The organism is Natrinema sp. CRL1 (assembly GCF_059162405.1).
This window is the reverse complement of the sequence record NZ_JBLVOY010000004.1, coordinates 445318-501648: the sequence shown is the minus strand read 5'-3', so window position 1 is coordinate 501648 and position 56331 is coordinate 445318. Positions and strand designations below refer to the sequence as shown.

Here is a 56331-nt window from a genome sequence, read left to right as displayed (position 1 = left end):
ACGGTATCGCGGTTCCGTCCGTCGGAGCCCCCTCCGCCGACGTCGCGGCCCCGTCAGTCGGGGCCGGGTCGCCGCCACCGAGCAACTGGCCGAGCGACGACGGCTCCGAGCCGAGGCGCATTCCCAGCCGGTCGGCCTGCTCCTCGACGTAGCGTTTGAGTTCGGGGTAGCCCTCGAGGTCGTCGATCTGGGTCCGCACGCTCGCGACGTACTGGCGGATCGTTTTCGGCTCGGTCGCCTCGAGGCGCTCGAGGAAGTAGTCGGTATCCGGTTCGATCGGCTCCCGGTCGGGGAGGTGGACGCTCTCGACGAGTTCACGCTGGAGGTCGCTCCCGAGGACGCGGTCGGCGATCTCGGCCGGCGTGTACCCCTTCGATTCCGCCCCGATGCGCTCGTAGTCGACCCCCGTCGCGCCGGCCATCGACGAGAGGTGTTTGCGCCAGACCTCGGCCATGACCGTCTCGTCGGGCTGGGGAATGAACTGCTGGATCGGGAACCGGCGGGTCGCCGCCGGGTCGATGGTAAACGGCATGTTGGTCGCGCCGATCACGAGCAGGTTGTCCTCTATTTCGTTCATCTCCTGGAGGAAGGCGTTGGTCAGCGACCGCTCGTGGCGCTGTAAGGAGTCGTCGCCACGGTCCGGAATGAGGGTGTCGACCTCGTCGAAAAAGAGGACCGCGAAGCCGTCCTGTGCGATCCCGTGGGCCTTCTCGAAGATCGCCTCGACGCGTTTCTCGGACTCCCCCGAATACTTCGAGAGCACGTCGCTGCCCTTGATCTCGAGGAATTTGACCTCGCCGTAGCTCTCCTCGATGCGGGAGTTGAACTTCGCCTCGTAGGCGATCGCCTCCGAGATGAGCGTCTTCCCACAACCCGGCGGCCCGTACAGCAGCATGCTGTTGCCCCGCGAGGCGAACTCGTCGCCGTAGCGGTCGATAACCTCGTCGCGAACGTCGGGATCGAACAGCGCGAGCAGGTTCTCCGCGGTCCGCTTGACCTCCGGCAGCCCGGCGACATCCTCCTCGAAGCTGACGGTCGGCTTCTTCGGCTCGAGTGACACCTGAACCTCCTCGTCGCCAGCTCCCTCCTCGCCGGCCCCACCGGGACCGGGACCGCCGCGATTCGCCGTGTTTCTGGTCGCGCGAAGCTCCCGGAGTTCCCCGGCGTCGATGAACTCGAGGTCGGTGTTGGGCGTGACCCGGAGCGTGGCGTAGTCGGTCGGCTCCATCGCCGCGACCTCGAAGGTCGCCAACTCGTCGCCTTTCGGGACGACTTCTTCCATCGGGTGGAGCAGGTAGTCGTTCTCCCGAAGGAACGGCTCGAGGTCCTCGGGGACGATCTCGCTGGTGTGGATCTTCGCCGACGAACACTCGACGACATCGCGTTTCGACGCGTCAGCATCGACGAGGAAGTCCTTGCCCCGGTCGATGCCGCCGAACACGGTTTCGACGTTCTGGTGCATCCGAACCTTATTCCCGATCCCGTCGATGATCGAGTCGTCGACCGGTTCGACGTAGAAGAACGCCCGCCTGTCGTTGTGGCGAATCTCGACAGTGTCGGTGTTGGGTCCGACCTTCTTCGCTCCGATTTTGATCCGGGACGTCGGCTGATCTCGCTTCAGTATTGGCGTCAGGTTATGCATTGTCGTCACTCCGTAGCTGCGTCGTCGCGTCCTCAATCGTCGATAACAGTTCGTCCTGCCGGTGGTCCGACCGATCGCGGACGTACCGGGTGTCGGCGTCGGCCCGACGAACGACCAGCGAGAGCGTCTCGAGCATCTGGGCGATCGCCTCGCAGCCGGTCGCGAGCGGCCCGTCGGCGTCGCCGGCCCGCACCCGGCGAACGATCCGCTCGAAGTCCGCCCGGACGCCCTCGAGTCGCGCGAGCAGGGTCTCGATGAGCGGTTTCCAGTTGCGCGCGTACGGCGCGGTCGCAGACAGCGGCACGATCACCCGCGAGTCGACGGTCTCGAGGTAATCCGCGGCCGCGACGCGGTCGGCGACCGCCGGCTCGAGGGCCTCGACCGGCGTCGATCCGCGCTCGTAGCCGGTCTCGAGGATCAGTCGGGCGAGGTCGTCCCGATCTTCCGAACCGTCCTCCAACCCCGTTGCCGTTCGACCGGAGCCGCCGTCAGGCAGGCACTCACGGTCCGCTCGGTCACCGCCCTCGGCTTCGGCCTCAGTCTCGAGTCGCGGCGGGAACGGTGCCCCGGCGCGAAGTAGTTCGGCGAGGTCGACGAGTGCGGCCATCGCGATGTCGACCCACAGCGCGGGTTCCGACCCCGAGAAGGTCCGCACGGCGAGGAGTTGCTCCCCCTGTTCGTCGACCCGACGAACCCCCTGCAGCAACGAGTCTGCGCGCATCCTACGACATCCCGAGTTCGCTGGCCTCGGTTTCGGGGTCGGTCTCCTCGACCTCCTCGCCGGCCGTCTGCTGTGCGGTTTCGCCGAGCGAGCCGATATCGCTGAGGATGTCGTCGGCCATCGAATCCAGTTCGTGGTCCGCCGTGTTCTCTAGCTCCTCCTCGAAACCGCCCACGCCGGCGAGTTGGGTCGTCAGCTCCCCCATGTTGTCGACGATGTTCATCGCCTCGTCGGGGAACGTCTGTTTCTTGAGCGCTTGCGTTCGGACCTGCTCGCGCTTGTTCCCGAGCGTCGTCTTGGCCGACTCCAGCATCTCAATGTTGTCGGCGAGTCTGTCGGCACCGCTCTCGACCTTCTCGGCCAAGTTCTCCTGATCGGCCTCCTTCATCTTCTTGTGGTAGATCAGCTTCCGCTTGAGCTGCGTGAACCGCTCTCGCTCCTCTTCCGGGAGCGTCGACGGGTCCTTCGGGACGCCCGCGCCGGTGCCGAGGCTCTTCAGTTCCTGTGCGGTTTCCTCAAGGTGTTCGTCGATCTTCCCCGAACTCTGATCGATGTCGGCCATCCGGTTCTCGAGTTTCTCCTTTGCGCTGTCGACCCGGTCGATCGTCTCGGAGATCTTCTCGACGCAGGCGTCGATGGCGGCCGCCCAGTTCAGGATCATTCGGCCGTTTATCTCTTCGGGGTTGTCGCTGGGGTTGCGGAGCATCACGACCTGTCCGCCCTGCAGGTCAAGGATGTCCTCGTCGGCGAGGAACTCGAGCAGCGCCTCGGCTTGCTGTTCGCTCGTGACGATGTCCCCGTCCTCGTCGCTTGCCGAAGCGAGCGTCTCGATCGCTCGCCGGCGGTCGATCCGTCCGTTCCCTTCCTTGAGTTCCATCGAACCCAGCAGATCGGTCTTGATGATCGCTCGGATGGCCCGTTCCCATTCCCCTTCGATGTCGTCACCCTCGATCCAGCGGGCGTCGAGGCGAACCGGGTCGTCGGTCTGGTTGACTGGGTCGGCGATCACGAACTCCCGTCCGTCGCTTTCGATGCGTTCGAATTCGTACTTTTGTGGCATTGTGTCTCTGTTGTGGTCGCGTCGGTCGTTCAGGATGACTGTGTATCGCGGTCGAATATCCGTTCGGCCCCGTTAGGCGGCCATACCGCCGAATTCCTCCTCGTTGACGAGGCCCCGGTAGCGGTCCCGAACCGCGTCGCGGACGTACTCGTTGACTGCCGTCGCGTTGCTCACCTGCAGTTCCTCGAAGTGTTCCTCGGCCAGTTCGACCCACTCCGGCAGCGTGCCGGGCAACTGGTCCTGCTCGGCTTTCAGGTCGGTCCGAATCCGTCTGGCGTGGTCCTCGACCACGTCCTCGAAGGGGCCGACTGCCTCGACCATCTCCCGGCCGCGATCGAGCCCGAGCCGATCGATCACCGAGTCGCGGGTGCTCCCGAGGATTTCGCTGCGGACGCTCCGAGCCGTCGAGAGAACGTCGAACCGGCTGTCGATCTCGTTTTCGACGACCTGCTCGAACTCGGCGGTCCGGAGCACGTAACTCGAGTCCTCGAACTCGGCCTCGACGTCGTCTTCGATTTCTTCGGCCAGATACCGGGCGTACTCGTCGATCGCCTCCTCGACCAGATACTCCCCGTCGAGGTCGACGATATATCCCTCGCGGTCGAGATACCGGATCACGTCGGATGTCGCATCGACATCGATGACGCTCTCGAGGTCGCTGTGGGCGATCTTCCCGTTCGAGGCCTCCCGCTCGAGCCGCGAGTCCAGGCCGACGTCGTCGGCGTGTTCTTTGAGCTGGGGGCCGATCGTGTAGTAGTCGCGTTTACCGGCGGTGATCCGGCGGACGTAGTTCCGGTCGGCGAGTTCGTCGGCGAAGAACTCCATGTCGTCGATCGCGAGCGAGAACCGCGAGCGCAGGGTCTCACCGGTGACCACCAGCCGCTGGCCGAACAGGTTGGTCAGTTCCCGGGTGATGTTCATGTTCCCTTTGACGCCGAACGGATCCACGTAGAAGACGCCGTCACGGAGTTGCTCGAGGTCGACGAACTCGTCGGCCGTCATCTCGGTCAGCGCCTTGCGCATGTCGCTCGAGGAGAGCGACCGCGCGTTGACGAGACCGATATCGGCGCTCTCGTAGGCGGACTTGATCTCGCTCTTCTGATCGGAGACATAGATAAATCCGTAGTTGTCCTGGGCGATGTCGCGACAGACGTCTTCCAGAACGTCGGTATCGACCGGTAAGAGCGTCATTGTTGAGTGAGTTATATGCTCGCATACTAAACCTTGCGACCGTTGTCTTCGTTTCCCGACGACGGGAGATATTTCAACAGTTCGAACGGAAAGACCGAAAAATGGCTGCCGGAAAACCGGCGGAGACGGGGATCGAGAAACCGAGCGGTGCGGGTCCCCGGCGATCGCGAGCGGGTTTACATTACGGTACTCTCGCGCACGCGCTCTCGAATTTCGGCCGGCGAGTCCACGATCTCGTCCGCCGGCGAGCGGTCGATATCACCATGGGCGTCGATCCGGTAGGCGACGACAACCGTCCCGGCTCGAGCGGCCGCCTCGATGCCGTTCGCCGAGTCCTCGACGACGACGCAGTCCGCGGCGGGAACGCCGATTTCCTCGGCCGCGTACTCGAAGACGTCGGGGGCCGGTTTGCTCGCGGCGTCGATGTCGTCGGCGCTGATGACGCGGTCGAACTCGCCCTCGAGGTCGAAGCGCTCCGTGACCATTCCGATCCAGTCGTGGGGCGAGGAGGAGACGAGCGCGGTCGGAACGCCGCGATCGTCCAGTTCGGCGAGAAGGTCGTGGAGCCCGTCCAGTAGCTCGACGCGGTCGGTGTAGATCTCCTCGGCGGCCGCAGTAAAGCGTTGGACGAATTCTTCGCGGGAGATTGCGGTGCCGTACTCCGCCTCGAGGTAGTCGTAGATCTCGCGGAAGTTCATTCCGCTCGTCTCGGCGACGGCGACGTCCTCGTCGGGGACGGCCGCCGGGAGGATTTCCTCGCGCTGGAAATCGACCCAGTAGTCTTCGCTGTTGACGAGCACGCCGTCCATATCGAACAACACAGCAGGCATGTACGGCGGGGTATTCGATCGCCGCCTATAGCCGTTTGGCCCGATGGGCACTCAGGCGAAAACGCTCCCGCGCCGTTCGTGTTCCATCTCGGTCTCGACCGCTTCGGCGATGTCCGCGCCGAACTCCCGCTCGAGCAGCCACAGCGCCAGATCGATCCCCGCGGTGACCCCGCCGGCGGTGAGCACGTCACCGTCGTCGACGACGCGCTCGTCGATCACGGTTCCGGCGGCGGCCTCGAGATCGTCGATGGCGACCTGATGGGAGGTCGCGGGTCGCCCCTCGAGCAGGCCGGCCTCGGCCAACACCATCGCGCCGGTACAGACCGACGCGACCGTCGCGCCATCGGCGTGGCGCGCGGCGACGGCCGCCGGCAGACGCCCGTCCTCGACGACGGCCCGCACGCCGCCCGCGGTGGTCCATCCGCCGCCGGGGACGACGAGCAGATCCGGCTCGCCGAGCACTCCGTCGGGCTCGACTCGGAGCCCGTGACTCGCCGTCACGAGCGAGGTCTCCGCGAGGGTCACCAGCCGCGTCTCGATCGCCGCGCCGGCGTCGGCCCCGTTCTCGAGGACCTCGTAGGGGCCGATGGCGTCGAGTTCGTCGAAGCCGTCGAACAGCATGATTTCGGCGGTCGTCTCGTCCATACGTGATCGTCGCGAGCGAGGGTGAAATCCGTTGTGTAGGCACTGCCTCTCACCCGGCGTCGGTCAGCGTCGGCCGGTCGCTCGCCGTCGGGCCTACGGCCGCTCGAGTCGTTCGGTTCCCCTCACTCCGCTTGCGCGCCGACCACCGTCGCAACCCCGATCGGATGGCGTTAAACCGAGTTCAAACCGACGAAAAAGACATTCAAACGGCGTCAAACCCTCGAAATCCGCGTTCACGGCATCCACCCTTCAAGTCGATACGGCCACCGAGAGTCGGATGCGAGCTATGAACCGAACAACGCTCATCGCAGTTGCCTGTGCCGCACTGATCATGGCGACCGGGTTCGCCGCCGCAGCCCCCGGAAACGCACCCGTATCCGTTGACACGGGCGCGGATAGTACCGACGAACAACACGCGAACGAACACGCCGACGACCGAGCCGGGAACGGAACCGCTGCCGACAGTGCAGCCGGCGACAACGAGAGACAGGGACCGAACGTCGACCTCCCTGAACAGGTCCCCGACCACGTCTCCAGTATCCACGACCGCGTGTCGACGTTCCTGAACGGCGGCCTCGACGGGTCGCTCGGCGACGCTGTTAGCGAGGTGACACCGGGTGATGGCGACGAAGCAACCGACGATACCGAGGCCGATGACAGCGACGAACCCGCTGCCAACGGTGATGAAGCCGATGACAGCGACGACGAGTCACAGGAAAACGACGAAGAGAACGACGACAGCAACGAGTCGGCCGATAGCGACGAATAACTCGCCGCCTCACTGCTCCCCATGCCTCCACTCACTCAGCCGGTGCCGATCGGTCTCGAGGACCGACTGCTGGCGTTCGCCGTGAGCCTGCTGGTCGGCGGTGCCGCTCTCCACGCCGGCACCCACGTCGTCGCCGACGCCCGTGACTACGCCCACGCCGTGCTGACCGCACTGCTCGGCGCGCTGGCGTGGGCCGTCCTCGAGCCAGTGCCGCTGGTCGGCGGACTACTGGCGCTCACGGCGTGGATCGCGGTCGTCAAGTGGCGCTACCGACTCGGCTGGCTGCGCTCGCTCGGCGTCGGCGCGGCCGCGTGGGCCGCCGCAGTGGTCGTCCTCGCGGCGCTCGAACTGGTCGGCATCGGCTCGATCTCGGCGCTCGGCGTGCCGGGTACCTGAATCGCGTTCCCGCTGGCGCTTTCCTCCACCGCCGTTCGTGTGATCGTGTCTCCGCTGCCGTTCGAGCGTCGCACGTAGTATTCTGGGTGGGCCGACTCGGGTCCCGCAACCGGCGACTCGAGTCGGTTCGATCTCCCGGCCGATCACGAGGTTACCATGGAGTATACTTATCCGGGCATCGAAGCGGTTGACATGGTTGCACTCATCGGATCGCTCGTCGCCTTCGTCGTCGCCCTCCTCGTCGGCGGGCTGGCGATCTTCGCCAGCGCGCGGTTCATCGTCGATGTCGAGGACTACTCGTACGCGACCGTTACCGCGCTCCTCGGTGCGATCGCGTGGGCACTGACCTCGTGGATTCCGCTGTTCGGCCCGATACTCGCGCTGATCGCGTGGATCTGGGTGATCAACTGGCGATACCCCGGCGGCTGGGGGACGGCCGCAGCGATCGGGTTCATCGCGTGGCTCGCCGCGCTCGCGATCCTCTTCGTGCTCAATACCGTTCTGAGACTCGGCGTCGGCGCGTTCGGCGTCCCCGGTGCGTAGGTCTGTACTGGCGACGACGATCGATACTCGGCGTAAATCGGCGCAAATCGGGGCCACGGAGTACCCGGTTGAAGGGCTCGAGTGATCACACTCCGATCGTGATGCAGAGACAAACGCTACTCACGATCGCGATTTCGGTAATGCTTCTCGTCGGTGCGACAGGTGCTGTGACGGCACAGCCAGCCGACGGGCCCCCAGACGAGCTTCCGGAACCAGTCCCGGAGTTCGTCTCCGATATCTTGGGGGCCATAACCGACTTCGTCGGCGGTGCACTCGAGACCCTTGGTGAGGTCGTTCGCGGACTCACTCCCGGCGGTGATGCCGGCGCTCCAAATGGTGAAAATAACTGATCTTTCAGCGACATATTTCAATGGAGATCAGCCGTATCAAACGGATAGGCGACCTGAGTCCGCCATCTCCGGGTTCCGCATGCTTTAACCGATGTGGCAAGAACCACCTCGTATGAACGTTCGCGCCGGCGTGACGGTCGTGATCGTCGCGGTGCTTTTGGCCGGGACGGGACCGATCGCAGCCGCGGCCGGAGCGACTCAAAGCGGACAGTCCCAGTCGGAGCCGTTCGCGCTCCAGCAAGACGGGATCGACGCAGACGAGGTCCGAATGGACGTTGCGGTCCAGCCCAACGGAACCGCCGAATGGACCCTCGAGTTCTGGGTGCGTCTCGACGACAACGAGAGCGAGACGGCGTTCGAATCGCTGCGGGCGGACATTCGAGACGACCCCGAAAACCACACGCAGTCCTTCGCCGATCGGATGAACGAGACGGTCGGCGCGGCGAGCAACGCCACGGGACGCGAGATGGCCGCCGATGGGTTCAGTGTGAGCACCGACCGCCAGTCGTTCGCGCGCGAATACGGCGTCGTCAGGTACACCTTCGACTGGCACGGGTTCGCCGCGAGCGACGGCGACGAACTCCGTGCGGGTGACGCCCTCGAGGGGCTCTACCTCGACGACGGCACTCGGCTGTTGATCGAGTGGCCGGCCGACTACGAACTGACCTCCGCGGCCCCCTCCCCGGACGACGAACGCGAGCAGGCGGTGATCTGGCGGGGCGGGGACACCGACTTCGTCTCCGGCGAGCCGCGGGTCGTCGTTACCGCGGACACGGGACCAAACGCGGCGCTGCTCGCGGCCGCCGCAGTCGTCGTGGCCGGCCTCGGCGCGGCCGGCGCGTGGTGGTACCGCAATCGCAGTTCGGCGGGTCGAGCCGCCGACGGGGACGGGGAGTCGCGCCGTCCGGGTACCGCGTCGGACTCGGCGGCTGCTACGACTGCGGCGACGACCGCCGAAGCGGCCGACTCGAGCGCGAGCGAGTCTGCGGATGCGGAACTCCTCACCAACGAAGAACAAGTCCTCCGACTCGTCAGAGAGCGCGGCGGCCGCATGAAACAGCAGGCGGTCGTCGAGGAACTCGAGTGGACCGACGCGAAGACCAGCAAGGTAGTCAGCGGACTGCGCGAAGACGGCGACCTCGAGTCGTTCCGGCTCGGTCGCGAAAACGTGCTGTCGCTCCCCGATGAAGGCGAGACGATGACGGAAGCAACCGGCGGCGAGAATGACGGATCCTCGTGACGGCCAACTGCGGCTGTCGCCGCTCCGAGCGGGCGGCGAGCCCAAATCGAGAAATTCGCCGAAATCGGCAGAGGGCAACGGATCGAAAACGGCGTTAAACCGCGTTGACCGTCGGTGAGCCCAAGTCGCTATCCCGACTGGCTAGCAGCAAGCGGAGACAACAGATACCAATGAACCGAACCACGTCGATCACGCTGGCAGCGATCCTCGTCGCCGCGACAGTCGCGGTGCCCCTCGCCGCGGCGAGCGTCGCTTCGAGCGGCAGCGTCCAAGACGAGACCGATACGAACGAAGCGAACGAATCGATCAAACCCGGCGAGCGGTTCGCCGCTGCGGTCGGCGTCCAGAACGCCGAACTCGAGGGGAACGTCTCGGAGCGAGCCTTCGGCGTCAGAATCGCGAACGCGGCGTCGAACGACACGAAAGCGGCGATCGTCGCCGAGCACCACGAGACCGCCGACGCGCGTCTCGAAGAACTCGAGGACAGACTCGAGACGCTGAACGAGTCCCGCGAGGCCGGGAATCTCAGCGAGGGTCGCTATCGCGCGGAAGTCGCGACAACCGTCGCAGAGATGCGGTCGATCGAGCGACAGGCTACAACGGCCGAAGCGACGGCGGCGGAGTTGCCGCCAGACGCACTCGCCGCCAACGGGATCGACCTCGAGTCGATCCGAACACTGCGAGAGCGCGCCGGCGAACTCGGCGGACCGGACACCGCGGCGATCGCTCGCTCGATCGCCGGCGACGATGTCGGCCGCTCGAGCGGGAACGGACCCGGCGTCGGCGGCCCGAGCGACGACCCGGTCGACGATCGGCCTGGTGGTCAAGCGGGCGACGGAAACAGTACCGTTACAGGACCGAACGGGGAGTAAGCCCTCCGTTCTCGGATTGATTCTCGAGCGAGGCGTTCGACCGCCAGCATCGATTTTGTTCGAAATCGAAATCCACCGAGATTGTCCGCGGGTTTAAGTACGAACCCGCGGCCAGACCGCCCATGATCGACGACGCGATCCGCGTGCTCGCGGGCGACTGCACCGTTATCGCCGAGGACGCCGACCGCGAGGAGTACCGCGGCCGGGTAACGACGATCGTCAAACCCGACAACACCGTCCTCGTCCACGACAGCGACGGCTACCAGCCCGTCGCGTGGCTCACTCGCGCCGACAGCGTCTCGAGCGAGCGCCACGATGGCTTCACCCTCGTCGCGAAGAAAGACACCCAGACGCTGCGGATCGCCGCCCACGAACAGGAGGGCTTTGCCCACTACCCGTCTTCGGCGGCCGGCACGCCAGTCGGGGAGTGTCCCGACTGTGGCGGCGCGCTCGTCCGCTCGAGCGGCGTCCACTGTGTCGGCTGTGGGAATCGCTACGGCGTTCCGGCGGACGCGACGATCCGCAACGAGCGCTGTGATTGTGACTGCGGGCTCCCGAAGATGCGCGTCGAGCGCGGCCTCGCGTTCAACGTCTGTCTCGATCGGGGCTGTGAGTCCCTCGACGCCGCGGTCAAGGCCGAATTCGACCGCGAGTGGACGTGTCCGGAGGCAGGCTGTGACGGTGACCTCAGAATCCTCCGGCGTGGCGGTCTCATCGCCGGCTGCGAGCACTACCCCGACTGCGACACCGGTTTCGCCGTCCCCGCCGGCGTCGTCGACGGCGAGTGTGGCTGTGGCCTCCCGACCTTCGAAACCGCCAGCGGCGTTCGGTGTCTGGACGCGACCTGCGATCGGGCTTTGGAGGGGCCGCTCGAGAACGACGCCGCGGCCGACGACTGACCGGTTCGTCCCGGCTGCAGATGCTCGAGTTCCTATCCGCTACAGCACCCTGGCGAGCTGCCGCTGCGGTGGGTGGGACTGAAAGGGGCTGGCGCGCCGGGCGAACCCCGACGACGCAAGGACCACAGTGACGAGCGAAGCGAGTGAACGAGGACCGCAGCGAGTCGTGGGAGTCCGGCGCGTCAGGGGCTTTCACGGTGTTTGCAGCGACACGTCACCAACGCCGATCGGCAGTGTGAGTCGAGACGAAGGATCGATCCGCAGCCACTTAATCCCGGCCGGCCAACAGCCGGCTATGGCACTCGAGGGGCGGTTCGAGGACGGCGTCGTTCGCGTGGGCAGCGATGCGCGCCAGCGGTATCACGACTCGCGAGGCTACGGCTATCCGCTCGAGGGCAACGAGATCGCCCTCGCACCCGTCGAGGCGGCACACCTGCTCTACCGGGGCGACCTCGAGGCGGTCGTCGACGCCGAGAGCGGCGAGCGGCTCGGATTCCGGGAGTTCATCGCCCGCGAACCGGGCGAGGATTTCGGCGTTCGATTCCTCGTCTACGCGGATCTGCGATCCCGCGGGTTCTACCTCTCACCGGCCGCGGAGCCGTGGGTGGCCGAGCCGCCGAGTGGCGAGGCCGACTTTGCGGTCTTCCCGCGCGGAAAGGGGCCCGGCGACGGCGAGATTGCCTACGCCCTGCGGATCATCGGCGAACGGACGGATATTCCGGCCAGCGAACTCCGGGAAGGGGTGCTGGCGGTCGTCGACGAGGAGAGCGAGATTACCTACTTCGAGGTCGGCCGCCGGGATCCGACCGGGACCTCGACTCCCGACGCGTCACTGCCCGATGGCTGTGCCGCGGACCTGCTCGCCGACCGGGTCGTCGTCTGGGAGCCCCCACTGGACCTCTACGAGCGAACCTTCTACGGGCAGCCGCTGGAGGGGCGAGAGTACGACGAGCCGACGCTGCAGTGTTCCCTGCTCGAGGCGGCCTACCTCGCCGAACAGGGAGCGATCGCCCTCGAGCCAGAGACGGTCCGCGAGCGGGGCCGCGAGGTCGAAGGCGAGCGGTTCGACCGTCGGCTGCTCGTCTATACGGCCCTGCGGGAGCGCAACGTAGTCCCCAAGACGGGGTACAAGTTCGGGGCGGACTTCCGAACCTACGCCGACGTAGAGTCCGTCGAGGAGCTTGGCCACTCCGAACTGCTCGTCCGGGTCCATTCCGCCGACTACGTCTTCGAACCGCGCGATCTGGCGCTCGACGTTCGGCTCGCTCACGGCGTCCGGAAGACGATGGTGTTCGCGCTCGTCGACGACGGCGCGGAGGGGGGCGAGGGAATCGACTGGTGGTCGCTCGAGCGGCTGACGCCCTGAGCCGATTCGGCGACAGTCCGAGCGAGCGGAATCCTGAAACCCCCGACGGACGAGGAACGCACCATGCAACTCGAGGTAATCGGCGTCGGCGGCGCGGGCTGTCGGATCGCCGACGCGATCCGGGCCGCGGAACCGACCGACCACTCGTTTCTCACCGATGTCTTCGCGTTCGATACCGACGCGAGCGACCTGAAGAGGACCGTCATCCCCGAATCGAACCGGTTCCGGTACGGCCCCGACGGGGCCGAAGGCGGCCTCGAGGGCGACCTCGAGCGGGGTCGGTCCCTCGGCCGGGATCACGTCGACGACCGCCTCGAGAGCGCGGAGCGAACGACACCGGGAGCGGCCGACGGAGTTCTCGTCGCGGTCGGCCTCGGCGGGGCGACCGGCGGCGGCGCGGCCCCGGCGCTCGTATCAGCGCTCCAGCAACGGTCCGACGCGCCGGTCTACGTTCTGGCGACGCTGCCGGCCGACCGCGAGTTCGACGCCGCCACAGCGCCGTCGGGAACCGGCCCGCACTCGAGCGAGCCGAACGCTGCCGCCGATTCGCCGCCGCGACCGACCGCAGCGGCGAACGCCGTCGCCACACTCGAGCGACTCGACGGGATCGCGAGCGCGATCATCACGTTCGACAACGAGAACTGGCTCCGACCCGGTGAGACGCTCGCAGACGGTCGCGACCGCTGTAACCACGAGCTGGCGACGCGAGTCGCAGCCGTCTTCGCCGGCGGCGGCGATTCGGCGGACTCGGTCGCCCAGACCGTCATCGATGCGAGCGATATCCGCCGGATTCTCGGCGACCAGTCAGCCGTCGTTTCGCTCGGCTACGGCGACCAGACGGTCGAGACGAACGGCTCTCGGTTCGGTCTCGGGCTCCTGTCGGCGGAGCCGGACGTCGAGACGAGCGAGGCGGTCAGCGCCGTCGAAACCGTGGTCCGAAAGGGGATCCGCGGAAAGCTCACCCTCGAGTGTGACCCCGAAACGGCCGACCGCGGACTGCTGATCGTCGGCGGACCGCCGGCGTGGCTCAACCGACGGGCGATCGCCGAGGGCCGAGGGACCCTCGAGTCGGCTATCGGCGGCTCCGGGATCCTCGGCGGCGACGCGCCGCGACCCGACGGCGACCGCGTCTTCGCGACGGTCGTCCTCGCCGGCATCCGATCGGATCGGCTCGCGGAGTTACGGTCAGCGGCCGACCGAACCAGTCGTGTCGACTAACTATAGTAGCCACTGATGGACGATCGCGAAATCGTCTCGCAGGTCCGGTGGCCGAGCTACGCGAACCGCTCGAGGAATCGCTTGCCGAGGACGGCCTCCGTTCCAGCCAGTCCGACCGAGCAAAACAGCGTGATATCGTCCTCGTGCTGCCGGCCGAGTTCCGGGTCCTCGAGCACGTCGGCGAGTTCGACCATCCGCTCGCGGTCCGCGCCCGAAGCGATGTAGGGGCGGTCGTAGGCGTCGACCTGCGGGAGCGAGTCGGTCGCGATCGCGTCGGCGCGGGAGACGACCTCGAGGGGCAGTTCGTGGACATCTTCGAACCGCGGACCGATCGTCGTGACGTGGGTGCCGGACTCGAGCCAGTCGGGATCGAACACGGGGTCCTCGCTGTTCGTCGCACAGACGAGCGCGTCGGCATCGCTGACGACCGGTTCGGGATCGTCGACGGCTCGAACCGGTGGCTCGACCTCAGTATCGATCGTTTCGGCGAATGACTCGCGGTTCTCGAGGGTCGGGCTGTAGACCAGTACCTCCTCGACGTCGCGGGACGCACACGCCGCGCCGACCTGTGCCCGCGCTTGAAAGCCCGTGCCCAGAACCCCGAGCGTGTCGGCGTCGGAACGGGCGAGCGCGTCGATCGCAACCCCACCGATGCCGCCGGTCCGGAGGCCGCCGACGGCGTGGCCCGCAATGAGCCCCTCGAACGCGCCGGTCGCGGCGTCGAAGACCGCCACCAGTTCCGTGTGGTCGTCGCCGGTGCCGTGGGTCTCGTAGACCCGGAAGCCAGCGGCGTTCGTCGGCCCGGTCGCGGCTCCCGCGGTAAAGACGAGGTCGCCCTCGCCGGCCGGGACCGTCCAGCGCGGCGGCGCCTCGAGCGTGCCCGCGGCTCGTTCGGCGAACGCATCGCGCATGGCGTCAACGACCTGTTCGTAGTCGAACTGCGAGTACACGTCGCCGTCCGTCAGGATCGGAAACTCGGTCATGACCGACGTATCAGTCGGAGCGACCATAACAGGTGCGGCGCGGGACCCGACCGGGAGCCGAACCGTTACGAGTCGCCCGGAATCGCGGCCCCCTCGTGCTCGAGCAGCCGCCGTTTCAACGCCAGTCCGCCCGCGTACCCGGTGAGCGAGTCCGCGCCGACGATCCGGTGGCAGGGGACGATCACGGGAGTCGGATTGCGGCCACAGGCCTGCCCGACCGCGATCGGTGCCGTCTCGAGGGCTGTGGCGACCTCCCCGTACGTTCGAGTTTCGCCGGGCGGAATCTCGGTCATCGCTCGCATCACGTCGCCCGTGAAGCCGTCGGGAAACTCGATCTCGAGGTCGAACGCCGTCCGTTCGCCGGCCTCGTACTCCCGCACCTGCTCTCGGATCGCCGTCGGCTCCTCATCGATCGCCGAGGCGTCGATCTCCTGCTCGCGCCCGAAGAGGTGAATCTGCATCGGTGATCGGGGTTCGGTTCGCACCGACATTATGCTCGGTGGCCGAATATTTCGGCGACGGCGAAGCCGAAGGCTTTTGCGCGCTGCCGCGCCAAAACGCACGTAATGACCGGAGACGACCCACTCGAGGAGTCCGAGTCAGGGGAACCGAGACCCGACGGAGGGACAGCAGGTGCAGACGATGTCGCCCTCGACCCCTGGGGATCCTCGAGCGTCTCCGACTACCGGAACCTCTTCGAGGAGTTCGGCATCGAGGAGTTCGACGAGGTGCTCGAGGAGGTGCCAAATCCCCACTACCTGATGCGCCGCGGCGTGATCTTCGGCCACCGGGATTACCGCCCGGTCGCCGAGGCCTTGCGGAACGACGAGCCCGCGGCCGTCCTCTCGGGCTTTATGCCGACCGGCGACCCACATATCGGGCACAAGCTGGTTTTCGACGAGATCATCTGGCATCAACAGCAGGGGGCCGACGCCTACGCCCTGATCGCCGACCTCGAGGCCAATTCGGCCCGCGGCATGAGCTGGGACGAGATCGACGAGCACGCCCGCGATTACCTGCTCTCACTGCTCGCGCTCGGCTTCGACCTCGAGGAGGGGACCCTCTACCGGCAGTCGACCAACCGCGAGCTACAGGATTTGGCCTTCGAACTCGGCGCTGACGCCAACTTCTCGGAGTTTCAGTCGATCTACGGCTTCGACGGCGAGACCGACGTCTCGCACATGCAGTCGGTCGTCACCCAGATGGCCGACATCCTCTACCCGCAACTCGAGGAGCCCAAACCGACCGTGATCCCCGTCGGCCCCGATCAAGATCCCCACGTTCGACTGGCGCGGGATCTCGCCGAGCGGATGCGCTTTTTCAAAGTCTCGGAGGCGTACGCCAGCTTCGAACTCGAGCCCGAGGAACGCGCTCTCGTCGCCGAGTTCTACGAACGGCTCGAGCCCGCCGACTTCGACGACGACGATCTCCGCTGTGTCCACATCGCCGAAGCGCTCGAGGAGACGCCGCTATCGGAGCTCGTGGTCAGCGCCGACACGCTGAGTTCGGTCCTGACGAAGTTAAACGAGGCGGGAATGGAGCCGGTCCGGCCGCGGACGCGCTTTTTCGACCGGCGAGCCACCGACGACGCGTTCGACGCGCTTATCGACGCCATCGAGGGCGAGAAGCGCGTCTACGAGAGCCATATCGACGCCTTCGAACTGGATCTCGCCGCGGCCGAGGAACTCGCCCGCGAGGTCGAAGTCGACAACGGCGGCTACGGCTTCCAGCCGCCGTCGTCGATCTACCACCGCTTCATGACCGGACTAACCGGCGGCAAGATGTCCTCCTCGATCCCGGCGAGTCACATCTCGCTGCTCGACGACCCCGAGGAGGGCTACGACAAGGTCAAAGCGGCGACCACCGGCGGCCGCGAGACCGCCGAGGAACAGCGCGAGAAAGGCGGGAGAGCCGACGAGTGTCCCGTCTACGAACTCTACGCCTACCTGCTGGCCGGCGACGACGACGAGTTCGCAAAGCGCGTCTACGACGAGTGCGTCGGCGGCGAACGGCTCTGTGGCGACTGCAAGGAACAGGCCGCCCAGCTCATGCAGGAGTTCCTCGAGGAGCACCAGGAGAAACGCGAGGAGGTCGAAGACCTGCTCGAGGCGGCCGACATCGAACTCGAGTCGCCGCGCCGTCGCTGAGTCGGACCGACTTGAGCCGACACCGCCGAACACCGGCGCGGACACGACAGTGACAGTTCTTTCGACACCGACTCGAGATACGTTTTGATGTCTGACGTAGATATATAGGGCCGGTTGTGGAACCGTGAGCTATCGATGACTCGGCCCTCCCGTGACGCGGACCGCGACCTGCTGGTCTCCGCCGACGTCCTCGGTGCAGTCGGCGTCACGGCGGCGGACATTCGACGGACTGCGGCCGAGAGCGACAGCCTCGAGGCGGCGCTGGCCGACGCGCTCGCGACGCCGGTCGATCGGACGACGGTACTCCGGCGAACGATCTGCCGGAGCGACCGCGGGATCGACTGTGCAGCCCGCTACTCGCAGGCGACCCTCGAGCGCGAACTCACCGCCGTCTTCGAGGCGATCGGCTGGTCGCTCTCGGTCGCGGGGACGCGGGACGGACTCTCACTGACCGCGACCGATCCGCACGGCCGAGGCCGCGAGACCGCGGTTTCGTACCCCGAAACGCCGCTCGCGGGGGATAACTTCCCCGCCGTCCTGTGGACGATCAACGAAACCGTCCTCGCGGCGACCGACGCACGGTTCGTCCTCCTCTCGTCGGGCGTCGACCGCTGGCGGGCCGCGCTGGTCGAAACGAGCGAACTCGAGCGACTGCGGGATCGCTACGGGCCGCACATCGGCGCGTTCGACCGGCCGTTGCTGCCGGAGTACGGGCTCGAGGCGTACGTTCCCGACGCCGATGCCGCCGACGGCGGGACTGCATCCCCGCTCGGAGCCACCGCCGACGACGGCGACCCGTGGCCCTCGTGGGCGCTCGAGGGCGGCGCTCGTCGACCGACGGGGCCCGCTTCTCCCGTCGACTCGCTCATCGACGAGGCGGAGCCGAGATTGAACCCGGACACGGAGCCGGCCGCCGATCCGGACTCGGAATCGGGGCCTGACTCGCAGTCGACGGCGACCGGCGATTCCAGCGACGAGGCGGCTGTGTCACCGTCGGACCCGTCAACGCGAACGGCGGCTCCCTCGAGCGAGATCGACGGCTTCGAACTCCGGGGGACGCCCTCGGTTACGCGGAGTCGAGGGTCCGATTCCGACTCGTCTCAGAAACAGGACGCCACACCGGCCGAATCCACGGGTTCGAGTCGGGTCGCCGACTCGAGTCGAAGCGACGGGGCAGAAACTGACGAGTTCGGAACGCTTTCGGGGACCAGTACGACCGCCCGCGTCGGCAACGACTCGTTCGGGACGGATCTCGACAGTCAGTGCGAGGACGACCGCTACCGCGCGCTCGGGGCGGCACTCGACGCGGGTGGAAACGTCTCCGTCCGCGGGCTACTCGAGGACGAGGAGTTCCTGCCCGAACTGCCGGCGACCGGGCCCGCCGAGACTCGTATCGAGTTTCCCGACCGGTGTGGCCCTGTGACGGTTCCCGAAACGACCGCCGCTGCCGAGCAGTCCGGGTTCGAGTGGGTCGAAACCGGATCGCTCGAGACGACGCGGGTCTCGGATCGGTAGCGCGGCGAGCGTTAGGTCGCGGTTTCGGCTGACTCGTCTCGAGGGCGGTCGGATCGAGAGAGGATCGGCACCTCGACGGTGACGACCGACCCGGTCGGCTCGTTCGACCCGAACGTCACGGTCCCGCCAGCGATTTCGGTCCCCCACTTGACCAGCCAGAGCCCGAGTCCGCTCCCGTGCTCGAGGGGGGTCTCGGTCCCGCGCTCGAGGGTCGTCCGTTCATCGGCATCGATTCCGGGGCCATGATCCACGACACGGACCCGCACCCAGTCGCTGTCCGTCTCGATTTCGAGGCGGACGAACGGGTTCGGATCGGGGTTGTGCTCGACGCCGTTCTCGACGAGGTTTTCGAACACGGGATCGAGGACACTGGCGACGGAGACGTCCGCCGGAACCGGTTCACAATCGATACGAGCGGCCGGATACTCGTCGCGAACCGACTCGATCACATCCTCGAGCAGCAACTCGAGCGAGACGGGGTCGATCGACTGCCGCCCTTGCTCGAAGATGCCGATGATCTCGCGGGCTTGGCTCGCCAGTTCCTCGATGCGTTCGGCGCTGCCCGTGATCTCGTCGGCGGCGTCCCGGCTTTCCTCGCCGGCGAGGAGTTCGGCGTAGCTGCTGATGACGTTCGTTTCGGTCCGGATGTTGTGTCGGAAGACTCGATTCAAGACCTCGTGGCGCTGTTGCTGGCGCACGTGCTCGCTGATATCGTGGAACGTGACGACGTGGCCGATGGTCCGGTCGCGGACGTCGGTGATGGGCGTCACCGTCACGTCGTACAGCCGGTCGCTGTGTGCGCTCCGGAAGGGGCGCTGTGCCGGCACCGAGTCCTCCGTCAGCGCGAGCGAGTCGTCGGGAACGACCGCTCGGAGCGGGGTCCCGAGGGCGTCCTCGGCGCTCGTTCCCAGAATGTCCGTCGCGGTGTCGTTGATATCGACGACGTTGCCGTGCCCGTCGGTGACGACGGCACCGTCGGGCATCCGCTCGAAGAGCAGTCGGCGCGCACGCGGGTTCGGCGACGGGCTCGTCCCGAAGAGCTGAAAACGCGTGAGGGCACCGAGACACGCGAGCCCGGAAATCGAAAACGCGATCGGGGTCGGATCGAGTCCCGAAACGGGGATGAGCCCCGCCAGAAAGAGGGCGTTGCTCACCCACGGGGCGAAAATACCCACGAGGAGGGCAGCGCTTTGCCCCCTGAACGGCAGCGAGTTAGTCCTGATCAGTTCGAGCAGTGGGATGGAGCCGAGCACGCCCAGCAGGTACGTGTAGACGGTGATGACCCAGAACCACGGCCCGGGCGTCCGACTGAGCAGGGGGACGCCGTGGTCGTAGACCAGCCGCGAGTCGGCATAGAGCAAGGGGCTGTCGACGAGCGCGAGCGCGACAGTCACCAGCGGAACGAGCGAGAGGAGCACAACATATTGTGGCTGTACGTACCGGTCACGCCCGGTGTACTCGAGCGAGAAGAGCACCCAAGCGACCGGGATAACGACGACACCGATCCATCTGACGTTCGCCCACAGCACTTTCGCGGCGAGGCTCGAGGTCTCGAGGTCGAAGACGAGAAAGATCGACCACCAGCACTGACCGACGAGTAACGCGACGAGCGGCACCGCTCCGGGTTCGGGCCGCTCGCGCCACGCGACGATCGCCGCCGCTGCGCCGATCGCGATGGTCGCAAGTAATAGCCCGGACAAGACAGTGAAAGTGAGCACCGATACGTGGATCTGATTCCCGTCAGTATTAATCCTGTGGGAAAACGGAAATGACGCTGTTACGTCATTTTGCCGCTTCTGTCAGGCAATCAGCACCGCACAGAGAAGCACGACGAAGGCGACGAGATACTCGCACTCGGCGGCTTTGGCCAGCAGTCGGTCGTTTTCGACGCGACCAAGGAGCGATGTGATACCGAGCGAATAGCCGACGCCGGCGAGGAGCGCGAGCCCCGCGAGAGGTGTCAGATAGTCGACCCGGACTGCCAGCACGACGAGGCCGGCCGTACAGCAATCGATTCCGAGGAGGATCCGACGCGTGCGGTCTACCCCGAAGACGACCGGGATCGTCAGCACGCCGATCGCTCGGTCGCCCTCGACGTCGCGGACGTTCGGAATCTCGGTGTTCGTAAACACCCGGAGGAAGAAGTACGCGAAGACGACCGCTGTCGACGGGGTGAGGGCACCGTCGGCGAAGGCGAGCGGTAGGAACGTCAACGTCACGGCCCACGCGAGCGCGACCACCATCGTGTTGACGAGAAAGAGGTCCTTCAGCCGGTGGACGTACGCGCCGTCGCCCGGCACCCAGTCCGTGGCATAGCAGATCCAGAGCGCGCCCGGAAGCAGGGTGATCGCGAGGGCGACCGGACCGCCGAGAACCGAGAGCGCGACGGCGAGTCCGTACGCGCTCGCTGCCAACACGTAGAGGACACCGCGGTGTCGTTTGACGAACGCCGCCTGGCCGGGGTTCGAGACCGCGTCGGTTTCGGCGTCCGCGATGCGGTCGTTCGCGTAAACAGCGAAGACGACCAATCCGACGACGATCGCCGCCGGCGTCAGCGGCAGGGAGAGCAGCGCCGAGACGATGAGTACCTCGGCCATCGCGATCAGTGAGAGATACGCCGAACTGTACACCAATGCGTTCCGTGCCCGTTCCGTAGTCGCGGACACCCGGTCGAGTAGCGATCGGCAAGCCGATGCCGTCGACCGAATTTCAACAGTAAGTGGATTCGTCTTTCGTGTCATAAGGAGTGCAACTGACGGCCAGTCGCCGGCCGCGTTGCACGGGATGTGTCGCCGGTAGTGAACGATGTAAGTAGGGGTCATGACTGTCGGACATACGGAGAATTGAGCCGTCGCGAAAATCGACGAGACGGCGGCTCGTACCGGCGCGGGAAACGGGGGCTGAGCGGAATATTTTTGATCGATCGGCGAGAGCGCCATCGTATGGCACCCGAATCCCGGACACGTGCCGGAGTCAGTGGACAGCCAACGCGTCAGCGGTCGGGATTCGATTTCGTTTTCGCCCGGTAACACCGGGCCGGTGGAGCCGGCGACGGCCATATCGGCCGCCGCCGGCGAAACCGTCCGCACACTGTCGTCGCCTCGAGCGACGGCAGCGACCCGAGTCGGAACCGCTAACTGACCGACCCACAGCAATGCAGGTAAGCGAATGCAACTGCCAGCACAACAGGTCGCGGTCCTAGAGGCCGCGACTGCGGACGAGGCAACGTCCGTCGACGCCCTCGCCGCGGCGACCGAGCTCCCCCCCGAAACCGTCACCGGGGCCGTCTTCGAACTCGAGGACGAGGGGCTACTCGCCGTCAGCGAACGCGTCGACGAAACGGTCGCGCTCACCGAGGAGGGGCGCGAGTACGTCACCGACCGACTTCCCGAGATTCGGCTCTACGAGGCCGCACTCGAGGCCGGGGCCGACGCCGACCCCGTCTCGATGGGGCAGGTCATCGGCGCGTCGGGGCTCGAGGGCGGTGCGGTCGACATCGCGCTCTCGAACTACGCGCGCAAGGGCTACGGCGCGATCGACAGCGGCGAGATCACCGCCGATCCCGACGCCGATCCGGATGCGGACGCCGAGGCGGCCGCGCTCGAGGAATTGGCCGACGTCGAGGACGCCCCGATCGACAGCGTCGACGTCGATTCGGAAACGCTCGAGTCGCTCGAGCGCCGCGGCCTGCTCGACCGCCGCGAGTCGACGGTCCGCGAGGCGACCCTGACCGAGCGCGCCGTCACGGAACTGATGGCTGGGATCGAGACCGCCGAGACGGTCGGCCAGGTCACCCCCGAGTTACTGACGAGCGGCGAATGGGAAGACGTCGAGTTCAGCGAGTACAACGTCGAGGCCGACGCCGAGCAGTTCGAGGGCGGTAAGGTCCACATCCTGCGCCAGACCTCCGAGCGCGTCAAGGACGTCCTCGTCGGCATGGGCTTTCAGGAGATGGAAGGCCCCCACGTCGACGCGGACTTCTGGATCAACGACTGTCTGTTCATGCCCCAAGACCATCCCGCGCGCACGCACTGGGATCGGTTCGCCCTGGAGCAGCCGACCCACATCGACGAGCTTCCGGATGACCTCGTCGAGCGCGTCGAGCGCGCCCACAGGGAGGGCGTCGGCGAGGACGGCGAGGGCTATCACTCGCCGTGGGACGAGGACTTCGCGCGGGCGCTCGCACTGCGCGGGCACACCACTTCGCTGTCGACACGGTACCTTTCGGGCGAGGAAATCGGCGACCTCGAGCCCCCACAGCGCTATTTCAGCGTCGAGAAGGTGTATCGAAACGACACGCTCGACCCGACGCACTTACTCGAGTTCTTCCAGATCGAGGGCTGGGTGATGGCCGAGGACCTCTCGGTGCGCGATCTGATGGGCACCTTCGAGGAGTTCTACGCCCAGTTCGGGATCACGGACATCAAGTTCAAACCCCACTACAACCCCTACACGGAGCCGAGCTTCGAGCTGTTCGGCACCCACCCCACCACCGGGGAACTCGTCGAGATCGGCAACTCGGGCATCTTCCGCGAGGAGATGCTCGAGCCCCTCGGTGTGGAGTGCGACGTGATGGCGTGGGGGCTCGCCCTCGAGCGACTGCTCATGCTGATGTACGGCTTCGAGGACATTCGAGACATCCACGGGACGCTGTGTGACCTCGAACTGCTGCGCGAGACGGAGGTGACCTACTGATGCCCACGGTCGATATCGACCCCGACGAACTGCGAGACTTGACCGGCCACGACGAGAAAAGCGACGAAGAGCTACAGGAGGACCTGTTCGGGCTCGGCCTCGAGTTCGAGGGCCGCACCGAGGAAGGGGCGTTCGAACTCGAGTTCGCGCCCGACCGCCTCGACCGGCTCTCCGTCGAGGGCGTCGCCCGCTCGATGCGCTACCAGTACGGCGACGCGCGAGGGACCCACGTGCCCTCGCCGAACTCGCCGGAGTGGACCATCGAAGTCGCGGAGTCGGTCCCCGACGAACGACCCTACGTCACGGGCGCAGTCATCCGCGACGTCGATCTGGACGAGGAGAGTCTCGAGTCGCTCATCCAACTCCAAGAGAAGCTCCACGCGACGATGGGACGCAAGCGCGCGAAGGGCGCGATCGGGATTCACGACTTGACGATGCTCAAAGGCACGGCTGCGACGGAGGGGAACCCGACGATTCAGTACGTCGGCGTCGAACCCGACGAAGACCGGTTCGTCCCCCTCGATTCCGACGAAGAGATGACGCCGGCCGACGTGCTCGAGCGCCACCAGACCGGCCAGACCTACGCGGATCTGGTCAGCGAGTACGAGCGGTATCCGGCGATCTACGACAGCCTCGGGCTGTTCTCGTTCCCGCCGGTGATCAACGGCCGTCGCACCGAAGTGTCGACGGACTCCCGAGACCTGTTCGTCGAGATGACGGGCACCGACCAGTGGACGATCGACAAGATGCTGAACATCGTCTGCTACGCGCTGTCGGCCCGCGGGGCTACCATCGAGGAGTTGACAGTCGAGTATCCGGACTACGAACTCGTCCGGCCCGATCTCTCGATGAAGACGAAGACGGTCGCCCACGACCGCATCGAGACCATCCTCGGCATCGGGCTCGATCCCGACGAGGTGATCGACCTCGCCGAGCGCTCCGGTCTCGAGGCAGAGAAGAAAGAAAGCGACGCGGGCGACCTCGTCTACGAGGTCACGATCCCGCCCTACCGCGTCGACGTGCTCCACCCGCTGGACGTCATCGACGACCTCGGGCGGGCCTACGGCTTCAACGACCTCGAGCCACGCTATCCCGACATCGGGACCGTCGGCGGCCGCCACGAGCGTTCCCGACTCGAGCGCTCGGTCCGCGAGCAACTCGTCGGCCTCGGCTTCGAAGACATGCTGAACTTCCACATGATCAGCGAGGGCGAGAACTACGACCGACTCGATATCGCGCCCGGCGACGACGCCTACGGAGCCGGCGAGCCAGCGACCATCAAAGAGCCCTACAGCGAGGACTTCACCATGCTTCGAACGTGGGTTATGCCCTCGCTGCTGATGGTCCTCGAGCGAAACACCCACCGCTCGTACCCGCAGAATCTCGCCGAGATCGGCTTCGCGGCCGAGGTCGACGAGCGCGAAAACACCGGCGTCGCAGAGGGTCGTCGCGTCGGTGCCGTCCTCGCCCACCACGAGGCCGGCTACGAGGACGCCAAGGCGCGCCTGCAGGCGCTCGCTCGCAACTTCGACGTCGACCTCGAGACGCCGCCGACCGACCATCCGACCTTCATTTCGGGTCGAACCGCGGCGGTCGTCATCGACGGCCAGGAAGTCGGCGTGATCGGCGAAGTCCACCCGAAGGTACTCGTCGAACACGACCTCGAGGTACCGGTCTCAGCCTTCGAGTTCGATCTCGAGGCGCTGCGCTGAAGAGAGAGCGGTTTTCTCGAGTTCAGCGGTGTTCTGCGGTAACGGTCCAGTGATCGACCGCGAGCGACCGCAGGGAGCGAGCGGGCCGACGACTGACTCGGAGCGAACGAAGTGAGCGGAGAGGAAGGAGGAGTGCTTTTGATCGACCTTTTACCGAGGGATGGTTCGCTGAGCGGCAGCTACGCTGCCGCCAGCGAAACAGACCGCAGAGTAAAAGGTCGGTCTTTAGAACTCGTGTTCGACGTCGTCGTCGTCGGCTTTCTGGATGATTATTTTGCCGTCCCGGACTCGGACGAAGACCTCGTCGCCGATATCCATACCCGCGACCTCGAGTTCGTCCTCGTGGAGGTTGAGGTGGACGTTGTGGTAGTTACCGTCGTCGTCTTTCGCACCGCTTGGACTCAGCTTCTTTTTCCGTACCATCGCGGGATTCTATCCCGAACTTCGCCGCAGGATATACTTAAGTGTTTTCGACGCCTCAACGAATGACCGCGAGACGAAACCGAACGACGGAGAACGAGGGGACGACGATCTCCTCAGGAGACAGTTACTGCGGGGAGGATGGTCACGCTATTCACTTAAAGATACCGCCGCAGTCGGTCGATTTGCGGGGATATCTTTATGTCGGATCGTGTGCTGAATTGACACGGAGGCGAAAATCATGGTACGCGAAGACGGTAAACGGAACTTTGCACTGCGCGAATCGGGCGGTGACGAGTCGAGCGTCTTCTCGGGCAACACGCCCCGACAGGCAGCGCTCAAAGCGGCCCGCCGGCTCGAGCCGGGCTCGAGCGAGGAGGATGCAGAACGCGTCGAGTTACAGCTCCGAGAGAAAGGGACCGACAAGGTCCACATCTACGACGGCTGGGCGTGGGAGGAGACGGCGCCCGACGACAAGCCGGACTGGATGCCAAACGAGATTACGGAGGCCAACGTCGCGAAAAAAGGGATCGAACACCTCGAGGAGTGAGTCGGCCGATCGGTAGTTTTCTCCGGTAGTAATTCGACCGCAAGCGACGCGTCCGGATCATCTCGGTGAGGGTGTCGATTTTGCGATCCAGCTAATATTGCTGGGAATAGGACGTACGGTCGGAATATAATCGAGATAGTACTAGCTGGTTTTGTGCTACCTATCCCCCAGAGTTGGATGGAATCTAATAATCAGGTATATACGATAGTCGCCGGACCACTCGAGTAACGCATGTCGAGGAAGATCGAAGAGAAGAGCCCATTGATGGCTGTATCGAGGCCAGTAGTTGAGAGATTCCAAACTATTATGCCACATTTGCTCGGATCGTGGGCGAGGGCGGACCGGAGAGTTACCGGCAGCGTTGGGGGTGAGCGTTCGTGATCAAGATGACCAAGTGGCGGACGCTGGTGCTGGCGACAGTCGGGTTCAACTTCTCGTTCCTGATCTGGTTTTCCTTCGCTCCGTTTACGGGCCCGATGGCCGAGGAGTTCGGCCTCTCGGTGGCCGAGATCGGGATTCTGGCCAGCGCGGCCATCTGGCTCGCGCCGTTCGGACGCATTCTGACCGGCTGGCTCTCCGATCGCTGGGGCGCGCCGACGGTGTTCGCCATCGTGTTGGCGTACGTCGGCGTGTTCTCGATGGCGTCCGCGTTCGCGGAGTCCTACAGCGTGTTCTTCGTCACGCGACTGATCGTCGCGACGGCGGGGATCACCTTCGTCATCGGGATTCAGCACGTCTCCGAGTGGTTCGAGGAAGGAGAGCTGGGTACCGCCGAGGGGATCTACGCCGGGGTCGGCAACGCTGGTGCCGCCGGCGGAGCGCTGATCCTCCCGCGGGTGTTCACGGAGGGCTGGAGCGGCCCCCTCTTCGAGAGCAACTGGCGGGCCGCCTTCTTTTACACCGGGATCGTCTCGATCCTGCTGGCGATCGCCTACTTCGTGCTCGGTGAGGCCGCAAAGAGCGAGGAGAAACGACAGGCGACCAAAGATAGCGCGAACTTCAAAGATTGGATCTACACCGCGACCCGCTACGGCACCGTCGTGCTCGCGCTGGCGTACGTGATGAGCTTCGGCCTCGAGCTCTCGATGAACGGCTGGCTCGCGACCTACTACCGCGAAGGGTTCAATACGAACAACCTCGTGCTCGCGAGCACGTTCGCCGCGACGTTCTCCGTCGCGGCCGGCCTGTTGCGACCGATCGGCGGCTACGTCAGCGACTTGCTGGCCCGCAAAGAAAAGAACATCTTGCCGATCTTCACCGGCCGGTACCGCGAGCAGTGGACCTTCGTTTCACTGTGTTTCATCGTCCTCGCGATGGTCGGCATGACGCTGGCCGGGTTGTCCGGGCAGGTCATGCTCGCGGTCGCCGCCGGCTTCGTCGTCGGGATGGGCTGTGCGTTCGCCGAGGGGGCGATCTTCGCGCAGGTGCCGGCGATGTTCCCCAACAGTTCCGGGAGCGTCGCCGGCGTCGTCGGCGGCGTCGGTACCGTCGGTGGGATCGTCTACCCACTCGTCTACGCCGCGCCGATGATGCCGAGTCTCCACACCGGCTACTCCGTGGTCGCGGCGACGATGCTCCCCATCGTCCTGCTGTGTGCGTGGGTCTTCCAGCCCCACGTCGCCAAGCGGGCGACCACGGGTGGCTGGATCGTCTCGAGCGAGAGCCCATCCGGTGGGCCGACCGACGACTGATACGGACCGCTGTACGTCATTTCCGGAGCAACCGCGGGACGGTTCGCGGTTGCTCCAGTAAATCGGTACAACGGACCGTGTGACGATTGCGACCGCGTCGACCGCCGGTCGATCCGCGTCGGAAAACCCGACGGTCTTTTGACCCGTTCCCTGCTATCGTGGGGTAATGACTGCAGTTACGCTCGGGCCCGAAGGAACGTACTCCCACAGAGCGGCAAGCGCGATCGCCGACGCCGACGAGATCGACTTCCGACAATCGGTCACGGCGATCGTTGACGCCGTCGCAAGCGGCGAGTACGACCGCGGCGTCATCCCGATCGAGAACAGTATCGAGGGCAGCGTCACCGAGAGCCTCGACGCGGTCGCCGACTACGAGGTCGCCGTCGTCCGCGAAATCGTCACCCCGATCAGACACGCCCTGCTCGCACAGGGACCGGAGTTCGACACCGTCGCCAGCCACTCGCAGGCGCTGGCCCAGTGTCGGTCCTACCTCGATCGCGAACACCCCGGCGCGACCTTGGAGGCCGTCGCGAGCACGGCACAGGGCGTCGAGTTCGCCCGCGACGACCCCTCGGTCGCGGGGATCGGTCACCCGGCGAACGCCGAAGACGGCGTCGACCTCGAGGTACTGGCCGAGGACATTCAGGACCAGGACTCGAACGCGACGCGCTTCTTTGCGATCGCGCCCGCCGCGGAGCGCTCGACCGGCGGCGGGAAAACCTCGCTCGTGGTCTACCCGAACGCGAACTACCCCGGGCTGTTGCTCGAGTTGCTCGAGCCCTTCGCGGACCGGGACATCAACCTGACCCGCGTCGAGTCGCGGCCGAGCGGCCAGCGGCTGGGCGATTACGTCTTCCACATCGACTTCGAGGCCGGCCTCTACGAGTCACGGACCGCCGACGCGATCGCGGACCTCGAGGAGCTCGCGGAGAACGGCTGGGTCCGGCGGCTCGGCTCGTACGATACCGAACACGTTGTCGAGTAAGCGCGAGCGCTCGAAACGAAGCGGCGATCAGTCGGCCGTCGCGGCGTTCTCGCGGCCGATCCACGTGCGGATGCGGTCGGCGTACGTGGCTGCTCCGAGCCCCGCGACGAACGAGAGGAAACTCGGAACGAGGATCCAGAGAAGGTCGGGGTGTGCCGAACCGGTGTGAAGGACAGTATCGATCATAGTGCAGACGACTGCCACGAGGAGTATAAGCAAACCGGATTTGGCAGCGCTATCCGTTACCGACTCGAGCCGGTGCGGCGACGGGATATCCGTGTGACGGCGTCGAAGTCCGGGTGCGAGAATCGAACCACGCCGAGACGTGCTCGCTTCGCTGCGCGCGGCTCGTCTGATTCGATCTCGCCATCCGGTTTTTCCGTTCCTTGTTTTACTCGTCGCGAAAAAGTCCGGGTGCGAGAATCGAACTACGCGTCTCAGCCGCACAGGCTGAAGGATAGGCCACTACCCCAACCCGGACACGAGCACGCTGTACTCATGGCTACGACGACCGATGTATAATAAGCTCGGAGACTCCTCACACGCTGTAAATCACGAAGAAGTACTTGGGGCACGACCGGGAGCGGACCACGGCGATCGGTGGCCAGGGGAGAACCGAGGCGACCGACCACAACTTGTTTTTCCCCGTCTCCCGGTACCACGAGTATGGTACTCACTGCGGGCAACGACGCGCCGACCGTGACCGCGCCGAATCAGGACGGTGAGACTGTCAGCCCCGCCTTCGATGAGCCGACGGTCCTCTACTTCTATCCGAGAGACGATACGCCCGGCTGTACGATCGAGGCGAACCAGTTCCAGCGCGAGTACGAGACGTATCTGGACGCCGGCGTCGACGTCTACGGCGTCTCGACGGACGATGTCGACTCCCACCGGTCCTTCTGTGACTCGGAGGGCCTCGAGTTCGACCTGCTCGCGGACCCCGACGGGGAGGTCGCCGAGGCCTTCGACGTCGACCTGCGAGACGGCGCGACCGCGCGAACGACGTTCCTGCTGGCCGACGGCGAGGTGAAGGCCGTCTACGAGGGCGTCGATCCGGACGGTCACGCACGCGAAGTCCTGCTCGACGCGCTCGAGGACGACCTCGTAACCCTCCTCGAGTAGTCGCCTTCTGTCGCCGCGGTGCGGGCAGAATTTATCCCCGTCGGGCACCTACGACCGAGTATGCGACGCAATCCGTTCGACAATATCGAAGAAATGCTCGACCGCGTTAGCCGTCAGGTCGAGGAGGGAATGACCGCCGGCGGCCTGCAGGTCCCCGGGTCGGTCCCGGTCGACGTCGCCGACACGGACGAGGAGTACGTCGTCACAGCCGACCTGCCCGGCTACGAGACCGACGACATCGAACTGACGCTGTCGAACGGCACGCTTCGCCTCGAGGCCGATCGGACCGACGTGGACGACTACGCCGAGGGGCGCTATATTCGGCGCGAGCGGACCGAGACCTCGGTGAGTCGGCGGATCCGCCTGCCGGAGCCGGTCGACGAGGAGGGAGTGGCCGCCGGCTTCGAGAACGGCGTGCTGACGGTGCGGCTACCGAAGGTGTCGAGCGGCGAGGATTCGCGACAGATCGACATCGAATAACCGGGATCGCCGCGTCTCGAGGCCCCGCGCTTCTTTACGAAAAGTAAGACGCTGCCCGCATGGGCTCGCCGTGAGACTGTTTCCTCCGGGTTCGACGATCATAGTGAGCGAACGGTTCCGGACAATTATTATGTTTCGGTGACAACTCATCGGGCATGGTTCAATTGATCGCAGTCGCCGTTGCGGGAATCTTTCTCCTGTTCGGGGGAATCGTCCTGTCTCAAGCCGGCGAACTCGGCGACCGCCGGGAAACGATCGACGAACTCGCGTCGGCGGCCGACGAACGGGTCGAGCCGGGCGGCGAGGTGACCCTCAGCGGCCCGGTACACGTCCGGGAACCGGCATCTCCGAGACGGACCGGTCCCGAGCCGAGCGAGGGCGGTTCGCCCGCCGTCTGGGCGTGGCGGATCCGTCAGAAGGAGAACGCGGCCAACGGTACTCGGTGGAACACTACCGACGCCGAACTCGCGACCGGCGAGTTCGACATCGATCACGGCTGGGACCGCGTCCGCGTGGACGCGACGACGCTCGCACTCGAGGCGGGCGACGACCCGTTCGACTCGCCGGGGCTGTTCTTGGGCGAACCGGAGACCGAATCCTATCTCGGCGACCTCGACCCGATCAATCGCTTCTTCGAGCGGACGGGATTGGCCGGCGAGGATGGCGTCGTCAGCGATCTCGAGTTCAACGTAAGCGTCGGCGGGAAGACCACCATGCCGGACAAGTATCAGGCCACCGTCGTCCGCGAGGGCGACGAACTGGTCGTTCGGGGCGAACTGACCGAGGGGGCTGACGGCCCCGTCCTCCGGGGGACCGACGAGACCCCACTCGCGATCGCGGCCGGTTCGCTCGAGGACCAGCGAGAACAGGTCCGCTCGTCGGTCCGGCTCCAGAAGGCGGCGGGCGGGCTCCTCGTCTCCCTCGGGCTGATCGTCGCGGTTCTCGGCGTCCTCTGATACGGTCTACTGGAAGTCATCGCCGTGGGACCGTGACCGCCCTGCGGCCCCACCGGTAAATCGGTACAGTAGACCGTATGAGTCGTCTCGATTCTGCTCTGTCTCAGTACCACGCACCGCCCGAAGAGACGTTGATGTCCTGTCCCGTGACGTGTCGCGACTCCGCACTCGCGAGGTGGACGGCCAACTCGGCCACCTCCTCGGGTGGGACGAGGTCGTCGATCATGAGACTCTCGAGAACGTCGCCTTCGACGGCCTCGACGGGGACGCCGGCTTCCTCGGCTTGTCGCTCGAAGACGCCCCGGATCCGATCGCCTTCGACCGGGCCGGGACAGATCGCGTTGACGGGCACGTCGTCGTCGCCGAACTCGGCGGCCAGCGCCCGGGTCAGTCCGATCACGCCCATCTTCGAGGCGGCGTAGGGCGTCCGATTCGCGTACGGCCGCTTGCCGCCGATCGAGGAGATGTTGATGATACTGCCCCGCTCCGACTCGCGCAGGTGCGGTGCCGCCGCCCGCGTGACACGGGCGATACCGATGACGTTGACATCCAGCGTCTCGAGCCATTCGCCGTCGGTCGTTTCCTCGATCGGCGCGGTCGGGCCGGCGATCCCCGCGTTGTTCACCAGACAGTCAAGTCCGCCGAAAGTCTCGACGGTTTCGTCGATGGCGTCGACGACCGATTCATGATCGGTCACGTCGGTCTCGACGGCCAACGTGCGGTCGGGTGCGTCGATCGCGTCCGCAGTTTCGTAAATGCCGTCGCTCCGGGCCGCGAGGACGACGTTCGCGCCCGCATCGGCGAACGCGACGGCGATTTCGCGGCCGAGGCCCTGACTCGCTCCCGTGACGAAGACCGTGGAATCTGATACCATGCCTCGAGCATTACCGAGACGAGAATAAAACGTTCCGCCCACGGACCGCGGAGGTTGCCGTCGGCGTTACGACTCGAGGCGTGTATCGATCGATTCGACGGCTGTATCGACAGCATCCGAGAGGTCGTCAGGACGGTCGCCGCCCCGTTTCGGCGGCTCGAGGGGCAGTTCGACGGGATGGTACGCGAACCGCTCGACGGCCCGGGCGGCAACCTGACCGACGAACTCGGCGTTTGCCCGCTTCGAAGAAACGCCGCCCGAGGCGAGGTCGTAGTACTCGGTAAAGCAGTGACAGACGGTGATCGAGTCGTACTCATCGAGCAGGCCCGCCTCGAGGTGGCGAAAGAGCTTCGCCGCGTTGTCGGCGGGGTCGGCCCGCCGCCACTCGAGTTCGATGAGTACAAGCCTGGAGTCGCCGCTCCCCGCGACATCGACCGGCGTCCCGGCGAGCCGGTGTTCGACGCGCCACTCGAGGCCGGGGCGGCGCTCGGCGAGCACGTCGCGGAGGCGTTCCTGTGTCTCGCGTGCGAGTTCGCCCACGAGCTCGAGCTGGGCGGCGGCCACCGTAAGCGTTGTTCTCGAGAGACCGGCGCTGGAGCCGTCGACGGCCCGGTGGGTCGCGGTATGGAAAGGTATAGGGCGGGACGTCGCCCTAGAGGTATATAAGCAAATGAGCGACGCGGGATACGACCACGCGACGGTCGAACGGCGCTGGCAAGAGGCGTGGGACGAGGCGGACGTCTATCGGACGCCCGACGACGTCGAGGATCCGACGTACGTCCTCGGGATGTACCCGTACCCCTCGGGCAAACTCCACATGGGCCACGTCCGTAACTACACCATTACGGACGCGTACGCCCGCTACCGCCGGATGCGCGGCGACGACGTCCTCCACCCGATGGGGTGGGACGCGTTCGGCCTCCCCGCAGAAAACGCGGCCAAAGAGCGCGATACGAATCCGCGCGACTGGACCATCGACTGCATCGAGACCATGACCGACCAGATGGAGTCGATGGGCTTTGGCTACGACTGGGACCGAGAGATCACCACCTGCACGCCCGACTACTACCAGTGGAACCAGTGGCTCTTCTCCCGGTTCCACGAGGAGGGGCTGGTCGAGCGCCGCGACGCCGAAGTCAACTGGTGTCCCCACTGCGAGACCGTCCTCGCCGACGAGCAGGTCGAGGGCGAGGCCGAACTCTGCTGGCGCTGTGACACCCCCGTCGAACAGCGCGAACTCGAGCAGTGGTTCCTGAAAATCACCGAGTACGCAGACGAGTTGCTCGAGGACATCGACGACCTGGAGGGGTGGCCCAACTCGGTGCGCCAGATGCAGCGCAACTGGATCGGCCGACAGGAGGGGACGGAACTCGAGTTCGCCATCGATGGCTACGGGGACGTTGAGGCCTTCACCACCCGCGTCGACACCATCCACGGCGCGACCTTCTTCGCGCTCGCGCCCGACCACCCGATCAGCGAGGAGTTAGCGGAAGACGACGCCGATATCCGGCGCTTCATCGAGGAGGAAGCCGACCCCGACGGCGACGAGCCAAACGGCGTCGAGACGGGCCTGACCGCGACGAACCCCGTCACCGGCGACGAGATTCCGGTCTACGTCGCGGACTTCGTCCTCTCGGACGTCGGGACCGGCGCGCTGATGGCCGTTCCCGGCCACGACGAGCGCGACCACGCCTTCGCCGAGAAACACGGCATCGACATCGTCCCCGTCATCGCCCCCGAACTCGACGGCGACGAGGAGCCGACCGCACCCGACGTCGCGGAGGGTGCCTACACCGAGGACGGCGTCCTGATCAACTCCGGCGAGTACGACGGCCTCGAGAGCGAACGTGCCCGCGAACGGCTGACCGAGGACATCGACAGCGCCGAGTGGACCGAGCAGTACCAACTCCGCGACTGGGGAATCTCCCGCCAGCGCTACTGGGGAACGCCGATTCCGGTGATCCACTGCGACGACTGCGGGCCCGTGATGGTGCCGGACGAGGATCTGCCGGTCGAACTGCCGGCGTTCATCAACACCACCGGGAACCCGCTGGACGCTGCCGAAGAATGGAAACAGACGACCTGTCCCGACTGCGGCGGCGATGCGACCCGCGAGACGGACACGATGGACACCTTCGTCGACTCCTCGTGGTACTTCCTGCGGTACGTCTCGCCCGGACTGGACGAGGCACCGTTTGACCTCGAGCAGGCCAACGACTGGATGCCGGTCGACCAGTACGTCGGCGGCATCGAACACGCCGTGATGCACCTGCTGTACTCCCGCTTTTTCACGAAGGTCCTGGCGGACCACGAGGGACTGGAGCACCGCGAGCCGTTCACGAACCTGCTCGCACAGGGAATGGTCCAACTCGAGGGCGAGAAGATGTCGAAGTCGAAGGGCAACGTCGTCTCGCCCCAGCGGATCGTCGAGGAGTACGGGGCCGACACCGCGCGGCTGTTCATGATGCAGGCCGCCCAGCCCGAGCGGGACTTCGACTGGAGCGAGGAGGGGGTCAAGTCGACCTACGCCTTCCTCGACCGGCTGAAGGGGATGGTCGAGACGTACGTCGCCGACGAGCCCGACGGCGACGACGATGCGATCGCGAGCTACGTCGACGCGGAGATCGACGCGACGATCGCCATCGCCAGCGACGAGTACGATGACCTGACGTTCAACAAGGCGCTGCGGGAGACACAAGACCTCGTCCGAACGCTCCGCCAGTACGCGGAGTACACCGAGCCCCACGCCGAGACCTACGAGCGCGGGCTGTCGGCCGTCGTTCGACTGCTCTCGCCGGTCGCACCGCACCTCACCGAAGAACTCTACGAAACGCTCGGCAACGACGAGTTCGTCGCCGAGGCCGCGTGGCCGACCGCCGAGATCGACCGCGACTACGTCGCCAAGCGCCGCCGCCTGGTCGAGAACACCCGCGAAGACATCCGCGATATCGTCGAGGTCGCCGGCATCGAGGATCCGAACGCGATCGACGTCGTCATCGCCCCCGACTGGAAGTACGACGCCCTCGAGATCGCGATCGAGAGCGACGCCGACAACCTGATCGGCGAACTCATGCAGCACGCGGAGATCCGCGAACAGGGCGACGCGGCCGCCGACTACGGACAGGACCTGCAGGCCGAACGAGAGGCGCTCTCGATGAGCCTCGAGCCCGAGGCCGAACACGCGGCCCTCGAGTCCGCCGCGTGGTTGATCGAACGCGAGTTCGACGCGCCGGTTCGCGTCGTGCGAGCCGACAAGGCGGCCGACGACGTGCTCGCAAACGCCGAGCCCGGCCGGCCGGCGATCGAGATCGACGACTGAGGGCGCATCCTCGAGCGAGCGACGAATCCGCGGTCCACGGCCGAGCCCGCCGACTCGAGCCCCGACCGAACCGCCATCGGATCTGACAGCAGGCTATCTATTTTATACGCCGGCTCGTCGTAGGGTCGCTGGCAACTGTTGGTCGAGGATGAACGCACAACGCACGGATCCCTTTCGATGGTCGTTCGCAGACGGGTCGTCGCCGAAAGCACCGCATGTCGCCTCGATGACGTGGCGAGACGGACTGTTCGTCCACTGGCCAGTCGATCCCGACGCGCTCCGGCCCCATATCCCCGGCGAGTTGACACTCGAGACGCGAGACGGGCACGCGTGGCTGAGCGTGCTCCCGTTCGTGCTCACGAACGTCGGATTCCGAGGGACGCCGTCGATCACCCGGCTTGCCTTCTCCGAACTCAACGTTCGAACCTACGTGCGGTATCGCGGCGATCCCGGCCTGTTTTTCTTCAGTATCGACATCGGGAACTCGTTCGTCGCGGGGACCCTGGGTCGAACGACCCGACTGCCGATCTACCGCGCGAAGATGCGCGTCGGGGCCACCGAGGAGAACCACGTCGCCTTCGAAAGCGAGCGGCGAGCGAACGAGTCAGCGAGCGATACCGCCGCCCGATTCGCCGCGACTTATCGTCCGGACGGCCCGGTCTTTACTGCCGAACCGGACACGCTCGTACACTGGCTCACGGCGCGTCGCCGGTTCTATGCACCGGAGGCGAACGGAATCCTCACCGGCGAGATCGCCCACGACCCGTGGCCGCTCCAGCCGGCCACAGTGGCGATCCACGAGAACACGATGTTCGAAGCCAACCGCCTGCCGACGCCGACCGGCGATCCGGTCGCCCACTACGCCGACGAGCTATCGATGACGGGCTCGATTCCGCGTCGGATCGGAACGTGATCGAGCCCGGCGACGATAGCTGAGTCGCCTCGAGAGCGGGTATTTCGGCCGGATATTGGGTCGCTGCCGACGGGTTCCCGTCGGGAACAGAGTCGTCGTCCGTTCGGACACGCACATCGTTACATTTGTTAACTACAATATGAGACAATAATTTACGTAGAGTAGCAATGTCCATGACACATTCAGGAGCGACCGGGAACGAACGGAATCCGTTCGTCTACGTCGTCGCGGCGTTAGCCGCGCTCAACGGGTTGCTGTTCGGATTCGACACCGGCGTCATCTCCGGTGCGATGTTGTACATCCGAAACGCGTTCGAACTGACGACGGTGTTCGGCGTGTCGATGAATGCCTCGTTCGTCGAGGGGATCGTCGTCAGCGGCGCGATGATCGGTGCGATCATCGGCGCTGCGCTCGGCGGTCGGCTGGCCGATCGGCTCGGTCGGCGACGGCTCATCCTCGTCGGTGCCGTCATCTTCTTCGTCGGGTCGTTCATCATGGCGATCGCCCCGACCGTCGAGATTTTGATCGTCGGTCGGATCGTCGACGGGATCGGCGTGGGCTTTGCGTCGGTCGTCGGGCCGCTGTACATCTCCGAGATCTCGCCGCCCGAGATCCGCGGCTCACTAGTCTCGCTGAACCAACTGACGATCACTAGCGGCATCCTCATCGCGTATCTCGTGAACTACGCGTTCTCCAGCGCTAGCCTCTGGCGCTGGCTCGGCCTCGGAACGGTCCCCAGTGAGGTGTTTGCAAGCGGCGGCGGGTGGCGCTGGATGCTCGGCCTCGGCATGGTCCCCGCGGCGGTCTTGTTCCTCGGAATGCTGTTCATGCCGGAGAGTCCCCGCTGGCTCTACGAACACGGACGCGAATCGGACGCCCGCGAGGTGCTGACGACCACCCGCGTCGAGAGCCACGTCGAGGACGAACTCAACGAAATCAAGCGGACGATCCGCACCGAGTCCGGGTCGCTGCAGGACCTGTTCGAGCCGTGGGTCCGGCCGATGTTGATCGTCGGCGTCGGGTTAGCGGCGTTCCAGCAAGTCACCGGCATCAACACGGTCATGTACTACGCGCCGACGATCCTCGAGTCGACCGGCTTCGCCGACACCGCCTCGATCCTCGCGACCGTCGGGATCGGCGCTGTTAACGTCGTCATGACCGTCGTCGCAGTGGTGCTGATGGACCGCTCCGGCCGCCGGCCGCTGTTGCTCACTGGACTGGCCGGGATGACCCTCATGCTCGCCGTCCTCGGGGTCGTGTTTTACCTGCCCGGTCTCTCGGGTGCGATCGGCTGGGTCGCGACCGGGAGCCTGATGCTGTACGTCGCCTTCTTCGCGATCGGGCTCGGCCCGGTCTTCTGGCTGATGATCTCCGAGATCTACCCGATGGAGGTCCGCGGGACGGCGATGGGCGTCGTCACCGTCGTCAACTGGGCCGGGAACCTGATCGTCTCGCTGACCTTCCTCCGGCTGATCGACGGCATCGGGCAGACGGGCACGTTCTGGCTCTACGGCGTGCTCTCGCTTCTCGCGCTCGTCTTCTGTTACCGGCTCGTCCCCGAAACCAAAGGCCGGTCGCTCGAGGAAATCGAAGCCGACCTCCGCGAGACGGCGTTCGGCAGCGACACCGCCGATCGGTCTCGTGCCGTCGAAACGGACGACTAACGATCGAAAAACACCGATTTTCGCGTTTTTGAGATCCGACACTCGAGAGTCGTTGCCGGTCACAGACCGGGATCGAAACCCTACTGATCGGTATCGATCATCCCGAAGTCGTAGCCGGAATCGGTCTCGCGAGCGTTTTCGTAGACGACGCGAGCGGCTGCGACGTCCTGAATGGCGAGTCCCGTCGAGTCGAAGACAGTGACGCCCGTCTCCGCGGTTCGGCCCGCTTTCGCACCGACGACGAGTTCGCCGATCTCACCGTGGATGTCCGCGTCGGTCAGGACACCCTCACCGTAGGGGACGTTGATCTCGCCGGAGTGGGTACACTGCTCGTGATCGTCGATGACGATCCGGGCCGCTTGCAGGAGGCCGTCGCTCAGTTCGTGTTTCCCCTCGGCGTCGGCCCCGATCGCGTTGACGTGGGTCTGCTCGCCGACGTCCTCGAGACCCACGATCGGGTCCTCGACCGGCGTCACGGTCGAGAGTACGTCACAGTGTCCGGCTTCGGAAATCGTGCCGCCGCGAACGTCGAAGCGGTCCTCGTAGGTCTCGACGAACCGCTCGACCCGCTCGTCGTCCGGGTCCGAGACGACGACCTCCTCGATCGGTCGTACCTCGCTGATCGCCTCGAGTTGGGTGTAGGACTGAACCCCGGCCCCGACGAGGCCCAGACTCGAGGCGTCCTCGACGGCCAGATAGTCGGTGGCGACGGCCGCCGCGGCACCGGTCCGTTTCATCGTGAGCGTCGTCCCGTCCATAATCGCGAGCGGGAACGCGGTCTCGGGATCGGAGTAGATCATCGTCCCCAGCACGGTCGGCAGCCCGTGGTCCGCGGGGTTGTCGGGGTGGACGTTGACCCACTTGATCCCGGCGGCGTCCCACTCGCCCGTATCGAGATACGCCGGCATCGACCGGAAATCGCCGTTGTACTGCGGCAGATCGATGTACGATTTCGCGGGCATCTGCGTGGCCCCGCGCTCGAAGGCTCCGAAGGCCTGCTCGACTGCATCGATAACGGCCGCGAGTGCAGCGTGCTCGTCGACGTCGTCGCTGTCCAGTAGAAGCGTGTTCATACCCGCGAATATTGCGGGCTCGCACTTAGTTCGTCGTGAATCGACGGCAGCGTGGGATTCGGGAACGCCCGGTACATGCGACGCTATCACTGCTCACGGGAACGCGAGAATAATCAGCGGGCTCGAGCCAGTCTCGGAAACAGATGCTTGTCTCTCATCCAAGGAGAATCGAAGCGGCGACGAAACGGCAAACAAAGATGGGCCGACTCGAAACGGCGGAGGCGGTAGTTTGAGCGGTGATGTACGACGACTCCCACCGCGAGGGCCGCAGGCCCGAGCGGGCCGACGACCGATGTGGAGGCCCCGAAGGGGCCGAAACGGAGGAAGGAGTGCTTTTAATCGAATTTTTGCCGAGGGCCAGCTTGCTGGCCCGCAGAGCAAAACTTCGTTTTACATCATGCCGCCCATGCCGCCGCCCATACCGCCCATGCCGCCGCCCATGCCACCGCCGCCCGGTGGCATCTCTTCGTCATCGTCGTCGTGGGAGACCGCGAGGTCGCCCGCGGCGATGACGTCGTCGATGCGAAGCAGCATCACGGCCGCCTCGGTGGCGGACTCGATGGCTTGGGTCTTCACGCGGAGCGGCTCGTAGACGCCCTCGGCGTCCATGTCGATGGTGTCGCCGGTGTAGGCGTCGAGGCCGGCACCCGTGTCGCCGCCGTCGTGGGCGCTGCGGAGTTCGACCAGCGAGTCGATGGGATCGAGACCCGCGTTCTCGGCCAGCGTGCGCGGGATGACCTCGAGCGCGTCGGCGAAGGCTTCGACGGCGAGTTGCTCGCGGCCACCGACGGAGTCGGCGTAGTCACGCAGCGCGAGCGAGAGGTCGATCTCGGGTGCGCCGCCGCCGGCGAGGACTTTGCCGTCCTCGATGGTCGTGCGGACGACGCCGAGGGAGTCCTCGACGGCGCGGTCGATCTCGTCGATGACGTGCTCGGTGCCACCGCGGAGGATCAGGGTGACGGCCTGCGCGTCGTCGACGTCCTCGACGAAGATGCGCTGGTCGCCAGCGATCTCCTTCTGGGCGACGCTGCCGGCGACGCCGAGGTCCTCGGCGGTCAGGTCGTCGACGCTCGAGACCGGCGTTGCGCCGGTTGCGCGTGCGAGCTGGCCCTGGTCGCTGGACTTGACGCGGCGGACGGCGATGATGCCCTCCTGTGCGAGGTAGTGCTGGGCCATGTCGTCGATGCCGCCGTCGACGAAGACGACGTCAGCGCCGGCGTCGGCGATCTGCTCGGCCATCTCTCGCAGCTGGGCCTCTTCCTGCTCGAGGAACTGCTCGAGCTGGTCGGGGTCGGTGACGTTGACCTCGGCGTCGATCTCGGTCTCTTTGATCTCGAGGTCGCCGCCGATGATCGCGACGTTGGCGTCCTCGGCGAAGTAGGGCATGTTCTCGGAGACGCGCTCCTTGTCGACGATGACGCCCTCGACGAGCTCGGAGTTCTCGATGGAGCCGCCGACGACCTTCTCGACTTTGATGTTGTCCGTGTCGACGCCGTCCTCGTCGGAGACCGCGCGAACGGCCTCGACGATGAGCTCCGAAAGGAGGTCCTTGGCGTTTTCCGCGCCCTTGCCGGTCATCGCCGTCGCGGCGATCTGCTCGAGGATTTCGGTGTCGTCCTCGTCGACGTCGATGGCGATCTCCTCTAAGGCCTCGGTGGCCTCTTCGGCGGCCTCTCGGTATCCCTGCGCGAGGGTGGTCGCGTGAATGTCCTGGTCCAGCAGGTTCTCGGCCTGGCTGAGGAGTTCGCCGGCGATGACGACGGCACTGGTAGTACCGTCACCGACTTCCTCTTCCTGGGTCTCGGCGACTTCGACGATCATGTCGGCCGCGGGATGGTCGATCTCCATCTCCGAGAGCAGGGTGACACCGTCGTTGGTGACGATGACGTTGCCCGACGAGTCGACGAGCATCTTGTCCATCCCCTTCGGGCCGAGGGTCGTCCGAACCGATTCGGCGACCGCCTTCCCGGCCTGCACGTTCATCGACTGCGCGTCCTCCCCGGAGGTGCGCTGGCTGTCCTCCGAGAGTACGATAAGGGGCTGGTTGCCCATCTGCTGTTGAGCCATAGTCACTCGAGGGATTGTTTGCTATTCTATATAAGCCTTACCCTATCGAATAGGTAGGGGCGCTAGAGGTGGCCCCTGTCGTGCGTTTTCGAACCGATGGCTGTTCGGGTATTTATACTTGCACTGCGTGAGAACCACCGCGCGGATGACGTGTCCGTCGGGATTCGAGGGGGTTCAGCTATCGGTCGAAAAGCGGTTCACACAGCGGCTCGTCCGAGCGCGGGAGTCAGCGGTCGACAGAGCGACGAAATCGAGACGAACGGACGGGTCAGGACTGGCCGCCGGGGAACCGGTGGTACTCCATTCCCTTGTGTTTCATCTCGTTGTGCTTCTCCTCGAGGAAGGAGTAGACCGCGCCGTGGGGCGCGCCGTCGAGCAACATTTCGGCGGCGCTGCGAACGACGTCGACCTCCTGTGGTGCGCCGATGACGCCCAGCGTCGAGCCGTAGATGACGACGTCGGCACCGGTCAGTTCCTCCATCAGTTCCCGGGTCCGGCCGCCCTCGCCGATGAGCCGGCCCTTCTTGCGTTTCATGTCGGTCTTGTTGCGCGAGGCGGCGTCGATGTCGACCACGTCGAACAACATCATGTCGTCCTCGAGCAGTCGCAGGGCGTCTTCCGGTGCGAAGCCGCGGCCGATCGCGCGGACGATCTCGGGGCCTTTGAGGCCAAGCACGGGATCGCCGACGGTTTCGACGGCGACGGAGCCGTTCTCCGAGTCGATGTCGAGTCGCACTTCGGCTTCCGCCTCGATCTCGCGCATCGTCTCGCCACCTTCACCGATGAGAACGCCGATGCGGTCCTGCGGAATCTTCACGTGCTGCATACAGTCCGCTACTGGCTGGGTGAGGTTAAGCGCTTGGTCCGCGAGCACCGGGTGGGTCGTGGCACCCACGCACGCGGTCGGCGCTGGGCCTGCTCTCGTTATAAGTTGCGCTCGACCGTATCGCGCAGTATGCCATCCGAGCCAGCGTACGACGTATCCGTCTCGACCGACGAACCGATCGAAGGAACGTTGCTCGTCGGACTCGCGAACGTCGGACTGGCGGGACTCACCGCCGTCGACTACCTCGTTACCCACCGCGAGTTCGAGCGGGTCGGGTACGTGCGGTCCCGCGGGCTGCCGGATATCACCCCAGTCGAAAACGGCCAACCGCGGCACCCGATGCGCGTCTACGCGTCGCCGCAGGTCGACTGCTGCGTGTTGCTCAGCGAGCTGTTCGTTCCGGTGTGGGCGGCCGACGCGTTCGCAGACGGCGTTCTGGAGTGGATCGATACGACCGGCATCGACGAGATAGCCGTCCTCCACGGGGTCCCGTATCCACACGGTCCGGACGAACACGACGTCTTCTCCGTCGCCACCCCGGAGTATAGGAATCAACACCTCACTGACTCGCCCGTCTCGCCGGTCAACGGCGGCGTACTCGACGGCGTCGCGGGCGCACTGACGACCCGCAGTCTGGAGGGGGAAGCCCCGCCACTGGGCGCGTTCGTCACCCCGACGCATCCACCCGGACCGGACCTCGAGGCGTCGCTCCGGTATCTGGAGCTGCTCGAAACCGTCTACGGGCTCGAGATCGACGACGAACAGCTCCGCGAGCGAGCCGCGGAGCTCCAGCGGTACTACGGGGAACTCGCGGACCGCATGGAAGCGCTCACTGATCAGGAACCCCTCGAGAATCGGAGCTTCCCGGAAGATCGAATGTTCATGTGAGCCGGGGAACGGCTGCCGCCGACACCGACCCAGCGAAATCGGGAACGGTTACTCGAGCACCGATCGGAACCGCACCGACTCCGAGCGGGTGTCGACGACGGCGACCGTGCGGTCTTCCTCGGCCGCCACCACGTGCGCACCGGGGTTGAGTACCGTCGTTCGGCCCTCCTCCGACAGTTCGCGCTCGTGGTGGTGGCCGTAGCAGACGAAATCGTAGGTCTCGCCGGCCGCGATCGCCTCGACCTCGTCGCGATGCTCCCCGTGGAGCACTGCAAACGAGAGGCCGTCGAACTCGAGGCTGGCGAATCGGCCGTGGAGTTCGCTCTCACCGCCGAGCGAGTCGAACGCGCGCTGGAGATTCCGGACATCGCCGTCGTTGTTCCCGAGGACGCCGTGGACCTCGAATTCCTCGAAGAAGTCGATCATCAGCGGCGCGATGAAGTCGCCACAGTGGACGACGGTCTCGACGCCTTCCTCGAGAAAGATTTCGGTCGCGCGCTCGATCGCGTCCACGTTGTCGTGGGTGTCCGAGACGATGCCGATGTTCATACGTGTTCGCGCGGGAGCGAGCCACTAAGGCGTTCGGGGACCGCAGACTCCGTCGGTACCATCAGTCTCGAGACGGGTCCGGCTCCGGACTCGTGACGAACTCGAGCAGGTCGTCTTCGGCGACCTCGAGCCCTTGCCGAGAGAAGAAACTCGCGACGTTTCGGCAGTCTCGCTCGAGGAACTCGCGGCTGTTGGGGTGGTGGACCGTGACGGCCTGCCCGAGGTCGATGACGACGAGTTGACCCTCGTCTTCGTCGAAGACGACGTTGTACTCGCTCAGGTCGCCGTGGATCAGGCCCGCCGAGTAGAGCCGGCGCATGTACTCGCGCATGACCTCGTAGGCGGTCTGGGGGTTCTCGATATGGACCTCGCCGAGCCGTTTGGCGCGGCCGTCTTCGGTCCCGATGTACTCCATGACCAGAACGTTGCGCTCGGTCGCGATCGGTTCCGGCACCCGCACGCCGGCCGCCTGCGCCCGTCGGAGGTTCGCCAGTTCCTTTTTCGTCCACGCGAGGACGACGTCTTTCTTCTTGCCGCCCAGCCCCTCGAATCGGGGGTCACCCTCGAGGTAGTCGCGCATCTGTCGGAAATTCGAGGCGTTGATCCGGTAGATCTTGACCGCGACCTCGCGGTCGTCGCCCTGTGCGAGGTAGACGTTCGCCTCCTTACCCGTCGAGAGCGGGCCGCCAAACGCATCGACGTAGCCGTCCTGGACGAGTTTGTACAGTGCCGCCAGGGTCGCGTCGTCGAACACCGACTGCTCGACCTTGAACTGCTCGGCGTCTTTGATTCGCTCCTCGAACTGCTCGAACTTTCGGTCGCGCTTGCGGGCGATGCGATCGGCGTCGGTCTCCGAGACGTCGATCTCCTCCCACTCGTCGCCCGGGGTATCGGCTTCCTCGAGGTCGACCAGTCCGAACTCCGTTCCCTGTCCCATCTACTCGGTCGTAGGCTCCCCGACGGGTAAAGTACTGGGTCTGGCCGCCGGCTCGGTCCGGTCGCTACGAGGCCGGGAGTCGACCGGCGAATGACGATTTATTTATGGCCGCTGTCGCAAACTCGGACCGACTCGAACATGGGACTGGGTTTCACACCGAAGACCTACGACGAAATCCCCGAGGACAAGCAGCCGTCGTTGGGGGAAGCGCTCGTGCCGATCGCGGCGATGCTCCTGTTCCTCTCCGCCGGAATGATCTGGTTCGATATGGACCCGCAGATGCCCTTGCTGTGGGGAATCGCCTTCGCGGGACTGTTCGGCCGGTACTACTTCGGCTACTCGTGGAGCGATCTCTACGACGGCATCGGGCGCAGTATTCTGACCGGCCTCCAGGCGATCCTCATCCTGTTTGTCATCTATATGCTCATCTCGTCGTGGATCGATTCCGGGACGATCCCGACGCTCATGTACTACGGACTCGAGTTCCTGTCGCCACGAATATTCCTTCCCTTTACCGTCGTCCTCTCGGCGGTCGTCGCCTTCGCGATCGGCTCGTCGTGGACGACCGCCGGGACGCTCGGCGTCGCGATGATCGGGATCGGGTCCGGGCTCGGGATCCCGGAGGCAATGACCGCCGGTGCCGTCCTCTCGGGGGCCTACACCGGCGACAAGAACTCGCCGCTCTCGGATACCACGAACCTTGCCGCCGCGGTGACGAACACGGAACTGATGGATCACATCCGAGCGATGCGTCCCGGCACCGCGATCTCGTTTGCGATCTCGCTGGTCCTGTTTGTCGTCTTGGGCCTGAGTGCAAGCGGGACGATCCCCGTCGGCCGCATCGCCGAGATTCAGGGCGGGCTCTCGAGTAGCTACGTGATCTCGCCGGTGACGTTCGTCCCGCTGGTCATCACGTTCGCGCTCGCGCTCTACGGCTTCCCGGCGTTGCCGTCGCTCGGGGCTGGTATCTTCGCCGGCGTCGGGGTCACCATCGCCGTGCAGGGAGCGAGTTTCGCCGCCGCGTGGGAAACCGTCCACAACGGAACGGGACCGGAGACCGGCGTCGACCTGACGAACGAGTTGCTCGCCAGCGGCGGACTGTCCGGTTCGGTGTGGGTGGTTTCGATCGTCATCGCCGCACTGGCGCTTGGCGGTATCCTACAGGAAACCGGCGTGCTGGCGGCGATCGCGTACCACATCGGACGGGCCGTCAGCAGCGTCGCGGGCCTGACCGCCGGCACGGCCGTGGGAACCGTCGCGATGAACTTCCTCGCCGCGGAACAGTACATGGCGATCGTCGTGCCCGGCATGACCCTACAGAACCTGTACGACGAGTACGACCTCGAGAGTCGGAACCTCTCGCGAGCGGTCGAAGCCTCGGGAACGACGACATCGGCGTTCGTGCCGTGGGGGTCGGGCGGCGTCTTCATGGCCTCGGCGCTCGGCGTCCCGGTGATCGAGTACGCCCCGTACTACTTCTTCGGCATCCTCTCGCCGCTAGTCCTGATCCTGATGGGGGCGACCGGCTGGGGGATCGTCTACACGGACGACGCCGACCGGGATGAAGCCGAGAAAACGGCCGAACCGACGCCTACTATGGACTAATCTCGTTTCGCTTCTGATCCTGGCTCGCGCGCACGGACTTTTGTCGTCGCGGGTCCTAAGTGCTCGCATGATCGACCGACCCGAACGACGAGCGCGGCCGACGGAGGGAAGATGACTGACTACGACGTGACCCTCGAGTGGGCCGACGGCCGGACCGAGTCGATCGTCGTCGCCGACGACGAGACGGTCCTCGAGGCGGCCCAACGGGCCCGTATCCGGCTCCCCTACGACTGTCGGGCCGGGACCTGTATCACCTGCGTCGGCCGGTTGATCGGGCTCGCGGACGGAGACGGCGGCCGCGACGAGAACGAGCCGATCGACGCCGCGGAGGGCTTTACGTACCGACGGCAACCGCAGGCCCTGACCGAGCAGGAAGGGGCGGACGGCTACGTCCTGTTGTGTATCGCCTCGCCGCGAGCCGACTGCCGTCTCAAAGTTGGGCCGCGAGTCCGCGCCGAGGTCGGCGACAGTCCGTGGGCGTAGGGCCTCCCGCTCTCGTCACGACCCCCACCCCAACCCCCCGGTCAGACTTATCTATGTGTTCGTGGTCGGGAGAACCATGAGTGATACTAGCACAAGTGGCGATGTCGAACCGGGCCACGACCACGACCACGAGCACGACCACGAAGGACCCGGCTACGCGACGCCACAAGCGGCTATCGAGGAAGGGGAACGTGAGAAACTGGCCTACGTGATGAGCCTCTACGTCGGCACCGACGTCGACGCGTCGGACTTCGTGGCGGTCGTCGACCTCGATCCCGACTCCGAGACCTACTGCGAGATCGTCGACCGCATCGAACTGCCCAACCGCGGCGACGAACTCCACCATTTCGGGTGGAACGCCTGCTCGTCGTCGTGTCACATGGAGGGCCTCGAGCGGCGACACCTGATCGTTCCCGGCCAACGCTCCTCGCGGATCCACGTGATCGACGCTCAAGACCGACGGAATCCCGAACTCGAGACGGTCATCGAACCCGAGGAGGTCTACGAGTACGACCTCTCGGCACCACATACCGTCCACTGCATCCCGGACGGTGAGATCCTGATCAGCATGCTCGGCGACGCCGACGGCGACCTGCCGGGCGGCTTCCTCGAGCTAAACGACGACTTCGAGATCGAGGGGCGCTGGGAGCCGCCGGGCGAGATCGAGATGAACTACGACTACTGGTACCAGCCCCGCCAGAACGTGATGGTCTCGAGCGAGTGGGCCGCCCCCAAAACGTACTACCCCGGCTTCGACCTCGAGGACGTCGAAGAGGGCAACTACGGCCACCAGCTCCACTTCTGGGACTGGGAGGCCGGCACCGTCGAGCAGACCATCGACCTCGGGGAGGAGGGGCAGATCCCGCTCGAGGTGCGCTTTCTCCACACGCCCGAATCGACCCACGGGTTCGTCGGGGCCGCGCTCTCGTCGAACATCTTTCACTTCTGGCGAGATCAAACGGGCGAGTACCGCGCCGAGAAGGCCATCGACTTCGAGAGCCGAGACCACGAGGACTGGGACATGCCCGTTCCCGGGCTGACCACCGACATCCTGATCTCGATGGACGACCGGTACCTGTTCGGCTCGAACTGGCTCCACGGCGAGGTTTGGATGTACGACATCTCCGACCCCGCGAATCCGCGGCGGGCCGACTCGCTGTCGGTCGGCGGCACGTTCGGCGAGGTACAGGAAGTTCAGGGCCGCGAACTATCCGCAGGGCCGCAGATGATCCAACTCTCGCTGGACGGCGAACGGCTCTACTGGACCACCTCGCTGTTCTCCTCGTGGGACGAGCAATTCTACCCCGAAGAGGGCGAGTGGGGCTCAGTGATGCTGAAAGCCGACGTCGATCCCCGACGAGGGACGATGGAACTCGACGAGGACTTCCTCGTCGACTGGGGCGAGTGCCCGGCGGGACCGGCCCGCGCCCACGAGATCCGCTGGCCCGACGGGGACTGCACGAGCGACGTCTGGCAGTGATCGGATGGCGACCCAGCGACACGACGTGACCCTCGAGTGGCCCGACGCCGACCGCGGGACGCGGACGATCGCGGTCGGCGAGGACGAGACGGTCCTCGAAGCCGCGGAACGGGCCGATATCGTCCTCCCGTTTGGCTGTCGGACCGGCGCGTGCGGGACCTGTGCGGGGCGGCTGCTCGAAGACGTCGACGACGATGTCCTCACACACCGCCGACAGCCTCGAGCGCTGAAGGAACGACACCTATCGGACGGCTACGTCCTGCTGTGTATCGCCACCCCGCGGACCGACTGTCGGGTCGCGGTCGGCTCGAGCATCCACGCCGAACTGGTCGACAACCCGTGGAAGTGACTCTCGGAGCCCCGCTCCGCGGTCAATACCATTAACGGGGGTGAACGGCTACCCTCGAGCAATGCCAGTCGCCGACGAGAACGCGGACGCGGAGAATCCCTATCTTCGAGCGCCGCCGACCGATTTCGCCCCGCTCGAGGAACTCTCGGAAGACGAGGCCCGCGAGCAGGTCGAACTGCTCCGAGAGGCGATCCGGGAGCACGACCGCCGGTACTACGTCGAGAGCGAGCCGCTGATCGCCGACCGCACGTACGACGCGCTCTTTGCCCGGTTGCGCGACCTCGAGGACGCCTTCGATCTCACTCATCCCGATAGTCCCACGCGGAGCGTCGGCGGCGAGCCGCTCGAGGCGTTCGAGACGGTCGAACACGTTGAACCGATGCTCTCGATCGACCAGAGCGGCGAGGCCGAGGACGTACGGGACTTCGGCAATCGCGTACAGCGGGAGGTCGGCGACGTCGACTACGTCTGCGAGCCCAAGTTCGACGGCGTCTCGATGGAGTTCGTCTACGAGGACGGCAGCTTAGAGCGAGCAGTCACCCGCGGCGACGGCCGCGAAGGTGACGACGTGACCCGCAACGCCCGCACCATCGGCTCCGTCCCGCAGCGACTCCACGGCGACTACCCCGACTTCCTCGCCGTGCGGGGCGAGGTCTACATGCCGAAAGACGCCTTCCAGGCACACAACCGCGAGCGCATCGAGCGCGGCGAGGAACCCTTCGCCAACCCACGCAATGCCACCGCGGGGACGATCCGCCAGCTGGATCCCTCGACCGTCGCCGAACGCCCCCTCGAGGTGTTCTTCTTCGATGTCCTCGCGGCCAGCGACCTCGAGGACTCCCACAGCGCCGAACTCGAGCGGTTCGCCGAGTGGGGGCTGCGGGTCACCGACCACGTCGAATTGGCAGCCGACATCGACGGCGCGATCGACTACCGCGACCGGATGCTCGAGGCCCGCGACGACCTCAACTACGAGATCGACGGCACCGTCATCAAGGTCGACGACCGCGAGGCCCGCGAGGAGTTAGGTCGGACGGCCCGTCACGATCGCTACGCCTTCGCCTACAAGTTTCCCGCCCGCGCAGAGGTCACCCCGATCGCCGACGTCGCGGTCCAGGTCGGCCGGACCGGGCGGCTGACGCCCGTCGCCCTGCTCGAGCCGGTCGACGTCGGCGGCGTCACCGTCTCGCGGGCGAGCCTGCACAACCCCGAGGAAATCGCCGAGAAGAACGTCAACGTCGGCGACACCGTCCGCGTCCAGCGCGCGGGCGACGTGATCCCCTACGTCGAGGAGGTCGTCGAGAAGGGCAGCGAGGGCCACTACGAACTGCCCGACCGCTGTCCCGTCTGCGACAGTCCCGTCGAGCGCGACGGCCCGATGGCCTTCTGTACCGGCGGGCTAGGCTGTGATGCCCAACTCCGGCGCTCGATCGAGTACTACGCGGGCGACGACGGCCTCGATCTCGAGGGGCTGGGCGAGAAGAGCGTCCGCCAACTGGTCGACGCCGGCCTGCTCGAGACCGTCGCAGATCTCTACGAACTCGAGCGCGAGGCCCTCACCGACCTCGAGGGCTGGGGCGAGCAAAGCGCCGAGAACCTGCTCGCGGAGATCGACGCCAGCCGCGAGCCGCCCCTGCTTGACTTTCTCTCCGCGCTGGGCATCCCCCACGTCGGCCCGACGACGGCCCGCGAACTCGCCCGCGAGTTCGGCACCTTCGAGGCCGTCCGCGAGGCCGCCGAAAGCGAGCCCGAACGACTCGAGGGCGTCGACGACGTCGGCGAGACCGTCGCCGAGACGATCCACGAGTTCTTCGCGAGCGAGGCAAACGCCGCCGTGGTCGACGACGTGCTCGAGCACGTCTCTCCGCAGGAAGTCGATGTCGACACTGACACCGGCGGTGAACTCGAGGGACTCACGTTCGTCTTCACCGGCTCGCTTGCCGAGATGACCAGAGGCGAGGCCCAAGAGCTCGTCGAAACCCGCGGTGCGAACGCGACCGGCAGCGTCTCGGGGAACACGGATTACCTCGTCACCGGTGAGAATCCCGGGGCGACGAAACAACAGGACGCAGAAGACAACGACGTACCGATCCTCGAGGAGAGCGAGTTCCGGGCACTGCTCGAGGACGAGGGGATCGCCCTCGAGTAGCGAGTAGTCGGCCGAATCGAAACAACCAGAGACAGTTCGACAGCGCAGAAGGCAGTTCAGCGGCCCGGATTACAACTCGAGCGTGTAGACCGCTTCAGGGTAGTACTCGCCGTCGATTTCGACCTCACCCTCGTCGGTCTGTTCGAAGCCAAGGCCCTCGTAGAAGGTGCGGCTGGCATCGTTGAACGCGAAGTCGATCGATCGAATCCGGTCGACGTCGTAGGACTCGATTTCGGCGATCAGTCGCTCGTGGAGTTGCGAGCCGATCCCTTCGCCCTGCCGGTCCGGGTGGACGTACATCCGGAGAATGTCGGCTTTATCGCCCTGTGCGACCGCGTGGGTGAAACCGACGATCTCGCTATCGTTCTCCGCGGCTGCGCCGCTTTGCTCCGAGGCGCGTTGGGCCTCGCTCTCCTCCGCGACGAGGACGATCGTTCCCGGGGCCTCGAGCGGCATCGAGTCGTCGGTGTACCAGTCGTCTACCGTCCGGTCGATAGTCTCGGCTGCGAGTTCGTCGTAGGTGTCGTGCCACGTGGCGCGAGCGACGGCCGTGATCGCCTCGAACTCGTCGGTCGTGGCGGGTCGAACGTGCATACGTCATTATCGAACGTGGAACATAAATAGCCCGTTGCCCCGAGGGCGATTATTCGAGGGTGAGAGGGCCTCGACCGGCGACAAACGGGACGGGCCCGTCCTGATTCACTCGCGAACGTCGAATCCTCGATCCCGGAGCAGGTCCGGAACGCGGTCGCGGTGGTCGCCCTGCAGTTCGATCCGGCCGTCGTCGACCGTGCCGCCCGTCCCGAGCGAACTCTTGAGGTCCGAGGCGGTCGATTCGACCTCCGATTGCGTGAGGTCGAACCCCTCGATGATCGTCACCGGTTTGTCGTACCGGCGGCTCTCGGTCCGGATCGACAACACCTGCTGGGAGGTCTCGAGGTCGCCCTGACTGTCGAGTTCGTCGAGCAAATCGTCGAGGTCGTCTTCCTCTGCCATAGTTACACATGGATCAGGGCGGGGGATAGCCCTGTCCTTGCCTTCGCAACGGTCGCGGTACACGCCGGCTTCGGTGACGCCTCGAGAACACGCCGCTCGAGGACTGGACGGTGACCCGTCTTCGCGAGTAGCACGGGCGAAGGACTCGGAAGACGCGGCGCGTCTTCCGGTGGATGAGTGAGCGATCGAAGGGAGCGAGCGAATCGGGCGGGAGGACGTGGCGATTCCCGTTGCCGCGATAGCAGGACACGTCGTTCCGTCTCGGCATCACGCTCGCTGCTTTTGCGGTCAGAGTCGCGATTTGATCGTCTCGGCCGTCTTCTCACCGACCCCCTCGACGCTCCGGAGGTCGTCCAGAGTCGCCTCCCGAACGTTCTCGACGCTGCCGAAGCGCCCGAGCAGTCGCTTTCGGGTCTCGGGACCGACTCCCTGGACGTCGTCGAGCACCGTCTTAACCTCGTCCCGGACCGTCTGGTGGTACTGCACGGCAAAGCGGTGAGACTCGTCGCGAACGCGTTGGAGGAGATGCAGGTGCGGCGCGTCGCTCGGCCACGAGAACGTCCGGTGGGGCGTGACCACGCGCTCCTCGGCCTTCGCCAGTGCGACCGCCGGCACGTCCCAGCCGACCGCCGAGAGCGCGTCTCGAGCCGCCTCGAGTTGGCCCTCCCCGCCGTCGATCAGGAGCAGATCGGGGTCCGGCCGGTCGTCCCGGTCCTCGACGGCGCGGCGGGCGCGCCACTCGAGTAAGGCGTGCATATTGTCGTAATCGTCGTTCTGGTCGGTCAGTTTCTTCCGACGGTAATCGGCTTTCTCGGCGCTGCCGTCGACGAACGTGACGTTGCTCCCGACCGCGGCCTTTCCCTGTGCGTGGCTCACGTCGAAGCCCTCGATCCGCCGGGCCGACTCGATCTCGAGGGCGTCGGCGAGCATGCCACACTCGTCGCGCCGACCTACGTTGCGCCGGGCGTTTTTCAGCGCGAGTTCGACGAGTTTGGCCTCCCGGCCCGCGCCCGGTACGCGGACGGAGACGCCCTCGGCTTCGAGCCACGCGGCGACCTCCTCGTCGCCGTGGCGCTCGGGCAAGAGCAGGGCGTCGGGGAGGTTGCGTTCGGCGTAGTACTGGACGATGAAGGCCGCGAGGACGGCGGGGACGCCGTCCGCTTCGCTGCCCACACCCCCGCCGGAGCCGGGGGCCTCGAGCGTGTGCCGGTCCCGGTCGACCAGTTTACCGTCTTCGGCGCGCAGCCGGGCGACGGTCGCGTCCTCGCCCTCGATCGCGACGCCGAGGACGTCGACGGCCTGCTCGTCGCCGACGGATTGGACCGCCTCGCCGCCCTCGCCGTGGAACGCCGCGACGGTCTCGAGGCGGTCCCGCAGGTTCGCCGCGCGCTCGAAGTTCTGCTCCTCGGCGGCGGCCTCCATCTCCCGGCGCAGCGGATCGGCGAGGACCCCGGTCTCGCCCTCGAGGAAGCGCTCGACGGCGGTGACGTCCTCGCCGTAGCTCTCGAGGTCGATCTCGCGAGTACAGGGGGCGGTACAGAGCCCCATCTCGTAATCCAGACACGGCCGGTCCCGGCCGGCGTACTTGTGGTCCGAACACCCGCGGACGCCGTAGGTCTCTCGCAACGCTTTGACGACCGTCTCGACCTGTTTTTTGCTGGTATAGGGACCGAAGACGGTCGCCGACTCGTCGGGATCGCGAGTGACCTCGATCCGCGGCGCGTCGTGGTTGGTCAACTGCACCATCGGATACGATTTGTCGTCCTTGAGCCGGACGTTGTACCGGGGCTGGTGGCGCTTGATCAGGTTCGCCTCGAGCAGCAACGCTTGGGTCTCGGTGTCGGTGACGGCGATCTCGATGTCGTCGGCGCGGTCGACCATCCGCCGGATCCGCGCGCTGCGGGGGTCGGCGTAGGACCGCACCCGATCGCGGAGATCGACCGCCTTCCCGACGTAGAGCGTGGTGTCTCCCTCGCGGAACTGGTAGACGCCGGGCTCTCGCGGCAACGACCCGGTCCGCTCGCGAACCCCGTCGGCGTTCATCGGCGGCCCTACGGAGTCAGGAGGTTTCAGCCTGACTCCTCGGCACCGCCGAACACCGAGTGGTCGGCACTCGTCGCCGCGCCGACGCCGACCGCTCAATCACTCGCCGTCGGATCGTCGCCCACCGCCCGGTCGGATCCGTCGTCGGTACTCCTGCTTTCCCTCCGGCCGCCGCGTTCGTCGCTGTCGACTTCCTCGAGCGCCGACCCCTTTCCCGGTCGAATCGCACGCTCGAGGTCGGCGACGGCACCGGCCTCGAGATCCGCGTCGTCGACAGCGAACTCGAGATCCGGCCCGCCGTGGACCCTGCAGACGAGCCGACGCGAACGCGATCGCACGTACCGGACGACGAAAGCGAGCGCGACGACGAACGCGGCAATGCCGCTCAGGAGCACGCCCCACTCCACTACCATGAGTGCTGTCTCGAGGAACTCGAGGGCGGATTCGACGGCGTTCGCGAGCTGCGTTGCGCCCGGTGCTGCTCCGCGCCAGTCGAAGTCGACGCCCGGAATCAGCGACGCGAAGCTGACGCCCGTCGTCAGTTGAACCAGTCCGATGCCGATGAATGCGGCGACGAATCCGAGACAGAGGTCGCGCAGTCGGTGGTCGGTCTCTACGGTGATGGTCCCGACGTTCGGCCGGTCGACGTGGCGAACGGTCGGCCCGCTCGAGCCGGACGGAAACGCGAACACGCGCTGGTTCGTGACGACGACCGTCGCGCCCGCGAGGTCGGCCCGGTGTTCGATCGTCTCTCCGTCGTGGCACAGTTCGTCGACGTGCTCGCGCCACTGGGATCGGCGTTCGCTCCGGGAGTCGGCCATGAGTACTCGTTGTCCCCGCTCCGACGCCGACCACCAAGTACGTCGGGGCTCGTTCTACCGAGTAGGCCGCGCCTTCCGGTCGCGCTGACTCGGTACATTCTCGGTGGTCGACACCGAACCCGTCGGTATGAGTGACTCGACGGTGCAGTGCTGGCTCGTCGAACGGACGGTCGGGGATCGGGACTTCGTCACCCTCGTCTACGCGACGCCGGACGGCTCGCGCTATCAGCAACACGAGCGGTCGTCGACGGCGTTACGGACCGGACCGACCGTCACCGCGGCAACCGAGATTCCCGAGGACGACCTCGAGCCGGTGCCCGACGACGAGACCCGAAAGCGGTACGCCGAGGAGGTCGACCGAACGGCGGAGCGGTACGATCCGGACGATCCGATCTAACCGGGAGACGCCGCCTCGATCACTCGGGGCTCGGAACCGTGAGCCCCGATCGACGGGGCACCAACCGGGAGACAACTGATGCTTTCAGCTGCAGTATTGATGTCAAAAACCTTATCGGGCAACGCTACGACGACACGTACATGCCCGCTATTACAGTCGACAACCTGACCAAGTCGTTCGGTCAGACCCTCGCGCTCGAGGAGCTCTCCTTCCGCGTCGAGGAAGGCGAGGTGTTCGGCTTCCTCGGCCCCAACGGTGCTGGCAAGTCGACGACGATCAACATCATCCTCGATTTCGCCCGTCCGACCGCGGGCGAGGTCAGCGTCCTCGGCATGGACGCCCAACAGTACAGCCGGGATATCCGACAACGGACCGGCGTCCTCCCCGAGGGCGTCAAGACCTACGACCGGCTGACCGCCCGCCAACACCTCCAGTTCGCGATCGAGTCGAAAAACGCCGACTCAGAGCCCGAAGCGCTGCTCGAGCGCGTCGGCTTAGTCGACGCGATCGACAAGAAAGCCGGCGGCTACTCAAAGGGGATGTCCCAGCGACTCATGCTCGCGATGGCGCTGGTCGGCGAGCCCGACCTGCTCATCCTCGACGAGCCCTCCACCGGTCTCGACCCGAACGGGGCCCGCGAGATGCGCGAAATCGTCCGCGAGGAGAACGAACGGGGCGCGACCGTCTTCTTCTCGAGTCACATCATGGAGCAAGTCGAGGCGGTCTGTGACCGCGTCGGCATCCTCCGGGACGGCGAGATGGTCGCCGTCGACTCCGTCGAAGGGCTGCGCGACTCCGTCGAGGGCGGTACGACGCTGCGGGTCACCGTCGACCGGATCGACGACGACGCCCTGCAGGCAGTCCGCTCGCTGCCCGACGTGACCAACGCCACCGTCGAGGGGCAAGACCCGCCGACGATCGTCGTCGGCGTCGAGGGCTCGAAGACCGCCGTGCTCTCCACGCTCGAGGACCACGGCATCGAGGTCCGGGACTTCGAGACGACCGAGGCGTCGCTCGACGACGTCTTCCAGTCGTACACCACCGATACGGAGGTGCATGCACGATGAGCACCGAAACCGGTACCGCGTCCGATTCGACGGGCGGCTCGGCTTCGAGTTCGATCAACCTCGAGAGCGTGCGCGCGGTCGCGAAGAAGGACTTTCAGGACGCGGTCCGTTCGTGGCTGTTCTGGGGCCTGAGCGTGTTCTTTTTCACGCTCATGGCCGCCTTGGCCGGCTTCCTCTCGTGGGCGAATCCGGACAATCTCACGACGATCGGTTTCATCTCGCTGGTCAGTCAGGTGTGTAAGCTCGTCATCCCGCTGATCGCGCTCATGCTCGGCTGGAAGGCCATCGCCGGCGAGCGTGAAACGGGCAGCATCAAGGTCTTGCTGTCGCTTCCCCACTCGCGGCGAGACGTTCTCATCGGCAAGCTGCTGGGTCGGACGGCCGTGCTTACCCTGTCGCTGATCATCGGCTTTCTCATCGGCATGGTCGCCGTCGCGGTCGCCGTCTCGGAGTTCTCCTTCCCGGCGTACATCGCCTTCCTGGCGATGACGATCGTCTACGGGCTCGCGTACATGAGCATCGCCGTCTCGCTCTCGTCGATGACCCGGTCGACGACGATAGCCGGCGCGGCGATGTTCGGCGTCTTCGTCCTGTTCTACATCGTCTGGAACTCGATCCAGAGCGCGCTGGGGCTCCTGATGAACCGCGGGTACATCGACGGGGTCAGCTACACGGCGACGAACTTCGCCGGACAGCAAGTCGAGCGAACCCGATTGCCCGACTGGGCGCAGTTCATCAACATGGTCGACCCCGGAAACGCCTACCAGAACACGATCACGCTATTTAGCTCCCTCTCGAGTGACTCGATCGGGACGACGTTCAACGAGGCCGCG

54 protein-coding genes (2 of these 54 cut by a window edge) are annotated in these 56331 nt (G+C 65.8%); 31 read left to right on the top strand and 23 right to left on the bottom strand.

The window, feature by feature from the left end; genetic code table 11:
* The 6 genes from ACJYUO_RS16570 to ACJYUO_RS16545 form a co-directional block, all read right to left on the bottom strand.
* On the bottom strand, nt 1-1642 hold the 5' portion of the coding sequence (locus ACJYUO_RS16570; RefSeq protein WP_494346444.1) for an ATP-binding protein. Its footprint begins 128 nt before the window's first position; the window shows 1642 of its 1770 coding nt (coding positions 1-1642); it begins with the start codon at nt 1640-1642; the stop codon falls past the left edge of the window.
* Complete coding sequence (locus tag ACJYUO_RS16565) at nt 1635-2363, bottom strand: hypothetical protein (RefSeq protein WP_494346443.1); 729 nt, start codon at nt 2361-2363, stop codon at nt 1635-1637. Before ACJYUO_RS16565 ends, ACJYUO_RS16570 begins: the two co-directional genes overlap by 8 nt.
* Before the next feature lies 1 nt (nt 2364).
* Entirely contained in the window at nt 2365-3423 is a 1059-nt protein-coding gene (locus ACJYUO_RS16560) for a hypothetical protein (protein WP_494346442.1), read from the bottom strand.
* A gap of 72 nt (nt 3424-3495) precedes the next feature.
* On the bottom strand, nt 3496-4614 hold the full coding sequence (locus tag ACJYUO_RS16555; RefSeq protein ID WP_494346441.1) for a hypothetical protein: 1119 nt from the start codon (nt 4612-4614) through the stop codon (nt 3496-3498).
* A gap of 176 nt (nt 4615-4790) precedes the next feature.
* Entirely contained in the window at nt 4791-5444 is a 654-nt protein-coding gene (locus ACJYUO_RS16550) for an HAD family hydrolase (protein WP_494346440.1), read from the bottom strand.
* 51 nt (nt 5445-5495) lie between these two features.
* A complete protein-coding gene (locus tag ACJYUO_RS16545; protein ID WP_494346439.1) occupies nt 5496-6089 on the bottom strand; it encodes a DJ-1/PfpI family protein in 594 nt (197 codons plus the stop codon).
* 286 nt (nt 6090-6375) lie between these two features.
* On the opposite strand from ACJYUO_RS16545, the gene ACJYUO_RS16540 reads away from it, so the two are divergent.
* The 9 genes from ACJYUO_RS16540 (at nt 6376) to ACJYUO_RS16500 (ending at nt 13742) form a co-directional block, all read left to right on the top strand.
* A complete protein-coding gene (locus tag ACJYUO_RS16540) occupies nt 6376-6858 on the top strand; it encodes a hypothetical protein (protein ID WP_494346438.1) in 483 nt (160 codons plus the stop codon).
* 21 nt (nt 6859-6879) lie between these two features.
* On the top strand, nt 6880-7254 hold the full coding sequence (locus ACJYUO_RS16535; protein WP_494346437.1) for a hypothetical protein: 375 nt from the start codon (nt 6880-6882) through the stop codon (nt 7252-7254).
* A 192-nt stretch (nt 7255-7446) separates the two neighbouring features.
* Nucleotides 7447-7797: a hypothetical protein gene (locus tag ACJYUO_RS16530; RefSeq protein WP_494346483.1), complete on the top strand. Its 351-nt coding sequence runs from the start codon at nt 7447-7449 to the stop codon at nt 7795-7797.
* Nucleotides 7798-7964: 167 nt separating this feature from the next.
* Nucleotides 7965-8147 carry a hypothetical protein gene (locus ACJYUO_RS16525; RefSeq protein WP_494346436.1) on the top strand — a complete coding sequence of 61 codons (183 nt, stop codon included), beginning with the start codon at nt 7965-7967 and terminating at the stop codon, nt 8145-8147.
* A 112-nt stretch (nt 8148-8259) separates the two neighbouring features.
* On the top strand, nt 8260-9387 hold the full coding sequence (locus tag ACJYUO_RS16520; protein WP_494346435.1) for a helix-turn-helix transcriptional regulator: 1128 nt from the start codon (nt 8260-8262) through the stop codon (nt 9385-9387).
* A gap of 170 nt (nt 9388-9557) precedes the next feature.
* On the top strand, nt 9558-10259 hold the full coding sequence (locus ACJYUO_RS16515) for a hypothetical protein (RefSeq protein WP_494346434.1): 702 nt from the start codon (nt 9558-9560) through the stop codon (nt 10257-10259).
* Between the two features lie 122 nt (nt 10260-10381).
* Nucleotides 10382-11158 (top strand): DUF91 domain-containing protein, encoded by a 777-nt coding sequence (locus tag ACJYUO_RS16510; protein WP_494346433.1) that lies wholly within the window; start codon nt 10382-10384, stop codon nt 11156-11158.
* Between the two features lie 295 nt (nt 11159-11453).
* Nucleotides 11454-12524, top strand: coding sequence for a tRNA-intron lyase (gene endA / locus ACJYUO_RS16505; RefSeq protein WP_494346432.1), 1071 nt, complete (start codon nt 11454-11456; stop codon nt 12522-12524).
* 63 nt (nt 12525-12587) lie between these two features.
* Entirely contained in the window at nt 12588-13742 is a 1155-nt protein-coding gene (locus tag ACJYUO_RS16500) for a tubulin/FtsZ family protein (protein WP_494346431.1), read from the top strand.
* A 56-nt stretch (nt 13743-13798) separates the two neighbouring features.
* Here ACJYUO_RS16500 and ACJYUO_RS16495 read toward each other — a convergent pair whose 3' ends face one another.
* Both ACJYUO_RS16495 and ACJYUO_RS16490 read right to left on the bottom strand, forming a co-directional pair.
* Entirely contained in the window at nt 13799-14725 is a 927-nt protein-coding gene (locus ACJYUO_RS16495) for an ornithine cyclodeaminase family protein (protein WP_494346430.1), read from the bottom strand.
* Nucleotides 14726-14790: 65 nt separating this feature from the next.
* A complete protein-coding gene (locus ACJYUO_RS16490; protein WP_494346482.1) occupies nt 14791-15186 on the bottom strand; it encodes a methylated-DNA--[protein]-cysteine S-methyltransferase in 396 nt (131 codons plus the stop codon).
* 105 nt (nt 15187-15291) lie between these two features.
* On the opposite strand from ACJYUO_RS16490, the gene ACJYUO_RS16485 reads away from it, so the two are divergent.
* Together ACJYUO_RS16485 and ACJYUO_RS16480 are read left to right on the top strand one after the other, a co-directional pair.
* Nucleotides 15292-16872, top strand: a complete 1581-nt coding sequence (locus tag ACJYUO_RS16485; protein ID WP_494346429.1) for a tryptophan--tRNA ligase — start codon at nt 15292-15294, stop codon at nt 16870-16872.
* A 135-nt stretch (nt 16873-17007) separates the two neighbouring features.
* A complete protein-coding gene (locus ACJYUO_RS16480) occupies nt 17008-18387 on the top strand; it encodes a hypothetical protein (RefSeq protein ID WP_494346428.1) in 1380 nt (459 codons plus the stop codon).
* A gap of 11 nt (nt 18388-18398) precedes the next feature.
* Here ACJYUO_RS16480 and ACJYUO_RS16475 read toward each other — a convergent pair whose 3' ends face one another.
* Both ACJYUO_RS16475 and ACJYUO_RS16470 read right to left on the bottom strand, forming a co-directional pair.
* Nucleotides 18399-20105, bottom strand: coding sequence for a histidine kinase N-terminal 7TM domain-containing protein (locus ACJYUO_RS16475; RefSeq protein WP_494346427.1), 1707 nt, complete (start codon nt 20103-20105; stop codon nt 18399-18401).
* A gap of 81 nt (nt 20106-20186) precedes the next feature.
* Nucleotides 20187-21053, bottom strand: a complete 867-nt coding sequence (locus tag ACJYUO_RS16470) for a UbiA family prenyltransferase (protein ID WP_494346426.1) — start codon at nt 21051-21053, stop codon at nt 20187-20189.
* Between the two features lie 502 nt (nt 21054-21555).
* Between ACJYUO_RS16470 and pheS the strand changes: the two genes are divergently transcribed.
* Entirely contained in the window at nt 21556-23082 is a 1527-nt protein-coding gene (gene pheS, locus ACJYUO_RS16465) for a phenylalanine--tRNA ligase subunit alpha (protein ID WP_494346425.1), read from the top strand.
* On the top strand, nt 23082-24794 hold the full coding sequence (gene pheT / locus ACJYUO_RS16460; protein WP_494346424.1) for a phenylalanine--tRNA ligase subunit beta: 1713 nt from the start codon (nt 23082-23084) through the stop codon (nt 24792-24794). Before pheS ends, pheT begins: the two co-directional genes overlap by 1 nt.
* 225 nt (nt 24795-25019) lie before the next feature.
* Here pheT and ACJYUO_RS16455 read toward each other — a convergent pair whose 3' ends face one another.
* A complete protein-coding gene (locus ACJYUO_RS16455) occupies nt 25020-25217 on the bottom strand; it encodes a SymE family type I addiction module toxin (protein WP_006431836.1) in 198 nt (65 codons plus the stop codon).
* Between the two features lie 238 nt (nt 25218-25455).
* On the opposite strand from ACJYUO_RS16455, the gene ACJYUO_RS16450 reads away from it, so the two are divergent.
* The 3 genes from ACJYUO_RS16450 to pheA all read left to right on the top strand — a co-directional run bounded on the left by ACJYUO_RS16450 (nt 25456) and on the right by pheA (nt 28440).
* Nucleotides 25456-25764, top strand: coding sequence for a non-histone chromosomal MC1 family protein (locus ACJYUO_RS16450; protein WP_006431837.1), 309 nt, complete (start codon nt 25456-25458; stop codon nt 25762-25764).
* A 386-nt stretch (nt 25765-26150) separates the two neighbouring features.
* Nucleotides 26151-27455 carry an MFS transporter gene (locus ACJYUO_RS16445; protein ID WP_494346481.1) on the top strand — a complete coding sequence of 435 codons (1305 nt, stop codon included), beginning with the start codon at nt 26151-26153 and terminating at the stop codon, nt 27453-27455.
* Nucleotides 27456-27621: 166 nt separating this feature from the next.
* On the top strand, nt 27622-28440 hold the full coding sequence (gene pheA, locus ACJYUO_RS16440) for a prephenate dehydratase (protein WP_494346423.1): 819 nt from the start codon (nt 27622-27624) through the stop codon (nt 28438-28440).
* Between the two features lie 27 nt (nt 28441-28467).
* Here the strand turns inward: pheA and ACJYUO_RS16435 are convergent, their stop codons facing one another.
* Nucleotides 28468-28626 carry a hypothetical protein gene (locus ACJYUO_RS16435; RefSeq protein ID WP_494346422.1) on the bottom strand — a complete coding sequence of 53 codons (159 nt, stop codon included), beginning with the start codon at nt 28624-28626 and terminating at the stop codon, nt 28468-28470.
* Between the two features lie 480 nt (nt 28627-29106).
* Between ACJYUO_RS16435 and ACJYUO_RS16430 the strand changes: the two genes are divergently transcribed.
* The 3 genes from ACJYUO_RS16430 (at nt 29107) to ACJYUO_RS16420 (ending at nt 30998) form a co-directional block, all read left to right on the top strand.
* Nucleotides 29107-29562 (top strand): peroxiredoxin, encoded by a 456-nt coding sequence (locus ACJYUO_RS16430; RefSeq protein ID WP_494346421.1) that lies wholly within the window; start codon nt 29107-29109, stop codon nt 29560-29562.
* A gap of 60 nt (nt 29563-29622) precedes the next feature.
* Nucleotides 29623-30042 (top strand): Hsp20/alpha crystallin family protein, encoded by a 420-nt coding sequence (locus ACJYUO_RS16425; RefSeq protein ID WP_494346420.1) that lies wholly within the window; start codon nt 29623-29625, stop codon nt 30040-30042.
* A gap of 155 nt (nt 30043-30197) precedes the next feature.
* The gene (locus tag ACJYUO_RS16420) at nt 30198-30998 is read left to right on the top strand and encodes a hypothetical protein (protein ID WP_494346419.1); all 801 of its coding nucleotides are present in this window, start codon (nt 30198-30200) and stop codon (nt 30996-30998) included.
* 103 nt (nt 30999-31101) lie between these two features.
* Here ACJYUO_RS16420 and ACJYUO_RS16415 read toward each other — a convergent pair whose 3' ends face one another.
* Both ACJYUO_RS16415 and ACJYUO_RS16410 read right to left on the bottom strand, forming a co-directional pair.
* The gene (locus tag ACJYUO_RS16415) at nt 31102-31872 is read right to left on the bottom strand and encodes an SDR family NAD(P)-dependent oxidoreductase (protein ID WP_494346418.1); all 771 of its coding nucleotides are present in this window, start codon (nt 31870-31872) and stop codon (nt 31102-31104) included.
* Between the two features lie 66 nt (nt 31873-31938).
* The gene (locus ACJYUO_RS16410; protein WP_494346417.1) at nt 31939-32436 is read right to left on the bottom strand and encodes a hypothetical protein; all 498 of its coding nucleotides are present in this window, start codon (nt 32434-32436) and stop codon (nt 31939-31941) included.
* A gap of 106 nt (nt 32437-32542) precedes the next feature.
* On the opposite strand from ACJYUO_RS16410, the gene leuS reads away from it, so the two are divergent.
* The 3 genes from leuS (at nt 32543) to ACJYUO_RS16395 (ending at nt 37768) form a co-directional block, all read left to right on the top strand.
* Complete coding sequence (gene leuS, locus ACJYUO_RS16405; RefSeq protein ID WP_494346416.1) at nt 32543-35191, top strand: leucine--tRNA ligase; 2649 nt, start codon at nt 32543-32545, stop codon at nt 35189-35191.
* A 148-nt stretch (nt 35192-35339) separates the two neighbouring features.
* Nucleotides 35340-36104, top strand: a complete 765-nt coding sequence (locus tag ACJYUO_RS16400) for a YqjF family protein (RefSeq protein ID WP_494346415.1) — start codon at nt 35340-35342, stop codon at nt 36102-36104.
* Nucleotides 36105-36277: 173 nt separating this feature from the next.
* Nucleotides 36278-37768 (top strand): sugar porter family MFS transporter, encoded by a 1491-nt coding sequence (locus tag ACJYUO_RS16395; protein WP_494346414.1) that lies wholly within the window; start codon nt 36278-36280, stop codon nt 37766-37768.
* Nucleotides 37769-37848: 80 nt separating this feature from the next.
* Here the strand turns inward: ACJYUO_RS16395 and ACJYUO_RS16390 are convergent, their stop codons facing one another.
* From ACJYUO_RS16390 to ACJYUO_RS16380, 3 genes are all read right to left on the bottom strand, one after another.
* The gene (locus tag ACJYUO_RS16390; RefSeq protein ID WP_494346413.1) at nt 37849-38841 is read right to left on the bottom strand and encodes an ornithine cyclodeaminase family protein; all 993 of its coding nucleotides are present in this window, start codon (nt 38839-38841) and stop codon (nt 37849-37851) included.
* A gap of 390 nt (nt 38842-39231) precedes the next feature.
* Nucleotides 39232-40893: a thermosome subunit alpha gene (gene thsA, locus ACJYUO_RS16385; RefSeq protein WP_494346480.1), complete on the bottom strand. Its 1662-nt coding sequence runs from the start codon at nt 40891-40893 to the stop codon at nt 39232-39234.
* A gap of 283 nt (nt 40894-41176) precedes the next feature.
* The gene (locus ACJYUO_RS16380) at nt 41177-41734 is read right to left on the bottom strand and encodes a KH domain-containing protein (protein WP_138243518.1); all 558 of its coding nucleotides are present in this window, start codon (nt 41732-41734) and stop codon (nt 41177-41179) included.
* 129 nt (nt 41735-41863) lie between these two features.
* Between ACJYUO_RS16380 and ACJYUO_RS16375 the strand changes: the two genes are divergently transcribed.
* Nucleotides 41864-42622 carry a proteasome assembly chaperone family protein gene (locus tag ACJYUO_RS16375; RefSeq protein WP_494346412.1) on the top strand — a complete coding sequence of 253 codons (759 nt, stop codon included), beginning with the start codon at nt 41864-41866 and terminating at the stop codon, nt 42620-42622.
* A gap of 48 nt (nt 42623-42670) precedes the next feature.
* Here ACJYUO_RS16375 and ACJYUO_RS16370 read toward each other — a convergent pair whose 3' ends face one another.
* Both ACJYUO_RS16370 and rio1 read right to left on the bottom strand, forming a co-directional pair.
* Complete coding sequence (locus ACJYUO_RS16370; RefSeq protein ID WP_494346411.1) at nt 42671-43171, bottom strand: metallophosphoesterase; 501 nt, start codon at nt 43169-43171, stop codon at nt 42671-42673.
* Between the two features lie 61 nt (nt 43172-43232).
* The gene (gene rio1 / locus ACJYUO_RS16365; RefSeq protein WP_494346410.1) at nt 43233-44108 is read right to left on the bottom strand and encodes a serine/threonine-protein kinase Rio1; all 876 of its coding nucleotides are present in this window, start codon (nt 44106-44108) and stop codon (nt 43233-43235) included.
* Nucleotides 44109-44246: 138 nt separating this feature from the next.
* On the opposite strand from rio1, the gene arcD reads away from it, so the two are divergent.
* The 5 genes from arcD to ligA all read left to right on the top strand — a co-directional run bounded on the left by arcD (nt 44247) and on the right by ligA (nt 50174).
* A complete protein-coding gene (gene arcD, locus ACJYUO_RS16360) occupies nt 44247-45713 on the top strand; it encodes an arginine/ornithine antiporter ArcD (RefSeq protein WP_494346409.1) in 1467 nt (488 codons plus the stop codon).
* Between the two features lie 111 nt (nt 45714-45824).
* Entirely contained in the window at nt 45825-46196 is a 372-nt protein-coding gene (locus ACJYUO_RS16355; RefSeq protein WP_494346408.1) for a 2Fe-2S iron-sulfur cluster-binding protein, read from the top strand.
* A gap of 76 nt (nt 46197-46272) precedes the next feature.
* Nucleotides 46273-47676, top strand: a complete 1404-nt coding sequence (locus tag ACJYUO_RS16350; RefSeq protein ID WP_494346407.1) for a selenium-binding protein SBP56-related protein — start codon at nt 46273-46275, stop codon at nt 47674-47676.
* A 4-nt stretch (nt 47677-47680) separates the two neighbouring features.
* Nucleotides 47681-48025: a 2Fe-2S iron-sulfur cluster-binding protein gene (locus ACJYUO_RS16345; RefSeq protein ID WP_494346406.1), complete on the top strand. Its 345-nt coding sequence runs from the start codon at nt 47681-47683 to the stop codon at nt 48023-48025.
* A 61-nt stretch (nt 48026-48086) separates the two neighbouring features.
* Nucleotides 48087-50174 carry an NAD-dependent DNA ligase LigA gene (gene ligA / locus ACJYUO_RS16340; protein WP_494346405.1) on the top strand — a complete coding sequence of 696 codons (2088 nt, stop codon included), beginning with the start codon at nt 48087-48089 and terminating at the stop codon, nt 50172-50174.
* A 69-nt stretch (nt 50175-50243) separates the two neighbouring features.
* Here the strand turns inward: ligA and ACJYUO_RS16335 are convergent, their stop codons facing one another.
* The 4 genes from ACJYUO_RS16335 to ACJYUO_RS16320 form a co-directional block, all read right to left on the bottom strand.
* Nucleotides 50244-50768 (bottom strand): GNAT family N-acetyltransferase, encoded by a 525-nt coding sequence (locus ACJYUO_RS16335; protein WP_494346404.1) that lies wholly within the window; start codon nt 50766-50768, stop codon nt 50244-50246.
* A 105-nt stretch (nt 50769-50873) separates the two neighbouring features.
* Nucleotides 50874-51170 carry an SUI1 family translation initiation factor gene (locus ACJYUO_RS16330; protein WP_494346403.1) on the bottom strand — a complete coding sequence of 99 codons (297 nt, stop codon included), beginning with the start codon at nt 51168-51170 and terminating at the stop codon, nt 50874-50876.
* Nucleotides 51171-51458: 288 nt separating this feature from the next.
* On the bottom strand, nt 51459-53213 hold the full coding sequence (locus ACJYUO_RS16325) for an excinuclease ABC subunit C (RefSeq protein WP_494346402.1): 1755 nt from the start codon (nt 53211-53213) through the stop codon (nt 51459-51461).
* Nucleotides 53214-53308: 95 nt separating this feature from the next.
* On the bottom strand, nt 53309-54034 hold the full coding sequence (locus tag ACJYUO_RS16320) for a hypothetical protein (RefSeq protein ID WP_494346401.1): 726 nt from the start codon (nt 54032-54034) through the stop codon (nt 53309-53311).
* A 127-nt stretch (nt 54035-54161) separates the two neighbouring features.
* Between ACJYUO_RS16320 and ACJYUO_RS16315 the strand changes: the two genes are divergently transcribed.
* From ACJYUO_RS16315 to ACJYUO_RS16305, 3 genes are all read left to right on the top strand, one after another.
* A complete protein-coding gene (locus tag ACJYUO_RS16315) occupies nt 54162-54431 on the top strand; it encodes a DUF7967 family protein (protein ID WP_494346400.1) in 270 nt (89 codons plus the stop codon).
* Nucleotides 54432-54571: 140 nt separating this feature from the next.
* A complete protein-coding gene (locus tag ACJYUO_RS16310; protein ID WP_494346399.1) occupies nt 54572-55498 on the top strand; it encodes an ABC transporter ATP-binding protein in 927 nt (308 codons plus the stop codon).
* Nucleotides 55495-56331, top strand: the 5' portion of a protein-coding gene (locus tag ACJYUO_RS16305; RefSeq protein WP_494346398.1) for an ABC transporter permease. It continues 117 nt past the right edge of the window; only the first 837 of its 954 coding nucleotides appear in the window; the start codon lies at nt 55495-55497; the stop codon falls past the right edge of the window. The genes ACJYUO_RS16310 and ACJYUO_RS16305 overlap by 4 nt, the downstream gene beginning before the upstream one ends.

Coding starts and splice junctions, on each gene's coding strand:
- ACJYUO_RS16565 (WP_494346443.1), bottom strand. CDS start 2,363: ATGCGCGCAGACTCGTTGCTGCAGGGGGTTCGTCGGGTCGACGAACAG.
- ACJYUO_RS16560 (WP_494346442.1), bottom strand. CDS start 3,423: ATGCCACAAAAGTACGAATTCGAACGCATCGAAAGCGACGGACGGGAG.
- ACJYUO_RS16555 (WP_494346441.1), bottom strand. CDS start 4,614: ATGACGCTCTTACCGGTCGATACCGACGTTCTGGAAGACGTCTGTCGC.
- ACJYUO_RS16550 (WP_494346440.1), bottom strand. CDS start 5,444: ATGCCTGCTGTGTTGTTCGATATGGACGGCGTGCTCGTCAACAGCGAA.
- ACJYUO_RS16545 (WP_494346439.1), bottom strand. CDS start 6,089: ATGGACGAGACGACCGCCGAAATCATGCTGTTCGACGGCTTCGACGAA.
- ACJYUO_RS16540 (WP_494346438.1), top strand. CDS start 6,376: ATGAACCGAACAACGCTCATCGCAGTTGCCTGTGCCGCACTGATCATG.
- ACJYUO_RS16535 (WP_494346437.1), top strand. CDS start 6,880: ATGCCTCCACTCACTCAGCCGGTGCCGATCGGTCTCGAGGACCGACTG.
- ACJYUO_RS16530 (WP_494346483.1), top strand. CDS start 7,447: ATGGTTGCACTCATCGGATCGCTCGTCGCCTTCGTCGTCGCCCTCCTC.
- ACJYUO_RS16520 (WP_494346435.1), top strand. CDS start 8,260: ATGAACGTTCGCGCCGGCGTGACGGTCGTGATCGTCGCGGTGCTTTTG.
- ACJYUO_RS16515 (WP_494346434.1), top strand. CDS start 9,558: ATGAACCGAACCACGTCGATCACGCTGGCAGCGATCCTCGTCGCCGCG.
- ACJYUO_RS16510 (WP_494346433.1), top strand. CDS start 10,382: ATGATCGACGACGCGATCCGCGTGCTCGCGGGCGACTGCACCGTTATC.
- endA (WP_494346432.1), top strand. CDS start 11,454: ATGGCACTCGAGGGGCGGTTCGAGGACGGCGTCGTTCGCGTGGGCAGC.
- ACJYUO_RS16500 (WP_494346431.1), top strand. CDS start 12,588: ATGCAACTCGAGGTAATCGGCGTCGGCGGCGCGGGCTGTCGGATCGCC.
- ACJYUO_RS16495 (WP_494346430.1), bottom strand. CDS start 14,725: ATGACCGAGTTTCCGATCCTGACGGACGGCGACGTGTACTCGCAGTTC.
- ACJYUO_RS16490 (WP_494346482.1), bottom strand. CDS start 15,186: ATGCAGATTCACCTCTTCGGGCGCGAGCAGGAGATCGACGCCTCGGCG.
- ACJYUO_RS16485 (WP_494346429.1), top strand. CDS start 15,292: ATGACCGGAGACGACCCACTCGAGGAGTCCGAGTCAGGGGAACCGAGA.
- ACJYUO_RS16480 (WP_494346428.1), top strand. CDS start 17,008: ATGACTCGGCCCTCCCGTGACGCGGACCGCGACCTGCTGGTCTCCGCC.
- pheS (WP_494346425.1), top strand. CDS start 21,556: ATGCAACTGCCAGCACAACAGGTCGCGGTCCTAGAGGCCGCGACTGCG.
- pheT (WP_494346424.1), top strand. CDS start 23,082: ATGCCCACGGTCGATATCGACCCCGACGAACTGCGAGACTTGACCGGC.
- ACJYUO_RS16455 (WP_006431836.1), bottom strand. CDS start 25,217: ATGGTACGGAAAAAGAAGCTGAGTCCAAGCGGTGCGAAAGACGACGAC.
- ACJYUO_RS16450 (WP_006431837.1), top strand. CDS start 25,456: ATGGTACGCGAAGACGGTAAACGGAACTTTGCACTGCGCGAATCGGGC.
- ACJYUO_RS16445 (WP_494346481.1), top strand. CDS start 26,151: ATGACCAAGTGGCGGACGCTGGTGCTGGCGACAGTCGGGTTCAACTTC.
- pheA (WP_494346423.1), top strand. CDS start 27,622: ATGACTGCAGTTACGCTCGGGCCCGAAGGAACGTACTCCCACAGAGCG.
- ACJYUO_RS16435 (WP_494346422.1), bottom strand. CDS start 28,626: ATGATCGATACTGTCCTTCACACCGGTTCGGCACACCCCGACCTTCTC.
- ACJYUO_RS16430 (WP_494346421.1), top strand. CDS start 29,107: ATGGTACTCACTGCGGGCAACGACGCGCCGACCGTGACCGCGCCGAAT.
- ACJYUO_RS16425 (WP_494346420.1), top strand. CDS start 29,623: ATGCGACGCAATCCGTTCGACAATATCGAAGAAATGCTCGACCGCGTT.
- ACJYUO_RS16420 (WP_494346419.1), top strand. CDS start 30,198: ATGGTTCAATTGATCGCAGTCGCCGTTGCGGGAATCTTTCTCCTGTTC.
- ACJYUO_RS16415 (WP_494346418.1), bottom strand. CDS start 31,872: ATGGTATCAGATTCCACGGTCTTCGTCACGGGAGCGAGTCAGGGCCTC.
- leuS (WP_494346416.1), top strand. CDS start 32,543: ATGAGCGACGCGGGATACGACCACGCGACGGTCGAACGGCGCTGGCAA.
- ACJYUO_RS16400 (WP_494346415.1), top strand. CDS start 35,340: ATGAACGCACAACGCACGGATCCCTTTCGATGGTCGTTCGCAGACGGG.
- ACJYUO_RS16395 (WP_494346414.1), top strand. CDS start 36,278: ATGACACATTCAGGAGCGACCGGGAACGAACGGAATCCGTTCGTCTAC.
- ACJYUO_RS16390 (WP_494346413.1), bottom strand. CDS start 38,841: ATGAACACGCTTCTACTGGACAGCGACGACGTCGACGAGCACGCTGCA.
- thsA (WP_494346480.1), bottom strand. CDS start 40,893: ATGGGCAACCAGCCCCTTATCGTACTCTCGGAGGACAGCCAGCGCACC.
- ACJYUO_RS16380 (WP_138243518.1), bottom strand. CDS start 41,734: ATGCAGCACGTGAAGATTCCGCAGGACCGCATCGGCGTTCTCATCGGT.
- ACJYUO_RS16375 (WP_494346412.1), top strand. CDS start 41,864: ATGCCATCCGAGCCAGCGTACGACGTATCCGTCTCGACCGACGAACCG.
- ACJYUO_RS16370 (WP_494346411.1), bottom strand. CDS start 43,171: ATGAACATCGGCATCGTCTCGGACACCCACGACAACGTGGACGCGATC.
- rio1 (WP_494346410.1), bottom strand. CDS start 44,108: ATGGGACAGGGAACGGAGTTCGGACTGGTCGACCTCGAGGAAGCCGAT.
- arcD (WP_494346409.1), top strand. CDS start 44,247: ATGGGACTGGGTTTCACACCGAAGACCTACGACGAAATCCCCGAGGAC.
- ACJYUO_RS16355 (WP_494346408.1), top strand. CDS start 45,825: ATGACTGACTACGACGTGACCCTCGAGTGGGCCGACGGCCGGACCGAG.
- ACJYUO_RS16350 (WP_494346407.1), top strand. CDS start 46,273: ATGAGTGATACTAGCACAAGTGGCGATGTCGAACCGGGCCACGACCAC.
- ACJYUO_RS16345 (WP_494346406.1), top strand. CDS start 47,681: ATGGCGACCCAGCGACACGACGTGACCCTCGAGTGGCCCGACGCCGAC.
- ligA (WP_494346405.1), top strand. CDS start 48,087: ATGCCAGTCGCCGACGAGAACGCGGACGCGGAGAATCCCTATCTTCGA.
- ACJYUO_RS16335 (WP_494346404.1), bottom strand. CDS start 50,768: ATGCACGTTCGACCCGCCACGACCGACGAGTTCGAGGCGATCACGGCC.
- ACJYUO_RS16330 (WP_494346403.1), bottom strand. CDS start 51,170: ATGGCAGAGGAAGACGACCTCGACGATTTGCTCGACGAACTCGACAGT.
- ACJYUO_RS16325 (WP_494346402.1), bottom strand. CDS start 53,213: ATGAACGCCGACGGGGTTCGCGAGCGGACCGGGTCGTTGCCGCGAGAG.
- ACJYUO_RS16320 (WP_494346401.1), bottom strand. CDS start 54,034: ATGGCCGACTCCCGGAGCGAACGCCGATCCCAGTGGCGCGAGCACGTC.
- ACJYUO_RS16315 (WP_494346400.1), top strand. CDS start 54,162: ATGAGTGACTCGACGGTGCAGTGCTGGCTCGTCGAACGGACGGTCGGG.
- ACJYUO_RS16310 (WP_494346399.1), top strand. CDS start 54,572: ATGCCCGCTATTACAGTCGACAACCTGACCAAGTCGTTCGGTCAGACC.